Below are 55,361 nucleotides of genomic sequence, written 5' to 3'. Positions count from 1 at the left end.
CGAATAATCAAACACCCGCTCGAACACCGGCGCGCCAACAGGCGCCACCGCCGCAGGCAAGGAAAACCGCCACTCAAGCGGCTTGTCGCGCCACACCGCATAGCCACTCACCACAACACTGACCAAGGCCAGCGCCAAGATCCCCAGATGCAGCGCGCCCAAGGCCTCAGCCCACCTTCAACACGATCTTGCCGATATGCGCGCCGCCTTCCATATGGGCATGCGCCGCCGCCGCCTCGGCCAAGGGGAATTCCGAATCCATCACCGGTGCCACGCGTCCGGCCTCCAACAGCGGCCAGACATGCGCGCGCAGCTCCTCGGCAATCTCCGCCTTGGCCTGATCACTCTGCGGGCGCAGGGTGCTTCCGGTGATCGTCTGCCGCTTCATCATCAGCGGCGCAAAATTCACCTCCACCTTGGGGCCCTGCAAAAACGCGATCTGCACCAAGCGCCCCTCCTCAGCCAAAGCCTTGAGGTTGCGGGGCAAATACGAGCCACCAACCATATCCAAGATAAGGTTGGCTCCACCTTCCGCTTTCAAAACCTCAACGAAATCCTCATCGCGATAGTTGATCGCCCGCTCCGCGCCCAGTTCCACACACTTGGCGCATTTCTCATCCGACCCGGCCGTAGCAAACACCCGCGCCCCCATCACATGCGCCAGCTGAATGGCTGTCGTGCCAATCCCGCTCGACCCGCCATGCACCAAGAACCGCTCCCCGGCTTTCAAAGCCCCGCGCTGAAACACATTCGACCAGACGGTGAAAAAGGTCTCAGGCAAACAGGCCGCTTCGCGCATCCCCATGCCCTCAGGCACCGGCAAACAATGCGCCGCGGGCGTCGCCACAAATTCGGCATAGCCGCCACCGGGCAAGAGCGCACAAAGCTTGTCGCCCACGGCCCAACCGCTGACACCTTCGCCCACCGCGACAATCTCGCCCGAGGCTTCAAGCCCCGGCAAATCGCTGGCCGTGGGCGGCGGCGCATACATACCGGCGCGCTGCAAGGCATCGGGCCGGTTCACCCCGGCCCATTCCACCTTGATCACAACCTCGCCGACACGCGCCTCCGGCACCGGGCGCTCGCAGATCTGCAACACCTCCGGCCCACCGGCCTGGGTTATCTCCACGGCCTTCATCGTCTGGCTCATTCCGCTCTCCCTCACTCGCCGCGCCACTGGCCCGGCATATCGTGCCGCGCATGTGCCTGCGGCGCGCGCACTTTGTCCAATATCTTGAGCGGCCCGGCAAAGACCTGACTCAACAGCTTGTTGTCGCGCACCTGTGCCTTGACCTTCTCGAACTGCATCACATCGTCAATCCGCCGGTCGAGAAATTCCCATGTCGCCTGATGCCCGGGGCTATCATCGCCCAACCAATACAGCACGGTCGAGGAATAGACCCCCGACAGCGTGGCGCGCTTGGTGTACCAATTCACATCCTCCGAGGTGTCGCCAAGCGCCACCCAAATCTTGTCGCAGGTCCCCCAAATCGCCTTGGCCCCGTCGCCCGCATATTGCGGCAAGGCAAAGAGCGTCACGCCGCGGCGTACCAATTCGCGGTCGTCCACCGCCTCCAAGCGCGCCCGCACGGCAAAAGCCACCCGGTCACGAAAGCGCATCTCGCTCAGGTCCGTCGCCGTCAACCGCTCCAGCATCAGGGCATCGCCCTCGGCGTGGTAGGCCAAGGCAAGGTCAACCGCCCCACGCGGGCAAACCGCCTGCGCCACGCCCGGTCCCACACCAGAATCGGCCACCGCCGCCTCAAAAGTCGCCGCACTCCAGCCATCGAAAGGCACATGCAGTTTCGCCGCTTCCAGCAGCGCGGTTATCGTCTCGCGGTCGGTCATTTTGCTCCCTCCATCGGGTTGCGCATCACCCTAGACAAAAGAGCGACGCTTTGCTATACGGCCACTTCCTGCAATTCCATGCAACATCAACTTAGAAAGGTGGTGACACCACATGCAGGTTAGTGTTCGCGACAACAATGTCGATCAGGCGCTCCGCGCCCTGAAGAAAAAGCTGCAGCGCGAAGGCGTGTTTCGTGAAATGAAGCTCAAGCAACATTTCGAGAAACCCTCCGAGAAAAAAGCGCGCGAGAAAGCTGAAGCGATCCGTCGTGCCCGTAAACTGGCACGCAAGAAAGCCCAGCGCGAAGGTCTCCTCTAAGACCTCTCTCGTAAGCGAGAACACAAAAGTCAGACGACCCCCGGGCAGCCGCTTCGGGGGTTTGTCATTTCTGAGGATACCTCTGCGTGGGGTGCGCATTCACTGCGCACCATTCCGCCGGGACGCTCATCGCTTCGCTCCTAGCGAAGAAGCCCGTAAGGGCTGATGAGCGCGGCAAGCCAAACCGTACAAAACTCGCGTACAAAACGTACGTTTCTCACCGCGCGCTCTGTTAACACCCCGGGCATATCGACACCCACACCGACGCAATACCGACGTGATACCGACGCGGTGCAGAATAGAGTTTTTGCCTTTAACCCAAGGGCTTATCCCCGATTCGCAGCCCATTCCGAGCGCTTGGCAAATGCGCGGCCCCCTTGCCACCCGGACTCACCGCCCCCTTGCCCGCTGCGCCACCTTGCGATAACGCAACGCCCAAGCCCTTTTGCGACAGGAACCGCCATGAAACGTCTCAACGCCGCCGATCAGCTTCTCTTCGGTCTGGCCTATGCCAGCCTATTGTTCACGCTGCTCTATTACCTCACCGGCTTCGTGCAACAGTTCCATGACGGGTTCGCCCAGGAAGACGGCCCCATCGAATGGTCCACTTCGATTTTCCTGTTTTTTTCCAGTCTGATACTGGTTCGCCATAGTATCGCACAAGCGCGCAATGGCGCATGGGTCGCCACCCTTTTGGTGGCGTTCTACGCGCTATTGTTCTTCTTTGCCGCAGGCGAGGAAATCTCCTGGGGCCAGCGCGTCTTTGGCTGGGAAACCACCGAGTTCTTTGCCGAGAACAATTACCAGAACGAAACCAACCTGCATAACCTCGTGGTCGGGGAACAGCAGCTTGCCAAAACGCTGTTCGGCAGCGTGCTGACCACCGTACTGCTGCTTTACCTCGTGGTTTTGCCGCTGATGTATAACCGATTCAACTGGGTCAAATCCTTCGCCGATGCGCTGGCCATCCCCGTCCCCGGCCTGCGCCACGCCGCGCTTGCCTTCGGGGCCAGCGTGTTCATCGGCGTCGTCGACCTGCCTCGCAAATGGGAGGTCTACGAATTCATCTTCAGCCTGATCGCCTTGTCGATCTTTATCGCGCCGAGCAACGCGAAACGCTTCGATTCACTGGTAAGTGAATGACCTAAGCGACTGAATTCGCTATATAATTTCATCCTCATCAAAAAGAGGCGCCGCCTCCAGATGCGCGCTGATCCCTTCAAGGGCTTTCTCGGCCTTGGGGGTTTGCGCCACATGAAACAGCGCGTCCCCTTCGTAAACATTGGGCATATTGGTCCGGCCGATCACGATGCCTTCATGCTCGCAGACCACCTCGGTTTCCACCTCGCCAAACGGGTCCGAAATCGCGCCCAGAACCGTACCGGGCGACACCCGGTCCCCGGTGCCCTGATAGCCCCTGAAAAGGCCGCCGGCAGGCGCGCGATACCACGTTGAATCACCACACAGGACCGGCTCACCATGTCGCTTGGGGACACCTTTTTTCCCAACCATTCCAAGATGATGCATGACCCTCAGGATACCCGAGACCCCAGCCCGGGCGGCCAATTCGTCAAACCGCTGCCCCTCGCCGCCTTCATAAAGCAGCACATCAACGCCAGCGTCCTCGGCCGCCATGCGAAGCGAGCCTTCCCGCAAGTTCGACTGCATCATCACCGGCGCGCCAAAGACCCGGCCCAGTTCCATCAACCGATCATTCCCCGCCGTCAGGCGAATCTGCGGCAGGTTGGTGCGCTGAACGGCGGCGGAATGCAGATCGATTCCCAAGTCCGCCCGGCTCACCACCTCGCGCATGAAGATATGGGCAAGCCGCGACGCCATTGACCCTTCGCTCAACCCCGGAAAACAACGGTTCAAATCACGCCGATCCGGCAAATACCTGGAATGGTTGTGAAATCCAAAGGTATTGACGATCGGCACAGCCAGCAAAGTGCCCGCCATGCTCTTCAACGGCGCCGCCTTCAAAAGCCTTCGCACGATCTCGACGCCGATCACCTCATCGCCGTGAATGGCCGCCGACACAAACAAGACCGGCCCCGGTTTCTTGCCATGCACCACATGCACCGAAAGATGAACCGGCGTGTGATCGGACAGGGTACTTACGGGGATATCCACTGTCTGCCGCGTTCCCGGGGCAATAGTTGATCCGTTGATCCGGAAGGCCTCGCGCTTTGCCATCTGCTCATTACCTCACCATTTGGCAAGATGAATTAGGCGAGTTTTCGCTCGCTGTCCATCACAAGCCCCGGCGGAAAAGGAAACCCCGCCTCGAAGGCGGGGTGTCCTGTACCAAATACCTTGTAAATCAGGCTTCTAGCTTGGTTTTGCGCAAATATGGCAGTACGGTTTCAAAGCTGCCGTATTTGGCCTTGGCATCCTCATCGCTGACGGCGGTCGGGATGATCACATCCTCTCCCACGGTCCAGTTTGCGGGCGTGGCAACGTTTTCCTTGGCACTGGTCTGCAAGGCGTCCAGGGCGCGCAGTACCTCGGCAAAGTTGCGGCCCACGGTCATCGGATAGGTCATCGACAGCTTCAACTGCTTGTCCGGTCCGATGATGAAAACACTGCGCACCGTGGCACTGTCCGCGGGGGTGCGCCCATCGGGCAAATAGGCTTCGGCGGGCAACATATCAAAGGCTTTCGACAGCTCCAGCCCCTCGTCCGCCACGATCGGGAAACCGGCTTTGGCGCCACCAACCTGCTCGATATCGCCCTTCCATTTCTTGTGGTCATCGACACCGTCCACCGAGACGCCCATGACCTTGCAGCCACGCTTCTCCCACTCGTCCGCCAATTGCGCGACAGCGCCGAATTCAGTCGTGCACACTGGTGTGAAATCCTTGGGATGCGAGAACAGAATGGCCCAACTATCACCGATCCAGTCATGTAGGGTCACAGTGCCTTGATCCGTTTCCACGGTTAGGTTGGGAATCTCGTCGTTGATACGCAGTGCCATGTTACATGTCCTTTCTGCTTGCAGTCGGCCCCTACAGGGAATTTGATCAAATTCTGGGGCCAGTGTCCTTTTCCAACCTTGCAGGTCGGCAGTTCCCCTGACACAGTGCCGCCAAATTCACGGAGGTCCACCATGATCAAGAAACGCGAGTTCTATATAAACGGTGCCTGGGTGCAACCAAGTGTGCCAAAAGATCACAATGTGATCGACCCTTCCAACGAAGAGGCCTGCGCGGTCATTTCGCTTGGGACTCAAGCCGATACCGATGCCGCCGTAGCCGCTGCGAAGGCCGCCTTCCCGGCTTGGGCCGCCACCTCCAAAGAAGAGCGAATCGCGGCGCTGCAACGCATCTACGACGCCTACAAGGAACGCGCCGAAGATATGGCCCAAGCCATCAGCCTTGAGATGGGCGCCCCGATCGACATGGCCCGCCAGCAACAGGCAGGCGCCGGGCTCGGCCATATGAAGGCGTTCCTGACCGTTGCCAAGGATTTCGAGTTTATCGAACCCTTGGGCGATCACGCCCCGAACGACCGGATCATTCATGATCCCATCGGCGTCGTCGGCATGATCACGCCTTGGAACTGGCCAATGAACCAGGTCACGTTGAAGGTCGCCGCGGCCATTGTGGCTGGTTGCACCATGGTTCTGAAGCCCTCCGAGGAATCGCCGCTCTCCGCCATGATCTTTGCTGAAATCGTTGATGCCGCTGACCTGCCCAAAGGCGTGTTTAATATGGTCAATGGCGATGGGGCTGGCGTCGGCAGCCAACTGACGGCTCACCCGGATGTTGACATGATCTCCTTCACCGGTTCGTCCCGTGCGGGCAAGATCATCACCAAGACCGCCGCAGACACCCTCAAGCGCGTCAGCCTTGAACTGGGCGGCAAAGGCGCCAACCTGATCTTCGCAGATGCCGACGAGAAAGCGGTCAAGCGCGGTGTTATGCACTGCATGAACAACTCGGGCCAATCCTGCAACGCCCCCACCCGGATGCTGGTGCAGCGCGAGGTTTACGACCAAGCGGTTGAAACTGCAGCCGAAGTGGCCCAGTCCATCGAGGTCGGCTCATCCCACGAGGAAGGCCGCCACATCGGCCCGGTGGTGAACGAGGTTCAGTTCAACAAGATCCAGGACCTGATCCAGCAAGGCATCGACGAAGGCGCACGCCTTGTCGCCGGTGGCGTAGGCCGCCCCGATGGCCTCAACCGCGGCTTCTATGTCAAACCCACGGTCTTTGCCGATGTGAACAACGACATGACCATCGCGCGTGAAGAAATTTTTGGCCCGGTTCTGTCCATAATTCCTTTTGAGACAGAGGAAGAGGGTCTAACCATCGCCAACGACACGCCCTATGGCCTCACCAACTATGTTCAAACGCAGGATCCCGCCCGCGCCAACCGCTGCGCACGCGCCCTTCGCTCTGGCATGGTTGAAATGAACGGCCAGTCGCGCGGCATGGGCGCGCCCTTCGGCGGCATGAAACAATCGGGCAACGGACGCGAAGGCGGCAAATGGGGTATCGAGGATTTCCTGGAAGTCAAAGCCGTCTCCGGCTGGACCGAGGGCGCCTGACAAGGCCATGAAGATGCGCGCCTACGTTTTGCACCTTGAGCGGGCCACCGCCCGGCGTGCCAATGCGCAGGCGCTGTTGGACAGCTGCGGGCTGGAAGGCGAAATCTGGCCCGCGGTGGACGGGGCAAAATGCCCTCCTGAAGACCTTGAAAACGCCGTTGGGGCGGATCTGTTCGATCCGCCCTATCCCTTCGCGCTCAAAACCGGCGAGATCGGCTGTTTCCTGTCCCATCGTCAGATATGGGCCGATTTGCAAAAGCATGAGGCCTCGGCAGCCCTGATTATCGAAGACGACGCGGGCCTTGACCCCGACACCTTCTCACCAGCCCTGCAAATAGCCCAAAGGCACATCGAAACGCTGGGCTACATACAGTTTCAAACCCGCCCACCCAAAGGCCCTGTCACAACTCTTGAGGCGACGGACGGCATGGCGCTGATCGTGCCGCAAATGAGCGGCCTGCGCACCACGGCCCAACTGGTCAGCCGCGATACCGCCGCGCATCTTCTGGCCCTCTCGGCCCCCTTCGACCGACCCGTCGATACCTTCTTGCAAAGCCACTGGCACACTGGCCTGCGCCCGGCGATGATCTATCCGTCGGGCATCTCGGAGATCGCCGACCAACTGGATGGCTCCACCATCCAACAAAGCCGGAAATCCCTGCCTGAGCGGCTGTCGCGCGAATGGCACAGGGGCCGCTTTCGCCACAAGGTGGCGCAACTTTCGGAACGCAGCCGCGCCCCCGCCGTAGGCGGCAACCCAAGAGGCACCGCATGATCATTTCACGCCTCTTCGGCGGTGCCGGCAACCAATTGTTTCAATACGCCGCCGGCCGAGCTTTGGCCGATCACCTTGGAACGGATCTGGCTCTCGATCCTCGCTATGTCACAAGCCCGACAAACCGTGGCGATTGCTTCGTACATTTCCAAAACGCCCGCTTCATCACTACCGACCGCCTGCCGCCCGCAAAAACCGACGGCGCATTGCGCTACTTCTTCTGGCGAATTCTCGGGCGCAATCCACGGTTTCACAGAGAAACCAATCTAGGCTTCAACTCGTATTTTTTCGACCTGCCTGATCAAACCTATTTGCATGGCTACTGGCAATCCGGGAAATATTTCGAAAGCATCGCAGATCAAATCCGCAAGGACCTGCGCTTTACCACTCCGCTCGACAAGGCCAACGCCGACATGGCGGTGCAAATCGCCAAGGCCCCCTGTCCACTGGCCCTGCATGTCCGGCGCGGCGATTACGTGGTCTCGGGCGCCTATACGGCCTGCACGCCCGACTATTACCGCACCGCAGCACGCCATGTGGCCGAGATAACAGGGAATGATCCCACCTGCTTTGTTTTCTCGAATGATCCTGCTTGGGCGCGAGAGAACCTCTCGCTCGGGTTCGACACTGTCATCGTCGACCACAACGATGAAACGACAGGCCATTTCGACCTGCATTTGCAAACCCTCTGCGCCCACAACGTGATCGCCAACTCCACATTCTCATGGTGGGCGGCGTGGCTCAACGACAGCCCCGGAAAATGCGTTGTCGCGCCCAAGGAATGGTTCGCGCCCGGCCACGCGCAAAACCCTGATATTTATCCTGCGTCATGGCACAGGCTTTAACACCGCTTCCCCAGCGGCCTGAAAGCCACTAAGAGAGCGCCATGACCCTGCCCCCCGATATCGCCAAGGCTCGCTTCCTGCCTCATACCGTCCACAAGCGCGATGTCTTTTCCGAAACCATTTCCGGAACCCTCGAAGGCCATCCGAATTTCCCTGTCGTCCTGCGCAAACTCGATGGCGTGCCGCTCTACGCCAAACCGATCGCTTGGGCCCTTGCCCGCAGGGAAATCAAGGGGCTGCGCGCCGTTCAAGGCATCGAAGGTTGCCCGGCTTTGGTTCGCGTCGATGAAACCGGCCTCCTGCGCAGCTGGACCAAGGGCACACCTCTGCAACTGGCCAGACCCACCGATCCCGAATGGTACCGCGACGCGAAACGCTTGTTGCGGGAAATGCGCCGCGCCGGTGTCACCCATAACGACATCGCCAAACCGCAAAACTGGCTGATGACCCCCGAAGGCCGCGCCGCCGTTATCGACTTCCAACTCGCCTCGAAACACCGCCGCCGCGGCAAGCTCTTCCGCGTCATGGCCCGCGAAGACCTGCGACATTTGCTGAAACAGAAACGCGCCTATGCGCCGCACCTGTTGACGCCCACGGAATCCCGGATGCTGACGCAAAAGGCCCTGCCCGCACGCTTCTGGATGGCCACCGGCAAACGGCTTTATAATCTCATCACCCGCCGCCTGATGAACTGGTCCGACGGTGAAGGCACCGAAGACCGGATCGAACGTGACGGCCCCGCCCTGCGCACCGCCCTCATGGACCACCCCGACATCACCGATGTCGCACTTTGCACCTATGCCCTGCCTGCCAAGGGCGTGGGGCTTTACGCCTTTGTGGAAACATCCCTGCCGGTGGACAAGTTGCAAAACCTCTGCCCTGACCCAAAGCCCGAGTTGCTCCAGCCGGTCAAAACCCTGCCGCGCGACACCAGCGGGGCCCTACGCATGGATGCCCTGACCCTCATCGCCACCAACCGCCTCGACGAACTCGAAGAATTGCAAAAACAGGACCCCGAGCTTGCCGACACACTGCGCCCAATAATCACCAACCGGCTCAATCTCACCGACCGGGTCTTACGCAGCTAACCAGCTTCATCTTTCCCGAAATACTCTCGCCGAAGGCCCCCGCCAGCCACAGGCGCGCGGCCAAACACCCTATCCAAGGCCCCTTTGGCCCGGACGCGGGTGGGTGGGTGGGGCGGCCGGGGCAAAGGGGCCGCCTAGAACGGCGCTTTGGCCCGAAATGTCATCCCCTCACCCCCGTCAGGATGGCGTAGGCGCAATTCCTCGGAATGCAGCATCAGGCGCTCATGCGCCAATGCCTCACCCGTCGCATAAAGCGGATCACCCAAGATCACATGCCCCAAGGCCAGCATATGCACCCGTAACTGGTGGCTCCGCCCGGTTTTGGGGAACAGCCGCACGCGGGTTTCGCCCTCGCCATAGCGCTGCACCCGCCAATCCGTCCGCGCGGGCTTGCCTGTCTCATGGCAGACCTTCTGCAAGGGCCGGTTCGGCCAATCCACGATCAGGGGCAGGTCCACCGTGCCGGTCTTGGGCTCCAACCGCCCCTCGACCCGCGCCACGTAAATCTTCTTCACCTGCCGCTTTTCAAATTGCAGGCCAAGATGCCGCTGCGCGTGGGGCGTCAGGGCAAAGACCATCACGCCCGAGGTATCCCGGTCCAATCGATGCACCAGCAGGGCCGTCGGAAACACCTCCTGCACCCGCGCAATCAGGCAATCGGCCAGATGCGCGCCCTTGCCCGGCACCGACAACAGCCCCGAAGGCTTGTTGACGATCACGATCTCATGGTCCTCGTGGATCACATCTAGGGGCGTATCGGGGGGCGCGTAATCACTCATGCCCGCCGCTTACACCAAGCCAAAGCCAAGGGCCACCTATCCCATGAACCGGGCCGCGACCTCTCCGCTCAGGTAACTGAACCGCCCCGCGCTCATCGTCGCGCAAACCCGCCGGGTCGCGGGTTCCATCACGATCAAATCCGCGCGCTTGCCGGGCTGCAACACGCCGCGATCCTCAAGCCCCAATATCCCAGCCGGCCCCGAGGAAATCAGCCCCCAAGCGGCGGCCAAATCCATCACCCCACCGTCAGTGAGCAAAAACGCCGCCCGCCGCATTGATGGGTAATGATAGTCCGAGGCAAGCGCGGTGCAATATCCCATGGCCACCATCTCAAGCGCGCTGACATTGCCCTTGTGCGAGCCGCCCCGCACCACGTTGGGCGCCCCAAGGATCACCGGATCACCGCCCGCATGGGCGGCCTCTCCGGCCTCCAATGTCTCGGGAAACTCGGCAATCCGCGCGCCGCGCGCGCGCCATGCCTCGCGGTCCGCGTGGCTCCGGTCATCGTGGCTGCCCATGGCAACGCCCTTGTCCCGCAAGCTGCGCGCAAGCGCATCCACCGCCGCAGGCACCTGATCCATCGCCGCATGCCACGCCTGCAAATCGGCCAAATGCTTTTCCGGGTTCTTGCCAATCCGCAAGGCCTGCCCCGTCAGGCGCGGCGGCCGCTTGCCCTTGGACAGTTCGTCATGCGGCAGGTGATCGTTGAACACCACATAGTCTACCCCATGCCGCACCGCCAAAGCCTCGAACGCCTCGTAAGCGTCCAGCATGCAAATCTCGAACCGCAACTGCACCCGCAGATCGGTCATCAGGCTGTCGCGCACCTCATCCAACCCGGCCAGAACCCGGCCCACAAACTCCGGCCCACGCATACCGCCTTCCCAGCTGAAAAACTGTGCCAGAACCGAGGTGCTGATCCCATTGCTGGCAATCTCGGCCTCCGCCGCCACCAACCCTTGGTCCAGATCCTTCATCGCCCCCCGGCGCGGGGCCAGATGTTTTTCAAAGGCATCGCCGTGAATATCCACGATTCCCGGCAGGATCATGTAACCGCGCAAATCCACCTCGCGCCCCACGGGCGCATCGACAATTTGCCCGCCCGACAGGGCCAAAGGCATCTCGGTCAGGCCCTCGGGCAAAAGCACCTCGGCCCCCTGCAGGGTCAGGTCAATCGCTGTCACTCTGACCTCCCCAAATCAGATCGCCTAGGTCCATGTCATGGTCAAACTTGCCGGTCTCCAGAAATTCGATCACCTGCCCGATCACCACCGGATTGTTCATCAAGAAGGTATGCGTGACCGGCAATGTAATATGGTCGGCCATCCCGTCGATCTTGGTTGAGGCCACCGAAACCTTGCCATCATCCGGCCCCTCGATCAGTGAGGAAAAATAGGGGTTGAGCGACCGGTTCCCGGCAATCACGCCCAGTTCGAAATCTACCTTGGGTAAGTTTTCGGGCAGCCCCTCCTGCCCGGTTTCCAACTGCATGCCCGCCGGGCCGTTCAGCCATTCAAACAGCTCCAGACCACCCAATTCATCCACCAGTTCCGAGCCATGGTTCGGCGGCGCCAGCATGACCACCCGACCCATATCCTCAGGCCTGTTATCGCGCAGCCAATGGCGCAACAGGATTCCGCCCATCGAATGGGTCACGAAATGTACCCGGCTTTCACCACAGACACGCACCGCAAAGGGCAGCGTATCATTCGCCAACCGGTCGATATCCAACTCGGTTGAGGGGTATTCAGGCCGGAACGTGGTATATCCTTCGGCCTGCAAGGCCTCCTCCATCAGGATGAACGAGGCATCGGTGCGCGCCAAGCCATGAAGCAACACCACGCAATCGGCCAAGGCCGGGGCGGGCAGGATCAGGGCAAGACATGTCAGCAAGGCTTTCATGCGCCTTGAGATAGGCCCATTCCGCCCGCTACAACAGGGGGAAATCGCAATGGATCACAGCTTATGCCCATCCGCCTTGCCGCCCGCGCGGTCATCCTGCACGAAAACCGCCTGCTACTGGTCAATGCCTTCCCCGGCGATACCAGCGATCTGTGGTGCGCGCCGGGCGGCGGGGTGGACCTCGGCCAATCCCTGCCCGACACCCTTCGCCGTGAGGTGCACGAGGAATGCGGGTTGACGATTGCCGTGCAAAACCCCTGTCTGGTCAACGAGTTCCACAACCCAGATGATGCCTTCCATCAGGTTGAGGTCTTCTTTCGCTGCACCGTGACCGACGGCAGGCTTTGCGACACATGGCAAGACCCCGAGGCCATCGTCACCCGCCGCCGCTTTGTTTCCCGCGATGAAATGGCAGGCCTGCGGTTCAAACCCGACAGCCTGCCAGAAGTGGCCTTTGGCACGGCGGGCGAAATCGGCTACGATCCCTTGGAACGACTGGTAGAATAAGATGAACAAGGCCTTTACCAAGGAAGAAGACGGCAGCAGCCCACAGCGCCTGCCCGATCTGCCGATCAGTTCCCACCCCAACCACGTCACCCCGCGTGGCCTGCGCTTGCTGCAAGAGCGGAAAGCGGCGCTTGAGGCCGAGGTCACGCGCCTGCGCGAAAACCGTGACTTTCTGCCCGACCCCTACCCGCTTTCCGTGGCCGAACGCGACCTGCGCTATGTCGAGGCGCGGCTCGCCTCTGCCATTCTGGTAGAGCCACCCCAAGGACCACCCGAGCACATCAGCTTCGGCGCCACTGTCGAGGTCGAGGATGAAGAGGGCCGCAAAGCCCGCTATACCATCGTGGGCGAGGATGAGGCGGAGCCGGAAAAGGGCCTGATCACCCATATCTCGCCGCTGGCCCGCGCGCTGCTTGAGGCCAAACAAGGCGACATCGTCGAATGGCGCAAACCCACCGGGATCGTGGAACTCGAAGTGCTCTCGATCAGCTTTGACGCCGCCTGACGCGCGGCAAAACCGCAATCGCCACGCCCCCAAGCACCAGCACCGAGGCCAGCGTAAACCGCCACGTCAACGCCTCGCCCAACAGCGCCATGCCACCTGCCATGGCAATCACCGGCACGGTCAATTGCGCCACCGCAGCACTTGAAGCCATCAGCCGCGGCAACACGGTGTACCACAGGGCATACCCCATCCCCGAGGTCACCGCCCCGGCAACAATCGCCAAGACAACGCCCCGCGTGTCCACCATCAACTCGCCTTGGCTGCCGGGCAGGATCAGGGCGAAAGCCCCCACCGGCGCGGCCCAAACGAAATTCGCCGCCGTGGATTGAAGGGCATCCCCCGCCCCGCGCCCCGACAGGGAATAAACACCCCACGCGATACCGGCCACGGCCATCAAGCCGCCATGGAGCAGGCTCACCTGCGCCTCGCCCACAGGCCACAACAGCCACGCCAGCCCCGCCATAGCCAAGGCTGCCCCGATCCAGCGGCGCGCGCTCACGCGCTCTTTGGCGCGCACGGCCCAAGCGAACATAGTGATCTGCACCATAGCAAACAGGATCAGCGCCCCAAGCCCGGAATCCAGTGAATTATACGCCCCGGTAAACCCGTACATATAAACCAATAGGGCCAGCACCCCGGTCACTCGCCCCGCGCCACCAAGCCGCAGATGCCCGCGCGTGACCAAGCATAACACCGCCAAGGCCACAGCGCCCGCGACCAACCGGATCACCCCGAAACTCGCAGCATCCATCCCACCACCCACAAGCCCTGCCCGCGTCAGAACGGAGTTCGCCGCGAAGGCCAGCATGGTCAGGGCAGTCAGCAAGAAAACCGGCATTATTGATCCCAAAAGTCTCAATTCACATAGTCTTTTGGCACATTCCCCATGCCGCGGCTACGAAAAAGGGCGCCACCCGGGCGCCCTTCTCATCACGTTATCCTGAAACGCTTACAGCGCGAGGTTCGGGATAATCTGCTTCTTGCGGCTCATGATACCGGGCAGAACAACCGTGTCTCCCTCAACCGATGCGCCAAAGCTTTTCTCGGCCACGGTTTTCACAACATCGTTCGGTACCAAAAGCGTGGCTTCTTCGTTCAGGATATCGACCACGAACAGCAGAACCTCGTCCACACCATCCTCGGCAGCCACGTCTTTCATCGAGGCCATCAGGCTGTCTTTGCGGTCCAGAACCATACCCGGCGCGGTGGTTTCCAGAACGCTGACCCGGAACTTGGTGCCGCTCACTTCGTATTCCTTGCTGTCCATGCGGATCAGCTCGGCATCGGAAAAGGCGCTGACATCGGATTTCGCGGCGAACATCTCGGCAGCATAATCACCCACGTTCACACCCAGATCGGCGGCCAGCTTGTTGGCAACCTCGCGGTCATGGTCGGTGGTGGTGGGGCTACGGAATTCCAGAGTGTCCGACAGGATGCAGGTCAGCGCTGCGCCCTTCATCGCCTCGGGCATCTTGGCGGCGTCGTCCCCCATCAGGTCCACCATGATCGTCGCGGTGCAGGCCAAGGGGCGCACGGTGATGTCGATCGGGCCTTTGGTCTCCAACCCGCCAACCAGTTTGTGGTGATCAATGATTGCCTGAACGTCGGCGTTGTTGATGTTTTCCGGCAATTCGGCCGGGTTGTTGGTGTCCACGATGACACAGGCCTGCCCTTCGTCCACATCCGAAATGATGCGCGGCTTGGGCAGGTTCCATTTTTCCAGCATAAAGGCCGCTTCAGTATTGGGCTCACCCAGCAAAACCGCCTCGGCATCGCCGCCCTTCACCTCGTTCATGTACCACGCCCAAAGGATGGGCGAGCCGGTGGAATCGGTGTCGGGGGATTTATGGCCGAAAACAAGGGTGCTCATATCGCTGTCCTGTTACTTGAATAAGGTTGATTTGCGCGCCTTATAGGCGGCACGGCACGGCTTGTCACCCGTCGTGGATGCGGCCATTTTGCCCAGATGGGAAAACTCGCCGAAACTGATTTATATGCGCCCGTCAAAGCATGGCTGGAAGGGCTTGGCTACGAGGTGAAATCCGAGGTCGGCCCTGCCGATGTGGTCGCCTGCCAAGAGGGATGCGAGCCGGTGATCGTCGAGCTGAAAACCGGGTTTTCCCTGACCCTGCTGCAACAGGCCGTCGCGCGACAGGCCCTCTCGGAACATATCTACGTCGCAGTGCCCCGCTGGAAAGGCCGCGCCGGATGGCGCGCCTTCAAGGGCAACATGGGCCTCTGCCGCCGGTTGGGCCTTGGGGTACTCAGCGTGTCACTGGAGTCAGGCGCCGTCGAAGTGCACTGCGATCCCGCCCCCTTTCAGCCCCGCAAATCCGCCCCGCGCAAGGCCGCGCTGCTCAAGGAATTTGCCGCGCGCGTGGGCGACCCTAACAACGGTGGCACCCGTGGCAAGGTGATGACCGCTTATAAGCAAGATGCCATGCGCTGCGCCGCCTATCTGTCAGAAAACGGCCCCTCTAAAGGCTCCGATATCGCCAAGGCCACGGGCATTTCCCGCGCCACCCGCATCATGGCCGACAATCACCACGGCTATTTTTTCCGTGCCGCGCGCGGGATCTATGCGGTTACCGACGCAGGCAAAGCGGCCATCACTGGAAAAGCTCAAGCCGGCTAACCTCGAACCCTTCGTTCTCCAAAAGCCGCAAAACGCCGATTTCACCGGGCAAATGCGCGGCCCCCACGGCGGCAAACACCTTTTGGCCCTGCGCTTCATCCAACAGGCGTTCCACCCAAGACACATTGCGATCTGTCAGCATCTTTTGCTCAAAGAGCTTGAAATCCTCCATAGCGTCCTCGCCCCCAAGGTCCAGCGTCATCTTCTGCGAAAACGCCCAAATCAGGGCCACCTCCTGCGCCATATAACGCTGCCGCAGGGTATAAGCCATGTCGTCGGGGCTACCGGACCATGCAAAGAACATCCGGATCATGTCCAGTTGATCCTGCATCGGGAAGGAATCCAGCATGGTGATGAGGTCACGGTAATCCTCCAGTGACCGCGAGGGATTGCCGATCTCGGCGGCATAATCTCCGACCAGCGTATCAATACCCTTCCCCTCAAGCGCCCCACTACGCGCTTCGCATGGGCCGATTCCCAGCATCATCGCAGCCCATGTCGGCTTGAACTTGGCGGCAAAAAACGGCGGGATACCCCGGGCGCGCATTTCGCTGGAAAACAGTGTCCAATCCTCATCACCCAGAAGCTCCGGCAAGGTTGGCCCCTCGGTGATGAACATCAGCGAAGGGTCTTGCGCCATCTCGCGTTCCATCTTGGCGCTATCCGCGTTGGACACCTCAAGATAAACACTGTCCGCCGCCTCGATATAGGGTTTCACCGCCTTCAGATGCGCGCGTGTCTGCTCGTGCGGGAAGTGGTAGGTTCCGAAAAAAGTTATCTGCGTATCGTCCCGTTTTGCCCGCCACAAAAGACCCTTGGGGAAAGCCTGCTTTTCTGCTGCCGACAGCAAAGCTGCGCGTTCGGACTTGGGCAAGGCGGCGATCATGTCGGTGCCGCTGCAATTGGCAAAGCCCGCAGCGGGAAACGCACACAACACCAAAACCGTAAGAAACCGCAACATTTTCACCACCTCTGCCTGCCTGATTTGCCGGCCACGCTAAACCGCGCCGCGACATCGCGCAATCTCGCATCATTTTTTTGACAGAGATATGTTGACTCATGCCATACCGCTCCTTAGCTATGCGCCGTTAGCACTCGCATCGACTGAGTGCTAATGACCCCGCCCGGGGTCATTAGGGAGAAACTTTGAGCCAAGGAGCCAAAGACAATGGCATTTAAACCGCTGCATGACCGCGTACTGGTCCGCCGCGTCGAAAGCGAAGAGAAAACCGCTGGCGGCCTCATCATCCCCGACAGCGCCAAGGAAAAGCCGCAAGAAGGCGAAATCGTCGCCGTCGGCGCAGGTAGCCGCAAAGACAGCGGCGAGCTGATCGAGATGGCCGTGAATGAAGGTGACAAGGTTCTGTTCGGCAAATGGTCGGGCACCGAGATCACCCTCGACGGCGAAGAGCTGCTGATCATGAAAGAAAGCGACATTCTCGGCGTCATCGCCTGATCGCTTCGCCAATCGAACAACGCAACAACAGATAGTCAGGAGAGACAGATATGTCTGCCAAGGACGTCAAGTTTGACACCGATGCCCGCAACCAAATGATGCGCGGCGTCAACACTCTGGCCAACGCCGTCAAAGTGACGCTCGGCCCCAAAGGTCGGAACGTCGTTCTCGACAAATCTTTCGGGTCCCCCCGCATTACCAAAGACGGTGTGTCGGTCGCCAAGGAAATCGAACTGGAAGACAAGTTCGAGAACATGGGCGCGCAGATGGTCAAAGAAGTGGCCAACCGCACCAACGACGAAGCCGGTGACGGCACCACCACCGCCACCGTGCTGGCACAGGCGATTGCCAAAGAAGGCATGAAAGCCGTTGCCGCAGGCATGAACCCGATGGACCTCAAGCGCGGTATCGACCTTGCAACCACCAAGGTTGTCGAAGCCATCAAGAACGCCGCTCGGCCCGTCGAGAACTCCGACGAAGTTGCCCAGGTCGGCACCATTTCGGCCAACGGCGAAGCGGAAATCGGTCAGCAAATCGCTGACGCGATGCAGAAGGTCGGCAACGACGGCGTTATCACCGTCGAGGAAAACAAGGGCACCGACACCGAAACCGATGTCGTTGAAGGCATGCAGTTCGATCGCGGTTACCTGTCGCCGTATTTTGTCACCAACTCCGACAAGATGATCGCCGAGCTCGACGACTGCCTGATCCTGCTGCACGAGAAGAAACTCTCGTCGCTGCAGCCGATGGTTCCACTGCTCGAGCAAGTGATCCAAAGCCAGAAACCGCTTCTGATCATCGCCGAGGATGTCGAAGGCGAAGCGCTGGCCACGCTCGTGGTCAACAAACTGCGTGGCGGTCTGAAAATCGCGGCCGTAAAGGCACCGGGCTTCGGCGACCGCCGCAAGGCCATGCTGCAAGACATCGCCATTCTGACCGGCGGTCAGGTCATCAGCGAAGATCTGGGCATGAAGCTCGAGTCGGTCACCATGGACATGCTGGGTTCGGCCAAGAAAGTTTCGATCAGCAAGGATGAAACCACCATCGTCGAAGGCGCCGGTGAAAAATCCGAGATCGAAGCGCGCGTCAACCAGATCCGCAACCAGATCGAGGAAACCACTTCGGACTACGACCGCGAGAAACTGCAAGAGCGTGTTGCGAAACTCGCCGGTGGTGTTGCTGTCATCCGCGTTGGCGGCATGACCGAAACCGAGGTGAAAGAGCGTAAAGACCGTGTTGACGACGCCCTGAACGCGACCCGCGCGGCCGTACAGGAAGGTATCGTTGTCGGTGGCGGCGTTGCCCTGATCCAAGGTGCCAAGTCACTTGACGGTCTGCAAGGCGTCAACAGCGACCAGAACAACGGCATCAACATCGTGCGCAAGGCTCTGGAAGCACCGCTGCGCCAGATCGCCGAAAACGCCGGTGTTGACGGGTCGGTCGTGGCTGGCAAGATCCGCGAAAGCGACGATCTGAAGTTTGGCTACAACGCGCAAACCGAAGAATATGGCGACATGTTCAAATTCGGTGTCATCGACCCCGCCAAAGTGGTTCGCACCGCGCTGGAAGACGCAGCCTCGATCGCTGGCCTGCTGATCACCACCGAAGCGATGGTGGCCGACAAGCCGCAAAAAGAAGGCGCAGCCCCGGGCGGTGGCATGCCCGACATGGGCGGCATGGGCGGCATGATGTAAGGTTTTTCGCCCTCGCGAAAAACCGTAAGGCGACAGGCGTTTGGCCAAGGCCAAACGCCGAGAGCCTCAAAATCAGCCACCAGACACAAAGAAGGGGCGCCAATCCGGCGCCCCTTTTCTTTTCTTCGATAGGTTGGATTAAACCGCCTGCTTGGGTCGCACCACGTGGAATGATCCGTGCATATACGCCAAAGGCGCCTCTCCAGCGTTGGAAATACCGGTGACGCTACCGATGCAAATTTCATGCGTCCCATGGCCCACCGTCCGGTCCAAAGAACAGGTAAAAGCCGTCGCCCGCGGCAAGATCGGGCCAAATTCCGTATCCGACACCGTGATACCTGCAAAACGGTCGGGCTGTTTTTCGTCGTAGGCCCCGGCAAAGCTCTGGGCCACTTTGACAGCATCCTCGGGCAAGACATTGACGCAGAACACGCCATTGTCTCGCACCGCCTTTGCGATCCGGCTATCATCTTTAAGGCACACCAGAAGCGAGGGCGGGTCTGCCGACAACGACGTAAAGGCGCTCACCGTGGCCCCGGCCCGGCCCGCCGGGCCGTCGGTTGTTACCACCGTCACGGTCGAAGCCACCTGTCGCATGGCGTTGATAAAGGCATCCCTTGCCGCACTCATTCCGCACCGTCCAAGATCATCATTCGTCCACCGTTCCATTCTGACCCGACAAGAACGGGCCAGCGCGTCAATTTTTCTTGTCACTCAGTATGATAGTGGAGCAAAGGAAAAAGGCCAATCTAGGGCGCAAATTCACAACTGGAAATCCGCGCCGCCCCCTGACATACCATGACAACAGATACCACAACCGGACGCGCCCCGACATGACACAAGTGATTTCCGCCCTTTCCGAGATTTCCGACCGTTACGAGGCCCTGTTCGTTGACCTTTGGGGCTGTGTGCACAACGGGGTCAAAGCGCTGCCCGAGGCCGTGACCGCCCTGTTGCAATACCGTGAACAGGGGGGCGTGGTAATACTTGTCACTAATTCACCGCGCGCCCGTAACGGGGTCGAAAAGCAGCTTAAGACCTTCGGCGTCCCAGTTGAGGCATGGGATTCCATTGCCACCTCCGGCGACAGCGCCCGCGCCGCGATGTTCCGTGGCGTGGTCGGTGAAAAGGTCTTCTTCATCGGCGAGGACCGCGACAGCAAGTTTTTCGAACCGATGCAACTGATCGAAAACCCCGCCAACATTCAGTGTGTGCCGCTGGACGAGGCCGAAGGCATTGTCTGCACTGGTCCCTTCGACCCCACTGCCGATCCTGCCGAAATGCGCCCGCAGTTCCTCTACGCCAAGCAAAAGGGAATGAAGTTCCTCTGCGCCAACCCCGATATCGTGGTCGATCGTGGCGACCACCGGGAATACTGCGCCGGGGCCTTGGCACGGCTTTATACCGAGATGGGCGGCGAGAGCCTCTATTTCGGCAAACCCCATCCACCAATCTATGATCTTGCGCGCCGCCGCCTCGCCGCACTTGGCCATGACGTGCCGAATGATGCGATTCTGGCGATTGGTGATGGCATCCACACCGATATCGCTGGCGCTATGGGGGAGAGTATCGATTCTCTTTTCATTTCCGGTGGCCTCGCCGCCAAGGAAACCAAAACGTCGCACCAACCCGACGACGACGCATTAAGGTCTTATATCGAAAACGAAAAATCCAACCCAACCTATACCATCGGCCACCTGCGCTAATAAAAAAGCCCTTGCCTTTCTGCGCTTGCAAAGTAATAAAGTTCCAACATTGGGCGCCAAGGCGTCGTAAAATTACCCAGACGACCAATTCAGGAGGGTCGAATGTTGGACAACATGCCGCGCGGAACCATCACCATCGAAGAGATCGAGATGGGCATGACGCGCCACCTGCGCAAAGTCGTGACCGATGAAGATATCGAAATGTTCGCGCAGGTCTCGACCGACCGGAACCCGGTGCACCTTGATGACGATTACGCCCAAGATACGATCTTCGAGGGCCGCATCGCCCACGGCATGCTCACCGCAGGCCTGATCTCGGCGGTAATCGGCGAACAACTCCCCGGTCACGGCACTGTCTACATGGGCCAAACCCTCAAGTTCCTCGGCCCCGTCCGTCCCGGCGACACCGTCCTCGCCGAGGTTGAGGTGATCGGCATTGACCACGGCAAACGCCGCGTGCAACTCGATTGCCGCTGCCTCGTGAACGGCAAGAAAGTCCTGATCGGCGAAGCCACCGTCCTCGCCCCATCGGGCAAGTTCGACTAACGCAAACGGCCAAGGCCTTTCGAAAGGCCTTGGAACGCTTTGCCCAAAGTTTCAGTTCACGCTCTTCGCCGGCTTCGTTTGCGGCAGATGCCTTCCCCATTTCGCGTGCAGCGCGTTCGCCGGATCAATCCCCGCCTGCGCCGCAAAAACCAGCAGGAAACCCAAAACATCGGCCAATTCATTGGCCACATCCTGCTTTGTCGCCTCACCTCGGCCCTGCCCTTCGGCTTGCAACCACGCGCCGGTCAACTCGCCCATTTCTTCATTGAGCTTTAACAGAGTCCACTGCGCCCTGTCCGGCGCACCGAAACGGTCCCTGTAAATCTCCGCCACCTGCATCGCCATGGCCTGTAAGTCATCCAGCCGATCATCACTCATTTCCCGAACATATCTCCCTGTTTCGGATGGCTCGGCGGGGCCATGCCCAAATGCCGCCAGCCCCCTTGAGCCAGCATTCGGCCCCGTGGCGTGCGCTGGATAAGCCCTTGTTGCAACAGGAAGGGCTCAATTACCTCTTCCAAAGCATCACGGCTTTCCGACAGCGCGGCACTGATCGTTTCAATCCCCACCGGTCCGCCTTGATAGGCCTCGGCAATCAGGCGCAGATACCGCCGGTCTGCCCCGTCCAGCCCAAGGTTATCCACCCCCAGCCGCGTCAGCGCCCCATCGGCCAGCGCCTTGGTGATCGTGCCATCGCCCTCGACCACGGCAAAATCCACCACCCGGCGCAACAGCCGCCCGGCAATCCGGGGCGTCCCGCGCGACCGCCGGGCAATCTCCCGCGCGCCGTTGCTGTCAGCAGGCGCGCCCATGCGCACCGCATTACGCGTCACGATCTCGTGCAACTCATCCTCGGTGTAAAACTGCAACCGCGTCGGAATCCCGAACCGATCCCGCAAAGGCGTGGTCAACAGCCCCAGCCGCGTCGTCGCCCCTACCAGCGTAAAGGGCTGCAATTCAATCCGCACCGTCCGCGCCGCCGGCCCCTCGCCAATCACCAAGTCCAGCTCAAAATCCTCCATCGCGGGGTAAAGCACCTCCTCGACCACCGGATTCAACCGGTGAATCTCGTCGATGAACAGCACGTCATTGCGCTCCAGATTTGTCAGGATCGCCGCCAAATCCCCCGCCTTGGCCAGAACCGGGCCAGAGGTCATGCGAAACCCAACCCCCAACTCCTTAGACATGATCTGCGCCAGCGTCGTCTTGCCCAATCCGGGTGGGCCGTGAAACAGCGTGTGGTCCATCGCCTCGCCCCGCTGCCGGGCCGATTGAATGAAAACCTTTAGGTTGGCACGCGCCTCGGCCTGCCCAATAAACTCATCCAAGGCCTGCGGGCGCAGGCTCCGGTCAGCATCTTCAGGCAAAGGATCAGGGCGCAGGGTGGGGTCGGGCTGATCCATCGCTTACCCCTTCGGTGCCAAAAGCTTGAGCGCGGCACGGATCAATTCCGCCGTGCTGGCCTCGGGCGCATCGCCTGCCGCTTGCGCAACAGCCCCCGCCGCCTCACCCGGTGCATAGCCCAGATTGGCCAGTGCCGAAAGCGCCTCGGCCTGCGCTTGGCCCTTGGGTGCCGCCGGTGCGGGGGCCGCCGGGGCCTCCACCGGCTCAATCACATCATCCTCGGCTACCGGGGCCTGCGCCGGGGCCGATCCCGCCGCGCCCATGGCCATCACCTCCGGCGCCTTGTCCTTCAGTTCATTGACGACGCGCTGTGCGGTCTTTGGGCCGATGCCCTTGGCCGCCTTCACCGCGTTCCAATCGCCCAGCGCAATCGCCCGGCCTACGCCATCCGGCCCCAGCGTGCCCAGAATGGCAAGCGAGGCCTTGGCCCCAATCCCCTGCACGCTCATCAACAACCTGTGCCACTCCTTCTCGGCCAGCGTCGTAAAGCCGTAAAGCTGCAACAAATCCTCACGCACCAGAAGGTCGGTATATAGCGCCACATGTTCACCCGTCCCCGGCAAGGCCTGCAAGGTCCGGTCCGAGCAATACACGAGGTAGCCAACGCCCTTGACGTCGATCAAAACATGATCCGCCGCGCGGTAATCAATCCGGCCTGCCAAACGCCCGATCATGCCCGCACCTCCTGGAAAGCCCGCGACCGCGCGTGATGCGCATGACAAATGGCAATCGCCAGGGCATCCGCCGCGTCCGGCCCGGCCAAATCGACACCGGGCAATTGCACCTTCACCATGTGGCCGATCTGATCCTTGCTGGCATGGCCTACGCCCACAACGGTCTTCTTGACCGTGTTGGGCGCGTACTCCCCAACCGCAAGCCCTCGTTGCGCAGGCACCAACAGCGCAATGCCCCGCGCTTGGCCCAGCTTCAGGGTTGCCGCGCCGTCCTTGTTGACGAATGTCTGCTCCACCGCTGCTGCCTGCGGCTCATAAGTGGTGCAAATCTCGCTCAGTTGCACGTAAAGCGACAGCAAGCGCTCCGATAATTCGGCCCCGGACGAGCAACACACACCATTGGCCACATGGCTCAATCGGCTACCCTCGACGTCGATCACGCCCCAGCCGAGGTTCCGCAATCCGGGGTCGATGCCCAAAACCCGCATATCACTGCCCTGCCCTTTGGTTTTCCCAAGGGTTAGCACGAAACAAGAACAAAACCCAAGACAAAAGCGGGGCTCGCATGAAATCGCCCAATAAACAAGCTATGCACAAACTGCATAAGGATTATGCAAAAAGACTAACTTGTGGGCAAAGGGCCGCCCCCCTAAGTGCCATATCAATGACGGAGTGACCTCCGCCCCCCGGAAAACACGCCTACAAGAAGGAGCCTGTCCCATGGCCGATCTCAGCATTGCACGCCCGAACACCGCCACCGCCGGCTTTGGTAGCCGCTTCATCGCCCTCTTTGCCGCCATCTCCGCATGGAAAGACGCCCGCGCCACGCGCAAGGCGCTTTCGGCTCTGACCGACCGCGAACTCGAAGACATCGGTCTGAACCGCGCCGATATCGACCGCGTGGCCCAAGCGCAATAAGCGCACTCGGCACCTGACAAAAGAAAAAGCCCTGCGCCGGGACCACCGCGCAGGGCTTTTTGCGTTGAGAGAAGCAAAAAACTCGAAGACTCGTTACCTCTTACCCATACCCGAAAACCTTAACGCTTGAGGATGGGCCGCAACTGCGTTGCAATCGCCTGAGTGACCCGATCGGGCTGCATCACGAACCCGCCCGCTTGCTCAATGAACGTCCCTTCCTGAAGAGCCGCAACGCGCTCGGCGTAAATCGTGCTTCCCAAGTGGGCCATGATCATGCCCTTGAACAGGAAGAACCCGAAAATGAGGTAAAAGAGCCCCCGAAACGAGATACGCGGCGAAATGGCGCGTTTTTGTGGGCGAAAGATGATCAAACCATCTTTTGAGACTTGGCTTTTGTATCCACGCTCAAGACGCGTCTTACGCTTCGCGATCCCTTTAAGGCGCGCATCGAATGCCTTGTATGACTTGGCAGCGTCATTCATTTCTCTAGCGTCCTGTTTGAACCGGCCCCCACCGCGTTCAAGTTCAAAATAGGTTTGAAATGTGGCAGGAATTGGGCGCGCGCCACGAAAAGGCGCATTTTTACCTTGATTTTACTCGTTTTTTCTAAGCGTTAGCGTCGTCCAGTCACCAATCTCTTCGCGATGCGTTACACTGTTTCCATTCTGGGAATAAACCGCTACGACTTCGTCCGCTTGCTCATTCAAGAGTCCCGATAGAATCAAGACCCCCCCGGGCACCAGATTCGCGGTCAATCCCGGGGCAAGCTCGATGAGTGGGCCTTTCAGGATATTGGCAAAGATAAGATCGAAGGGTGCCGCCGCCTGAATCTCGGCATTATCCAACCCAGCCGCCTCAAGGCATTTGACCCGGCCTTCAAGACCGTTGGCCACCACATTGGCCCGCGCCACATCCACGGCCACCTCGTCAATGTCGCTGGCCAGCACCTCACCGGGCCAAATCCGCGCCGCGCCCATCGCCAAAACGGCAGTGCCACAGCCTACGTCGATCACCGATTTGCCGGTGAACCCCTCATTCGCCAACCGGTCCAGCGCCCGCAGGCACCCCTGTGTCGTGCCGTGGTGCCCGGTGCCAAAGGCCATCGCCGCCTCGATCAAAAGCGGCTCACAGCCTTCCGGAACCTTGTCGGCGTCATGGCTACCGTAAACAAAGAAACGTCCCGCCTCGACCGGCACCAACTCGCGCCGCACCTTGGCCACCCAATCCTGCTCGGGCACCTCGGACACGGCAAAATCCTTGGCCCCATGCATCGCCGCCAAAAGGGCCAGCCCGGCCTCGTCCGGCGCCTCATCGAAATAGCCGCCCACTTCCCACAGGCCCGAGCCATCCTCGATCTCGAAAACCCCCACGCCGGTGGGTTCAGGGATCAAGCCCTCCATATCCGTACCAAGCGCCTCGGCGGCCTCTTTCCCTTGCAGGGTGGTCAGGGCGGTGAATGTGGGCATCTCTGCTCCTTCTCGTTCAAACTTATTCGGCAGGGGCCGGGGCGGACGGGCTAAGGATGGTCTCATGCCCCGGTTCCGGGTGGCGCGGGATCAACAGCGCCAGCATCAGTGAAACAGTGGCCATCCCCGCCGCCAACAAAAATACCGACGCAGGCGACACCAACCACAGGTACCCAAGCAGCGCCGGCAAGAACACCGCCGCAATATGGTTGATGGTAAAGGCCACCGCCGCCGTGGGGGCAATATCACCAGGGTCCGCGATCTTCTGGAAATAGGTCTTCAGCGCCAGCGCCAGTGCGAACAACAGGTGGTCCACCACATAAAGTACCGCCGCCAAGACAACACCCCAGCCGAACCAGTAAATCCCGCCGTAGGCCAAGAATACCAAGGCCAGCCCGGCATATTCGAAAATCAGCGTCCGCCGCTCGCCATAGCGATACACCGCCTGACCCATCAAAGGTGCGCACACCATGTTGGCCACCAGGTTGATCAGGAACAGCGCCGTGACCTCATGCACCTCAAAGCCGAATTTCTCGACCATCATGAAGCCGGCGAAGACCACGAAAATCTGCCGCCGCGCCCCCGCCATGAACTGCAGCGCATAATACAGCCAATAGCGCCGCCGCAGCACCATCCGCTTGACCTGCGGATTGGGTGCCTCGAACTGCGGATAGGCAAAAAGGCAAAACAAAGCGACCAAGGCGGTAAACCCACCGGCCAGCATGTAAACGGTGTTATAGGTCAGGCCCAAGGCTTCCCACGTCATCACAATCAGGACATAGGCCACCAAGGTCGCCCCCGATCCGGCCGCCACCAGCCAGCCCAGAACCTTCGGCGCGCGTAACTTGTCAATCCACTGCAACTGAAGTGACTGGTTGACCGTTTCATAATAATGAAACCCGATCGAACTCAGCAGCGTGATGGTCAAAATCCCGCCCAAAGACGGGAACTGCGCCGTCAGGGCCGTCGCCACCCCCAGCATCGCCAATGAGACCAACCCAAGCACCTGTTCGCGGATAAAGATGATCAGAGCAATCACCCCAATGGCGAAAAAACCCGGAATCTCGCGCACCGTGTGCAGCCACCCGATATCCGAGCCGTCAAAATTCGCCGCCTCGATCACGAAGTTATTCAAAAGCGCCGACCACGTCGCAAAGGCCACCGGCATCGCCGCCGCCATCAGGAAAAGCAACGTCACAGGCCGCCGCCACAGGGGCAGCATGCGGGCGTCTTCAAGGGGCGTGGTCTTGCTCATGCCTTCCCTTTACGCTCATCCGCTGCGCTTGGCGAGGGGCAAGCCTGGGACAATCTGATCTGGATCAATGACATTCAAATACCAGCATGCAAAACCCCGCCCATTGATCGAAAGGCATGTATGATGGACCTCCTGACCCTCGTGGAACGCATCGGCGAAGCCCCCGCCGCCGCCCTTCTGGGCCTGCTGACTGGCGTGATCTTCGGCGTCGCCGCGCAACGCTCGCGCTTTTGCCTGCGTGCGGCCACGGTGCAGTTCGCCCGCGGTCAGATGGGCGATAAGGTCGCCGTCTGGCTGTTGACCTTCTCGACCGCCGTGATCTGGGTGCAGGGCGCGCAAATGCTGGGCCTTTTCCGGGCCGAGGATGCGCGCATCATGGCCATCCCCGGCAGTTGGTCGGGCGCGGTCATCGGCGGGCTTCTCTTTGGCGTCGGCATGGTGCTGGCGCGCGGCTGTTCGGGCCGCCTTCTGGTGCTGGCCGCCACCGGCAACCTGCGCTCAGTCATCTCCGGCCTCGTCTTCGCCGTGGTCGCGCAAATGACCCTCACCGGCTGGCTCGCCCCGGCCCGCGACAAGCTCGCGGCCCTCTCCATCACATCCGGCGGCCATAACATGGACCTGCTGGCCACCCTCGGCCTGCCACAAATCAGCGGGCTGTTCTTCGGCATCATCGTGGCCCTCATCGCCTTTGCCGTGTCGATCCACAACAAGATCGGCCTGTCGCGCCTTGTCTTTGCCTCTGGCGTGGGCTTTGCCGTGGCGGTGGGCTGGGTTTCCACCTTCTCGCTGGCGCAAATCGCCTTCGATCCGGTGCCCATCGAAAGCGCCACTTTCACCGGCCCCTCGGCCAACACATTGATGTTCTTCCTCAACAACACCGCCGTGCTGGAATTCGACATCGGTCTCGTGCCGGGCGTCTTCCTCGGCTCCTTCCTTGCCTCGTGGGTCACCAAGGAATTCAAGTTCCAAGGCTTCGAGAATGAGGCCAACATGCGCCGCGCCATCACCGGGGCTGCCCTCATGGGCTTCGGCGGGATGCTGGCGGGTGGCTGCGCCATCGGCAATGGCGTCACCGGCGGCTCGGTCTTTGCCGGCACCGCATGGCTGGCGCTGCTCTGCATGTGGATCGGCGCGATGATCACCGATTTCCTCGTCGATCAACGCGGTGTCCGCCAACCGGCCTGATTATTCTCCGAATTCGTAAAAGAAGTCGCCGCGCCGCGCTTACTTCCCGGTGAACTTCAATTCGATCCGCCGGTTTTGCGCGCGGGCCTCGGGCGTGCCCGCGGAGTTCACCGGCTGATATTGCCCAAAGCCATTGGCCGATAGCCGTTCGGGTGGCAGCCCGAGGAAATCAATCATGTAACGCACCACCGAAAGCGCCCTTGCCTGGCTCAACTCCCAGTTGTCGGCAAATTCTGCGCCCGCCCGCACCGGTACGTCATCGGTGTGCCCATCAACTTGCAGGACCCAGTCAATACCCTCGGGAATGTCGCTGATTACATTGCGAAGGATGCCTGCGACCTTGGCGATCTCGTCCTCGCCACTTTCCGACAGGCGTGCCTCGCCCGGGGCGAACAGCACTTCGGAGGAAAAGACGAAGCGGTCCCCGACAATGCGCACGCCTTCCTGCGACCCCAGCAGATCGCGCAACCGCCCAAAAAACTCCGAGCGGTACCTTTCAAGGTTGCGGTTTTGCTCTTCCAGAAGTCGGGCGCGCTCTTGCTCGGCCTTGCGGCGGGCGCGTTCCTCGGCCGCGGCGCGGGCAAGGGCGGTGTTGAGGTCCCGGCCCAGCGATTGAAGCTGCACGCTCTGCGCCGCTTCGCGCGCCTTGGCATCATCAAGAAGCGCCTGTAGCTGGCCCAGTTGCTCCCGCAGGGCCGAGACCTGACGGTTGAGCAGAGCCTGCTGTTTCTGGGCCTCGCTCGCAATTTCCTCTTGCTGGGACAGTTCCTCGCGGGCTTGCGCCAGCAGGGCCGCGCGCTCCTCCGCCTCGGTCAGTGTTTCAGCGGCGTCTGCTTCGGCGGCTTCCTTGGCGGCAAGGGCGCGAGCAAGTTGCGCGCGCACCTCCTCAGCCTCCATCGCCTGCGTCTGGGCAATGGTGCTTTGCGCGACAACTTCGGCGAGGCGGGCTTTGGTGGCCTCCAGTTCGGCGCGCAAGGCGGCCAAATCGGCGTTGGCTTCGCTTGCACCGCTTTCGGCTTGGCGCAACTCTTCCTCCAAAGCGGCGATGCGGGCGTCGCGGTCGGCAAGGCTTGCCTCGGTCTCTTCCTGGTCCAGCAGCGCCGCGGCGAGGCGGGTGTCAAGATCCTCCTGCGCGTCGCGAGCAGCGGCCAGAAGGGTCAGCGTTTCTTCGGCGCGCTTGCGTTGCTCTTCCAGTGCCAGCGTCATGGCAGTGAGTTCGGCATCAGCGTCTTGCAGTTTTTCGCGCAGAGCCTCAGCCGCGGCGGCCTCGGCAAGACGCGCCTTCTCGGCCTCGGACAACTCGGATTCGAGGGTGTCGATCTGGGCGGCCATCTCGCTTTGGGTTTCTTGCGAGGATTGGCGCAGGTCAGCCACAAGCGCCTCAAGCGCTTCGCGGCGGGCGGCAGCAAGGCGGGCGGCCTCGCTCTGGGCATCGACTTCCTCGCGCAGGGAGGCGAGGGTGAGTTCCAGCGCCTCTTGTTCCGAGAGAAGCGCGTCACGCTCGCCTTCCAGTTCGGCCACTTGACCGAGTGCCGTGTCGCGTTCGGCCAGAAGCCCCGCAACCTGTTCCTCGAAACTGGCGATGCGCGATTGCGCGGCGCTCAGAGCCTCGGCCTGTTCGGCGGTCTGGCTTTGCAATTGCGCGATGAGGGCGGCTTGCTGCTGTTCGCGTTCGCGGGCATCGCCAAGGGTGGCGGTCAGTTCCCCCACCCGGTCGGTGAGCGTGGCGTTGCGGTCTTGCTCAAGCCCCAGGGCCTGTGCCAGTGCGGCCACTTCGGAAGAGAGTTCATCCAGTTTGCTGGCCTGCCCGGTGATGGTCTCACGCAGAACGAACTGCACCACCATGAAGATCGTCAGAACGAACATCAGCACCAGCAGAAGGCCGGTCATCGCATCGACGAATCCGGGCCAGATCGAGGCCTGAAACCGTGTGCCTGTGCGCCGCGAGAGGGCCATGCATCACCCCTCCTGCGTTGGGGGCGTTTGCCGCGATGATTGGGTGCTGCCACGGGCGCGTTGTGGGGCGGTGCTGCGTGGCAGGGACCGGATCGCGGAGGAAAGCGCGGCAATGTCGGTGCGCAGCTCGGTCATGGTTTCCTGACGCCCGGCGCTGATTTCTTCCAGGATGCGCAACATCTGCACGTCGATCGAACGCAGGCGCATCCGGCTTTCAGCGTCCAGTCCAGTGTCTCCGGCGTGCTCGGCCTGACGTTCCAGGGTTTCGATCAGGCGCTCCTGCCCCTCGGCCACGCGGTTCAGCGCGGTGTTCACAGGGTTCGTGTCGCTCATCCTGTGGGTCAGGCGTTCTACGGAATCGGCCAGAACGCCCAGTTTCTCGTCCACCATGGAACGGCTGACATCGGATTGCGTCAGCATCATTTGCAGGCTTTCCATCTGCTCGGCCATGTAATCGACGACCGGGGCCATGGCCGCCGCCTCGCCCGAAACCTCGCCATCCTGACCCGCGAAACCAACACGGGTGATGGTGGACATCCATTCCTCAAGCTCACGATAAAACCGGTTCTGGCCGTGGCTCGCGAAAAGCTCCAACAGGCCCACGACAAGCGACCCGGCAAGCCCCAGCAGCGAGGAGGCAAAGGCCACGCCCATACCGCCCAACTGTGTCTCAAGCCCGGTCATCAGTCGATTGAACACCTCGACCCCGCCCTCGCCATCCTGCGGCGCAAGGCTGCGGATGGTGTCAACGACCGCCGGAACGGTGGTGGCCAGACCATAGAAGGTGCCCAACAGACCCAGAAAGATCAGCATATTGACGATATAACGCGTGATCTCGCGCGCCTCGTCGATCCGTTGGGCGACCGAGTCGAGGATCGAGCGCGCCGAGGTCTGGGCAATCTGCAACCGCTTCTTGCCCCGTTGCCGCAAAAGCGAGGCCAAGGGCGCCAGAAGCAGGGGGGCCTTGGTCATCTCGTGGCCCGGGGTTTCGGCGGCGAACCCTTCGATCCAGCGGACCGAGCCGATCAGTTGAAAGACCTGCCAGAAGCAAGCCACGACACCAATCAGGAAAACAAAGATGATAAAGCCGTTCAGATACGGATTGGCCTGAAACACGGGCAGCACCCGGGGCAGCGCCAGAAAGGCGCCGAAACAGGTCAACCCCAGCACGATCAGCATCAGCATGATCTGGCGGAAGGGGTGTGAAAACTTGGGCTCGACCTCACGGTCCGGCTGCGCCATTGGCACGGCTCCCGGCGGTGGTTCTTGTTGGGCCAACCCTACGCGCCAAAAGCCCCTAAGCCAAGGATTTATGCGCATAAATGGCGCACACGCGCCGCCAGCCAATCCAGTTCCGCATCGCGAATACCCAACTCGTGCAAATGCGCGGCGGTATTGTAGAGGTATTCGGTATTCGGCCCGCGCCCGCCAACGGCGGCGGCAATGATGCGGGCCTGCTCCTCAAGGTCCAGACCGCCGCAATACTGCACATGGTCAGGGTCGATCACATAGGTCACCGCCTCGACGACCCGACCATCGGCCAGTTCGATATCCAGCATCCGTTCCAGATAGGCCGCCGAGACCAATTCACGTTCGCGCAGGTAATCCAGCGTCTGCGCCTCTTCGCCTTGGGCCACCGACAGCGCCACACCATGACAGCGCGCGCCCTCCATTGCATCAAGCGCCAGAACGAGGCCCGGGGCCTCCTCGCTGCCGCGATGGTGGATCGAGCGCATGCAAAAGCTGCGGTGGTAATCCGGCAAGGTGGCAATCACCCGTTCCGCGACATTGAACCCCGGATTCCACACCAAAGAGCCATAGCCGAAAACCCACATCGTCATTTTACTGTTCCTTGTGTCATAGAGGCCTTAAACACCAACCCGAGAGAGCAGAAAAGGGGGCCTGCGCCCATGCGTTTACTGGTGACACTTCTGATCGCGGTTGTCGCGCTTTGGTCGGGCTATTGGTTTATCGGGTCAAACGGTGTGCAATCGGGGTTTGCCACATGGTTCGAGGAGCGACGCGACGAGGGTTGGGTGGCCGAGTACAGCGACCTGACCGTACAGGGATATCCCAGCCGGTTTGACACGGTGTTCGAGGATTTGGCGCTTGCCGATCCGGACACCGGGCTGGCATGGGAAGCCCCGCGCTTTCAGATCAATGCGCTCAGCTACAACCCCGGCCACGTCATCGCCGTCTGGCCAGGCACGCAATTGATCGCCACACCGCTGGAGAAGTATGACGTGGAAAGCCGCGACATGCGGGCCAGCGCGGTGGTCGGTGTATCCACGCAGCTACCGCTTGAGCGCAGCACCCTCACGGCGCAGTCCTTGGCCATCTCTCCCCAAGGCCGGGATGAGCCGACGCATATCGAGGCCTTGAGCCTTGCGATTGAGACCATGCCAGCCACCACCGCACCAGTCTATCGGCTGGGCCTGCGGGCCGATGGCGTCGCGCCATCCGTGCCGGTCCGCGCACGGCTTGACCCGCGCGACAGCCTGCCCGAAACGCTGGAGGGTTTGCAGGCCGATATGGTCGTCGAATTCGACAAACCTTGGGATCGCAGCGCCATCGAGGTGGCCCGCCCACAGCCCCGGCGGATCGAGGTGAAACTGGCGCAGGCCCGCTGGGGGCGGCTTGAACTTCAGGCGGCGGGCGAGGTGACGGTGGATGCCCGGGGTGTGCCCACCGGCGAGATCACCGTCAAGGCGCGCAACTGGCGCGAGATTCTGGAACTGGCGGTGACAGCAGGGGCGATTCCGGAGGGGTTTGCCGGGACGCTGGAAGACGGGCTGTCGCTCTTGTCGCAAATGGCGGGCAACCCCAAAACGCTGGATATTCCGGTCGGGTTTCGCGGCGGTCGGGTGTTGCTGGGGCCGATCCCGATTGGCCCGGCGCCGGTTATTCGTCTGAGGTAAGTGGGTTGGGGGCGTTGCCCCCGACGCCCTTTGGGCGCCTCCCCCAGGATATTTGTGAACAGAAGAAGGCTTTGGAGCCGACTTACCGGCAGTAGGACCCACCCCGGTGGTTGGCAGTGTCGAAATGGAAGTGATCGCGGTGGTGGCGGTCGGATTCAGGGCCAAGGACAGTACCGAAGGGGCCGCAGGCGCTTTGGTGCAATTGGCGCAAAACACGGCCTTTTGCGCCGCTGTTCCAATGGTCCAGTACCGTAATATCATCGCCATCGCGCAGTTGGATCGCGGCGATGTCGATGGCGTTGCCCTTGGCATGTTCCGACAGGCGCGCGCCGGCTTGGTGGTTACGGGTGCGGCAGGCGTAATGCGCTGCCACCTTGAGGCCCGAGACCCCGCCGCCCATACCGCCCACTGCCGGGGTGAGGCCGGTATCGACCCAGCCTTTGAGGGTGCGCGCGGTGCGGCAATTCATCAACGATGATTGGCTAAGCGTAATCCCGCCCACCGAGGTCACGCGCACCGCCGCATCGATGCCGCAGGCCCCGTTTCCGGGCACGGAGCCAACCACCACACCCTTGATCGTGGGATCACCACAGACCGACCCCTTGGAAGATACAACGGGTTCCTTCGAGCCACCGCCAACAACAGAACATCCCATTAAAATCAAGGGGATAAGAAAAACTACACGCATGCATCAGCCCTTTTTCACACGTCCGAAATCCGGGGCGTCGGTATCCTGCCCCGCCTCGATGATACCGCGCCGGATGGCGCGTGTACGGGTAAAGTAATCGAACAGGTGATCGCCGTCACCCGTGCGGATCGCGCGTTGCAGGGCGAATAGCTCCTCGGTGAAACGGCCAAGGATTTCCAGCGTCGCGTCCTTGTTGGTCAGGAAGACATCGCGCCACATGGTGGGGTCGCTTGCGGCGATGCGGGTGAAATCGCGAAAACCCGCCGCCGAGTATTTGATCACCTCGCTGTCGGTCACCCGGCGCAGGTCATCGGCCACGCCGACCATGGTATAGGCAATGAGGTGCGGCGCGTGGGAGGTGACGGCAAGGACCAGATCGTGGTGTTCGGCGTCCATCTCATCGGTGAGGGCCCCCATGCCTTGCCAAAGCTGTTCAACCCGCTCCACCGCGGCGCGGTCGCTGCCTTCCACCGGCACAATCAGAGACCAGCGGTTTTCAAAAAGCTCAGCAAAGCCCGAGGTCGGGCCGGAATGTTCGGTACCGGCCAGCGGATGGGCCGGGACGAAGTGCACGCCTTCGGGAAGGTGGGGGCCGACGGCCTCGATCACCGCCTTTTTGACCGAACCCACGTCGGAGACCGTGGCACCGGGTTGCAGCGCCGGGGCAATCTCGGCAGCGACCTCGCCCATGGCGCCCACAGGCACGCAGAGGACCACCAGATCGGCGCCTTCTACAGCCTCAATCGCGCTGTCGCAAACCCGGTCGCAGAGGCCGATCTCGCGCGCCGTGGCGCGCGTTGCCTCGGACCGGGCAAAGCCCGTGACCTCACCGGCCAGTCCGTGGCGTTTCATCGCCCAAAACATCGACGAGGCGATCAGGCCCAGACCAATCAGTGCCACGCGGTTGTAAATTGGCGCGCCACTCATCTTTCGTTCCCCATGAACTGCCCCACGGCATGGGCCACCCGGCGACAACTGGGTTCATCCCCCACGGTGATGCGCAGACAGTTGGGCAGGTTATAGCCCGCCACGAGCCGCACGATCAGGCCTTCAGACTTGAGATGCGCATCGCAGGCCTCTGCCTCGTCCCGGCTGGCAAAACGGGCAAGGATGAAATTCGCGGTAGAGGTATCCGATGGCACCCCATGTTCGGCCAAGGCCTCGGCCAGCCACGCGCGCAGGCGGGTGTTATCCTCGCGGCATTTGGTGGCCCAAGCCTCATCGCGCACCGCCGCCTCGGCGGTGACAAGGGCGGCTTGGGACAGGTTGAAGGGGCCGCGCATGCGGTTCAACACATCGACCACATGCTGCGGGCCATAACCCCAGCCGACGCGCAAACCACCCAGCCCGTAAAGCTTGGAAAAGGTGCGGGTCATCACCACGTTGTCGCGGCTGTCCACAAGGCCCGCGCCGCCGTCGTAGCCTTCGACATATTCGGCATAGGCCCCGTCCAGCACCAAAAGCACATGATCGGGCAGGTTTTCGGCCAACCGCGCGACCTCACCATCGCCAATCATGGTGCCGGTGGGGTTGTTGGGATTGGCGATAAACACCAGCTTTGTCCGCGCGTTACAGGCGGCAAGGATCGCGTCCACATCGGTCACGCGCTCGCGCTCGGGCACCTCGACGGGGGTGGCGCCATTGGCCTTGGCGCTGATCTTGTACATGGCGAAGCCGTGTTCGGTGTGGATCACCTCATCGCCCGGCCCGGCGTAGGCTTGGCAGAGAAAGGCGATAATCTCATCGCTGCCCACGCCACAGACCACGCGCGCCGGATCGACCCCGTGCACCTCGCCAATCGCCTCGCGCAGGGCGCGGTGATCGGTCGAAGGGTAACGGTGCAGATCATAGGCAGCCTTGCGGAACGCCTCTTTCGCGGCCTCGCTGGGGCCGAAGGGGTTTTCATTCGAGCTGAGTTTCACCACGTTCGAGACACCCGCCACTTGGCTGGCCCCGCCTTGGTAAAGCTCGATATCCATGATCCCCGGCTGGGGTGTGATCTTGGTCATTTGGCCATCTCCCTGACCGGTGTTCTAGCCCTGCCCCCGGGCCTTGACCAGAAGCAAAAACGCATGGCTGATAATGTGTCGCCCCGCTGCATCCATCGGGTAGGGTGGATTGGTAAACCGCGCCATCCTTGGGAAGGATACACATCCTCCGTATCTTACCTCGCGCGGAATCAAGGGCCGCAGGCCCGCCGCGCGATCGCCACCCCGCGGTCTGGCCATCGCGCGGCTCCAACACATCAAAAGCCGAGCCAGCCCGATCCTCCGTAGGGTGCGCATTCACTGCGCACCGCACCCACATTCCCAAAACGAAAAAGCCGCGGCGGGTTTCCCCGTCGCGGCCTTGGATCCTGTGGCGCAGAGGTCTTAGTTCTGCGCGTAGAATTCGATGACGAGGTTCGGTTCCATCATCACCGGATAGGGCACATCGCCCAGGCCCGGGGTGCGAACAAACTTCGCGGTCATCTTGGAATGGTCGGCCTCGATGTAATCGGGCACGTCACGTTCGGGCAGTTGGGTGGCTTCGAGAAGCGCTGCCATCTGCTTGGAACGGTCGCGAACTTCCACAACGTCACCCTCTTTCACACGGTAGGAGGGGATGTTGACCTTTTTGCCGTTCACACGGACGTGGCCGTGGTTCACGAATTGACGGGCGGCAAAGACGGTGGGCACGAACTTGGCGCGGTAAACGACCGCGTCCAGACGGCTTTCCAGCAGGCCGATCAGTTGCTCACCGGTATCGCCGCGCAGACGCTCGGCTTCGGCAAAGATGCGGCGGAATTGTTTTTCCGTCAGGTCGCCGTAGTAGCCTTTCAGCTTCTGCTTGGCACGAAGCTGCAGGCCGAAGTCGGACAGTTTGCCCTTGCGGCGCTGACCATGCTGGCCGGGGCCGTATTCACGACGGTTGACGGGGGATTTCGGACGACCCCAGATGTTTTCGCCCATCCGGCGGTCAATTTTGTACTTGGCAGACGTGCGTTTGGTCACGGCTGATCTCCTTCTTGGAATGTGAAGGGCGTTGTCCTCTGGCCGAAGCCCGACAGGCATCCCCTTGCGGGGGCCACCAACACCAATGAAGCCGCGCTTATACGCGCGTCATGTGCAGAGTCAACCGCACAATTGCCACCGTCTCAGGCCGCCTCATGCAGCAGGATCGCCGCCTCGGAACTGTTCAGGCTGCGCCGTGCAAAACTGCCGTAGGTATGCGGCTCGGATTCCAGGTGCGGGTTGAGGGCCAAAAGCCGTGCCCGGTCCTCATCGCCCAATGTCGCCAGCGATGTGCTGGCCGGGTGGAAACTTTCGGTTTCCACACCATTGGCCCAAAGCACCTGATGGCGCGGCAGCATGAGGTGGATATAGGTCACCTCGCGCAGGGCCGCGTCCACCGTCACCGTCGAATGGTTCACCAGATCGCGGGCGGTGACCAGAACCTCGGGCGTGTTGAACAAGGCGCGCGCCTCGTCGCCTTCCAGAAGCATCCGGTGACTGGGCGAGACCAGCAGTTCCTCATCGGGGCGGTCGCCACCAAAGGCACCCGCCTTGATCCGAATGGGCCGCAGGTAGGGCATCGCGAACAGCCGCGCGCCGGTCATCCGGCGGCTGCCGATCCATTGGATTTCCTCCGCCCCGTTGTCCTTGGTCTGCACCATGTCGCCTTCGCGCAACTCCTCCACAAGGCGCGGGCCATCGGGGGTATGAATGCGCGTGCCGGGGGTGAAACAGATCACCCCGCCGGTTTCCGGCCCGGTCGAGGGGTGCCGCAAGCCTTCCAGCGACTGGTGGACCACCCACATTTCGGTATTGCGCGGGGGAATTTCATCCACAAAAAGCAAAAGCGGCGGTGCCCCGCCGCCCACTTCGATCAAGGTCACGGTAAAGCTGCGCGCGCCATCGGTGACAACGAAACCGCTGTCCATCAAAGGCTCGTTCACCTCGACGCTGTGAATATCCTTGGTGTTTGCCTGTGCCGCGCCCACAAGGCGCCGCACAAGCCGCGCCGCCCGTTTGCGGCAGTTTGTTTCGTCGTCTGTCTGTTCCAGCCGCAGGACCTCGTTTGGTCCGTCGACGCGCACCGCATCGCCACGCCAGGACCACGCGGTCCCGACATTGAGTGCCTGTACGGGGGCGGATTCGAGTCCGTCCACTTCCGTCTGCGACCAGGAGATGACAAACGCGCCACGAAAGCCCGTCTTCATTGCCTGTATGCCTGCCTATTTATTTTTTTATTAACGGGAAGTTAACAAAAACGAATCGGTCTGGGAAGCCCCCATGATTCGCATTTGGCTAGAATTTCAGGTCCAGTCGCACGGAGCCCACAACTTGGGTTTCGCGCTGCGCTTTGAACTCTTTATCCAGCCATGTCACACCATAGAACAGTTTGCTGCCCTTGGCCCCTTCCCAATGGACGCCCGCGCGCAGGCGGTTGCGGGTATCGGTCAGGCGATAGCCACGGCTTGAGGGCAGGAAGATACTGTCGGCGACATAGGCCACATCGCCGCCAAGGACGAATTTCAGGCCCTTGGTGTCATCGTCGATGGCCTTGTAAAGCTGCCCGGTCACCGGCTCGCGCAGCATGAGACCTCCCTGCCCCAAGCCGCCGAACATCACATCGGCCCCTGCGCGCACCATGGTTTCCACTCCAACCCGCGCCTCGACAAAGGGGCGCAGGGCGGTGCCACCAGCCCGAAAACGATAGGTTCGGCCCATTTCCATCACCGCCGTCGCATGCACGTCGTTGCTGATTTGCGCCGCCTTGGTCGCAGGGGATGGATCACGCCCGCCCAATGCGTCGTGAAAAACCTCCTGCACATCATCGAAGCCCAGTTGCGGCCCCGTCACGGTTACATCTCCGCCCAGTGCCACCTCGGCCTCACCCGCCATGAAATGGCTGTGCAAGCCCATGGTGAAGGCCTGTGCATAAGGCCGGTCGCCCGCCGCTGGCGTGAAAAGGTTTTCCGGACCGAGGATTTCGGCATTGAACCGCAGTTCCAGCATCTGGCCGAATGCATCAGGGCGCTGCCCCTGCCAATCCGGCCCCCAAAGGTAACTCAGCGCGACAGACCCGGTGCGCCACCGGTCATAGCCATCGCCCAAGACGTCATTAGTGATCAGGCGGCCATGCCCAAGATAGCCCCGATCCTCAGCCTGTGCCGGGGTCACCTGCAAAGCGCTCAAGGAAAGCCCAAAGGCCAATGCGGCGGCGAAAAGGCGCATCATCTGCAATCCATCCCAAATCTGTCGCCCCCCGGCGCGACCGGGATAGCATCGCCGCATCCCTCTGGGAAGTTGTCGCGTGTCACGCGGCGCGGGGTGTGTCCGATTTGCGCCTCTTCAGGCGATATGCGGCCCCGGCGGGGTGGTGGTCAGGCATTCCGCCCCGTCTGGCCCCAGAAGCACGGTATTCGAGACAAAGAAATTGCCGCGCCCGGTTTCCGTGAACCATGACATCAGGTGAAATGTCATCCCCTCCTCCATCACCAGATCGGAATCATGCCGCAGGCCGGTCACCCGTGGCCCGCCGGTCCACGAGGGCGGAAATCCAATGCCCACCAGATAACCACAGTGATGACGGCGATACTCGGGCATGCCCGCAGCATCCACCACGGCTTGCCAGCCGTTATAAACATCCTTGGCCGTCACCCCGGGTTTCAACGCCTCCAGCGTGGCGGCAAAGGCGCGCTGCGAAAGGTCTGCCATCTCGGCGTCTTCATCGGAAATTCCACCGATATTCACCAGCCGACCCATGGGTGCATTGTACCGCGCCACGCAGCCCGCAATTTCCAAGAAGACCGCCTCGCGATGCACCCCCTCGCCCCAACTCGTGTGTTCCTCGGCCATCCGGGCCGCAGGGCGCAGGAAAGGGCCGAACCCCGGCGGCGTGCCGCCCGCGCGGGTCATGGCGGCCAAGCATTCGGCGGCCACATCGGCTTCTACCGCGCCATCGTGCACGGCGGCAATCGCCGCTTGCGTTCCGGCATCCGCCGCCTTGGCCGCATGGCGCATGAACCCCTGTTCCTCGGCTGATTTGACCAGCCGCAGGTGATCCACCATGCCGGTAATGTCCTGCCACGCGCCCGCCTCAAGCCCCGCCTTGATCTGCGCCCCCATGCCATAGGCCAACCCCGAGGACATTTCCTCGATCCCAACGACCTTGCCGGCCGTCTTGCCCGCCATATGGCGCAAAAGCACATCGGCGGCAGACTCGGAATCGCTATGACCCACAAACTCGGCATTGCGCACCATGTTTCGGATGGCCACCTGCTCCATCTGCCGGGTGATCAGGGTCATATCGCCCTCCGCCGGCACAACAAGGACATGCGGCGCGAAATAGCCCCAGTGATCCAAGCCGATCAGGTAAAAGATATTCTCAGGCGAGGACAAAAGAGCAATATCGACACCCCGCTCATCCATCGCCTTGCGCGTGGCGGCAAGGCGGCGGTCCAATTCGGCGTCGCTGAATGGGTTGCTGTGCATGGTCCTGACCTTTCCCTGTTTTACGGGATATGGTCGGCGGGGGCGCACGGCCCACCTGTCCTGATTGCGCCCTTTCCCGGCCTCTTCGCGACAAAGCACAATCGCATTTACAAATTGGGTCGCGCGTCGGATGATGGCCTCATGGCCAAGGATCTTGATCAAACCGAGCGCGAAGCCATTCTCGCACAGCCACGCTTTGACGCAGGGCTAAACGCCCGCGCCAAGATCGGTTTTGTCCTCATTCCCAACGAACAAACCATCGAGCCCGAGATGACGCGCCTCATGCCCCAAGGCGTCGGCGCCTATTTTTCCCGCGTGGTCATGCCGCGCGAGATTTCCACCGAAAGTCTGGGCCAAGTGCGCGGCTCATTGGCCGAAACGGCGGCCCGCATCCTGCCCGACGACGGGTTGGACGTGGTGGCCTATGCCTGCACCTCGGGCACCGTCGCCTTGGGCGAGGATGTCACCCACGCCGAACTCTCCCGCGCCGTGCCGGGGGCCAAAGCCACCTCGCTCGCGGGCGCGGTGCGCAAGGCGCTGGCCGCGATGGGGGTGAAACGGCTGGTCCTCGGCAGCCCCTATATCGAAGAGTTGAACGCCAATGTGGTGCGCTTCCTTGAAAAGGCCGGTTTCGAGGTGCTGGCCGCCCATGGCATGGGCCTACAGTACGACACCGAAATGACCCGCGTCGCACCCGACTATATCGCCGACTACGCCCGCGCGATTGACCGCGCCGATGCCGATGCCGTGCTGCTCAGCTGTGGCGCGCTGCGCAGTATCGAGGTGGTCGACCAGATCGAACAAGAGCTGGGCAAGCCGGTGATCTGCTCCAACCAAGCACTCTTGTGGGATTGCCTGCGATTGGCCGGGGTGAATGACGCCCTGCCGGGGCTTGGCCGCTTGTTCCGCGAGCATTAGGCGGCACCCCGTAGGGTGCGTATTCATGCGCACCGCCAACCGATTTCTTGCAAAGAAATCGGACCGAAATCTTTTCAAGATTTCGCCCACCCCCTCACTCCGGCGTCAGGATATGCCGCAACAGCGCCACGGGATGCGCCCGCAGGGTCAGGCGCAGGGCGGCGTAATCCTCCACCACCTCCTCACCCTCGCTCATCTGCGGCAAACTGACCGCGGCCTCGTGAATGGCCTCGCCCTCCATGTCCCGCGCGAACAAAGGCAAGGGCGCATCGCCCGAGAGGGCCTTGGCCTGCCAAAGCGCCTCGCGCCGCGTGAGGCCCAGCGCGGCAAATCCATCCGCCTCGGCCAGTCGCGTGACCACTTGGGGCGCCACCCCCGCCCGCCGCCAGACATCGCCCACCGCTTGATAGCCATTGCCGCGCGCCGCCGCGATCCAATGGGCATCCTCCTCGGCCATGCCCTTGATCTGCCGAAACCCCAACCGCAGGGCCAAACCTCCCTTGCCATCGGGTTCCATCACATTGTCCCAGAAACTGGCATTGATGCAGACGCGCCGCACCGTGACCCCATGCTCGCGCGCATCGCGCACGATCTGGGCGGGCGCATAAAACCCCATGGGCTGGGAATTGAGCAAGGCACAGGCGAAAATGCCCGGATGATGGCACTTGATCCATGCACTGGCATAGACCAACAGCGCGAAACTCGCCGCATGGCTTTCGGGAAAGCCATAGGATCCAAACCCCTCGATCTGGCTAAAACACCGCTCGGCAAACTCCGCGTCATAGCCATTGCGCGCCATGCCGCGCAAAAACCGCGCGCGAAACTCGCTGACATTGCCATGCTTTTTGAAAGTGGCTAGCGAGCGGCGCAAACGGTCGGCCTCCTCGGGCGTAAAGCCCGCCCCGACGATGGCGATCTGCATGGCCTGTTCCTGAAACAACGGCACGCCCAGCGTCTTGCCCAACACCTCGCCCAGCGCGTCGGACGGAAACGCCACCGCCTCCTCACCATTGCGGCGGCGGATATAAGGGTGCACCATGTCGCCCTGAATGGGGCCGGGCCGGATGATCGCCACCTCGATCACCAAGTCGTAGAACGACCGGGGCCGCATCCGGGGCAGGAAATTCATCTGCGCCCGGCTTTCCACCTGAAAGACGCCCAAACTGTCGGCCCGACACAGCATATCGTATACGGCTGGGTCCTCGGGCGGCAGGCTGGCAAGGTCATGAGTTACCCCGTGATGCTGCTGCAACAGGGCAAAGGCCTTGCGGATACAGGTCAGCATCCCAAGGCTCAGGACATCCACCTTGAGGATGCCCAAGGCGTCAATATCGTCCTTGTCCCAACAAATGACCGTGCGATCCTCCATCGCGGCGTTTTCAATGGGCACCAACTCGTCCAACCGCCCCTCGGTCATGATAAAACCGCCGACATGCTGGCTCAGGTGCCGGGGAAAGCCCTCGATTTCGCGCACCAGATCAAGGGTTTGCCGCAACAGCCGGTCATCGGGGTCCAGCCCGATTTCGCGCAACCGGGTGCGGGCCAACTCCCCCCGCGCGCCAAAACCCCAAAGCTGTGAGCTGAGCGCCGAAAGCGTGTCCTCGCTGAGGCCCATGGCGCGGCCCACCTCGCGGATGGCGCGCTTGCCCCGGTAATGAATGACCGTGGCACAAAGGCCGGCGCGATGCCGCCCGTAACGCTCGTAAATATGCTGGATCACCTCCTCGCGGCGCTCATGCTCGAAATCCACGTCGATATCGGGCGGCTCATCGCGGGCCTCGCTGACGAAACGCTCAAAAACCATGGTGCCGATTTCCGGCGAAACCGAGGTCACGCCCAAGCAATAACAGGTCACCGAATTGGCCGCCGACCCGCGCCCTTGGCACAGGATGCCGCGCGACCGGGCAAACTCCACCACGTCATGCACCGTCAGGAAATACGGCGCATAGCCCAGCTTGGCGATAAGGCTCAGCTCATGCTCCAAAAGCCGCGTAACCTTTTCCGGCGCGCCATGGGGGTAGCGCCAGCGCAAGCCCGCCTCGGCCAAGCGCCGCAGGCGCGCATCGGGGGTTTCCCCCTGCCCCACCTCGGACGGATATTCATACCGCAACTCATCCAGCGAGAAGGTTAGCCGCTTGGCCAAATCAGCGGCACGGCCCACCGCCGCCGCATGCGCCCCGAAGATGCGCCGCATCTCCGCCGGGCTACGCAACCGCGCCTCGGCATTGGCCAAAGCCCCGCGCCCCAAGTCCCGCACGCGACGACCCTGCCGAATGGCGGTCAACACATCCGCCAACCGCCGCCTGCGCCCGTGATGCATGACCGGGGCCGCCGCCGCCAAGGTGGGCAGACCCAAATCGTCGGCCAACATGGCCAGCTCATCAAACCACACCGCATCCGCCCCGTCATAGCGCGGCACCATCAAAAGATGCATTTCCTCGCCAAAGCGGCGCGTCACCCGGCGCGCAAGCTCACACCATTCGCCCGCGCCGCCCGGCCCCCGTTGTGCCTGTGGCGGATGCAGCAAAAGATGCAAGCGCTCGCCCAGCGCCTCCAGATCCTCAAGGCGCAGATGGCACGCCCCCTTGGGGGCCGCCAACCGTCCCTTGCTGAGAATCCGGCACAGGCTGCCCCAACCGGTACGGTCCAGCGGCACGGCGGTGAGGGTGATCCCCTCCTGAAAATACAGCTTCGCCGCCGGAAGAAGCCGGGGCACATTGCCCCACTCCGGCACAGTGGGTTCCGGCGCAGGCGGGCCAATCGCCCCTGCGCGCGCCTCCCATGCGCGCCGTTCCTGCACCTGCCGGGAAATCTCGCGCGCCATAACATGCGCCCGCGCGATCCCGGCCACGGAATTCTCATCGGCAATCGCAATCGCCCCCAGCCCCAGCACGGCGGCACGGCGCATATACTCCTCGGGGTGCGAGGCCCCGGTGAGGAAAGTGAAATTGGAGGTGATCGCAAACTCGGTCGTCATGGCAAGTCATGATTATATTCACCTTTTGTTCTTTTTCGAGTCTTGTTGCAACCGGGGGCGCTGCCCCCGTCGCCCTACGGGCGACTCCCCCGGAGTATTTATGGAAAGATGAAGTGCGCAGACCCGGTTTCATCTTTCCCCAAATACTCCCGCCGGAGGGGTATTCTTCTTGTGTCATACGTTCTCACTGGGTGCCACCGGAAGTAATCTTCCTTAAATTCCAATCAATTAACGTCTCACTGCATCCCGGAATGAGCCGGGCAGTGTCACGCCAGAACGTATACAAAAGAAGGGATAATGTCATGGCAAAATCAAACGCATTTACAGTCCCCAACTCAAATCTCTGCCTGCGGGCAAGCATTGTGATGGGCAGGGCCTTTGGCTTCATAAGCGCGCCGATGGTGGCGCGCAATGGGTCTTTCGCTTTACCCTGTGGGACCGTCAACGCGAGATGGGACTCGGATCATTCGGACGGGTCAGCCTTGCCGAGGCTCGCAGACAAGCTGAATGGGCGCGTCAACAGGTGCAGGCCGATACCGATCCGATCAAACAACGCCGCCTGCAGCGCCAACAAGCCAGTTCCCGTGAGGGCCGCCTGGAGCAGCTTGCCTGGATGGCCTACGAGGCACACAAAGAGAGCCTCAAACACAATGGCTCCGATGGCAAGTGGTTCAGCCCCCTGCGGCTGCATGTCTTGCCGAAACTGGGCAAGATGCCAATCGTCAAGATCGATCAGGACGACATCGCACATGCCTTGGCCCCGATCTGGCACGAAAAACCGGTGACCGCCAGGAAAGCCGTCTCAAGGCTGAGAGGCGTTTTCAAATACGCGCGGGCAAAAGGTTTCCTTGTGAACCGGGCGGTTATCGAAGATGCGGTTATTATTCTCGGGGAAAACAAGAAGCGCGCAACACCACACCAGGCATTGCATTGGCAAGATGTGCCTGCGTTTTATGCGACCCTTTCAGATGATGATCCGGTACAACTGGCATTGAGGATGCTGATCCTGACGGGGGTTCGTGCGGACTCTGTCAACAACATGCGTTTCGAGCAAATCCTGGGTCCCGTTTGGGAAATCCCGCCACTCCACGTCAAGGGCCGGGCAGATAATGACCAAGGGTTTACTGTTCCTCTCAATTATGAGGCGCGACATGTCATCGAGTTGGCGGAACCGCATTCTCGAAACGGGTATCTGTTTCCAAATGCCAAGGGTGGCCCGCTCAACAAGATGGCGATGCGCAATTTCCTCGCCGATAACGATATTCCCGCAACGCCCCATGGGTTCAGGTCTTCATTGAGAACATGGCTTACCGACAAAACGGAATGTCCAGATGAGATTGTGGAAGCTTGTATCGGGCACGTGCGTAAGGGGGATGCTGCTATCGACGCATATATTCGAACGGATTACCTGGAGCGGCGTACGCCCTATATGTACGAGTGGACCAAGTTTATCACCGGTCAAGACCAAACTACCTAAAATTGAAAACTGGTTTTAACTTTAATGTGACAGAAGGATGTATTGGTAACAAAATGAGGACTTGAATGACCAACATAATTCTACGTCAAAAAGATGTACAAAAAATTACCGGCCTGAGCCGTTCGACAATTTACAGACATATCAATGCGGGCACATTTCCGGCCCCCGTCAAACTGACCGAACGGCTTATCGGGTGGCACTCCAGCACCATATCCGACTGGATGGCCAGCCGCCCGGAAATCTGAGTACCAGACCATCCCATGCAAAAACCGCCCGGCGTCATTTGCGCCGGGCGGTTTTGGTTTTCACCCGAGGGACCAACTGCAGGGCTGCAATCAGCTTTCCAGGCAGGTATTCTGCCCGTCACTTGCTGACTCGATTGCAGGCACATCGTCGTTGCTGGCCATGATATCCTGTTCAAGCAGTTCGATATCCCGCCAGGACATATCTCTGACGCGCAACAACCGTTCGGCCAACGCTTCAAGGACATTTCTATTGGCCCGGAGCGTGACCTTCGCCTCATCCTGAGCCGCACGCAAATGGGCTTCTGCTCGCTCGCGGATATCTGCAGGAGCACGCCAGATATCTGCCGCCGAGAGACCATCCCAAAGCAATCCACTGCCCCCAAATCCCCAGTGCCGTTCAATCGCCAGGGCAAGGCTGGTGGCTTTCGCGAGATCACTGTGCTCTCCGGCACCCGCGCCGGAACTTGGATCGCCAAAAACACAAATCTCCGCGGCGCGGCCCGCAAGCAAAACTTGCAAGCGTTGCTGGGCCGTCCTTGGTGTCAGGGATTTTACCGGCGCTGACTCGACCTGTCCCCCGTTCGGGGTGAGACAAACCCGATCCGGAATCGGCCAACCGAGGCGCATCATGACGATCACATGCCCGGCCTCATGGATCGCCGCCCGCCATAACGTGTCATCGTCCAGCGGCGGCGCAATCTGATCTGCCGCCACTTCAAGGTGCTTTTGATTGACCGGCACACCCTCTGCTCTGGCACGTCCAAGGGCATCGCGGGCAACGGCTTCGGCATCCGCACCGGACAGTCCAATCAATCGGTCTGCAATTGCCCCCGTATCGATGCCCCCGGCAGCTTCGCGACCGAGCTTTGCAGTCAGGATCTCCGTCAAGCCTGTTTTGTCGGGATACGGGACGTGCAGTTTCAGGTCGAAGCGCCCGCTGCGAATGACTGCGGGATCGACCGTATCGAGGTAATTGGTTGCGCCGAACAGAACCAAACCGCCGATATCCTTGGCCCGGTTGATTTGCTCAAGCAACCCGTTCACGACACCGCGTAAGTAATCCGCATTGTGGGGCCGCGCATCTCTCTGCGAGAAGCTATCAAGCTCATCGATGAACAACACGGCCGGAGCTACCTTTTTAGCCTCAGCAAACGCCTGATCGAGGGCGGCAAGCATATCGCCTTGATGGCCATGCTTCTGGCAATCCGAGTAGGAGGTCTCGATGATCGGAAGGCCTGCAGACCCCGCGAAGGCGCGTGCCATCGTGGTTTTCCCGGTTCCGGGAGGACCGTGGAACACAGCGCTCGATGCGACATCCGACCACGACAGATCACCACCTCGCCAAAGCTGAAGGTCGTTCAACATACGATCCAGTGATCGGCGTACATCCCCGAGACCGTGGAGGTTTTCGAGGGTCACGCCCGGAACCGGTCGTGTCAGTTTCCGGGCGATGCCTGCGAGGCGATCCGCCACCTGCAGGGTCGTGGGGGCCGCAAAGGCCGCATCGATCTGTGCAGGCTCGAACAGCCTCAGGCTGTGCTCATCCGGCAAACGCTTGAGAATGTCAGCTTCGGACAGGTGCTCGGTCGCGCTATGTGTCAACCGCAAGGTCTCGACGATGATCTGCGGCGTGATACCCGGCCATGTCACCCGGCGCGACACGAGCGCATTCATGGTCTCGTCAAGCTGTCCGGGGTCCGTAGTGACGATCAAAACCGAAGCCCCTTGAGCAAGACTGCGCTCGATCCGTGCCCCCCACATCCCGCGCTTGCGCATGCGGCTTTTCGGGCGACCGGTTTCGTCCTCGTCCTGGACATAGCGATGCAGGTCAGCCGTTTTCGGTAAGAGCAGATGGCTTTTCCACTGTTTGGCGGCACCGGGCAGGATCTGGGCCAGCCCCCAGAGACAAGCTGCCGGGCAGATGAGGTTCGTGACATGACCAGGGACGAACAGACTGCGCAGGTGATCATCACTATCGACGATTACGCTCAACCCCAAGGCCGTGGCAATCAGGGACGCAGGCGGGTCCCCCGTGCGCAGCATCCTGCCTTGGCCGGTCCTTGATTGTGCCCATGGATCGCATCCGGAGGAGATCGCCGCCGCGATCTCCGCCTCGCTCATGGTCTTGGCCAGAGGTGTTTCCGGGGCTTCCCAGGATCGTTTACTGGGTGGCCGTACGACATCATCGGGCAAATTGGCGATGACGTCATCGTCCTCGTCTTCGTCGTCATCTGGCTCATGTTCCATCGCGACAAAGCCATTCCATTCCTTGTCGAACAGCCCCCGCGCGGTCGAGCGGGCAAGCTCCAGTGCAAAATCAGGCTGAGGGTCGGGCGCGCGTGTGGCGATCTTGTTCATCGGGGTCTCAGTCATTGAACACCCCCGGTCTGCGCTGGAATGCCGGTGCTGTCGTCCGTCAACCCGAGATCATGGATGGCACGTTCTAGGCTCCGACATGGGTCGGCACGCAGTGCGTGGATTTCGTCGAGCGCCACTTTCTGCGATTGATGTTTGTCAGCGGTGAACTTGATTGCATTTTCCGACAACGCCACAAGTGCGACGAGATCGAAATCGCCGTCGTCATAGCGTTTCACGCCGGTTGGCGAGCGGTGATAGCCCTTCGCCAAAGTGAAATGGAAATACCCGTTGCGCGGTCTGCAGCAGGTCTTGACCTGCAGGCGCAGATTATTGCCATCCGGGAGGTGGGCGATCCGATCTGCGGGCAGCATCTCTGGCAAGTGCGACGTGTAAATCTTGAAACGCAGCAGAATACTGTCGACAAGATGCTCTCCGGCCAGGCCGAACCATTTGGCATGGCGCGTCATCGTGTTTCGGGACAGGTCCGGAAAGCCTCTGATGTCATCGGTACTTGTCGGCGGCGACGAGAAAAGCTCTTCGAAGCCGCACAAAAGCGGTTGTTTCTTCATAGGTAATGTCCTTTTGAACAAGCGTGAGGTACCGGTCGACGCTAAGGTCGACCGAGGAATGTGACTGGCTTGAAAGTGTTTTGAAACTTATGCGGCGAGCGGCAGGATACTGTCCTGCATATCATCGCCTTCACAAGCATGCGCATGTTCGAACATCTGCTCGATGCAGGTCTCGGCTTCCTGGACGAGATCCCGCACGGGGGCGGCCAGACGTGGAGACGCCTCAGCGACGCATTGCATGGCTTTGGCGTGGATATCGCAGAGTGTAGCAACGTTGGATGCAGACACAGCACGTTTTACCAAGCCTGCCATACGGTGGAGGATCAGGTCACTTGCCGATAGCGGTTGTACGGCCGTCACGTCATCGGCCTGGAGCGCGACCAGTTTCCACGCGGCCTCAGCCTCGGACATCGATTGCCCGAACGCGATGTCCCATCCGGTCTCTTCAGCCCAGCACTCTTCCTCAAGCGCGAAAAACATACGGGTCAAAAGCTCGCAAAAATTATCAAACAAATCAGATTGTGGATTGCCAGCGGCTTTCGGAGCCGGTGTGGAAATGATATTAATATTTTTACGCATAGGGATCTCCTTTACAGATCTTTGTGTTTAGAGCGGGGCAGGAGCTGCAACTCTTGCCTCGCTTGATTTATATTGATATAATGATATCGTAAAGTCAAGCCCTGATTCTAGGAAATTGCACCAATGGCAAAAATGGGTCGCCCGAAAACAGATACAAAAGGCGTGATGGTACGTGTTTCTGAAAGTATGCTTCAAAGCATAGACGACGCTCGAAGAAACGAAGCAGATGTCCCCACGCGACCGGAAATGATCCGTAGAATGCTCGCCGATTGGCTCGATGAGAAATCCCAACGCGAAAAATAATGAATTCGGTTTGGAATAACGGGGCAGGATGCGAAGGTGGTAGGTAGGTTGATGTCTAACACAATAGCATGAACCGAATTCCGGTCTTTTTATGGAGACCTATCGCCGATATCGGAATGGCGAAAACCGGGTTGCGGGCACTCACACAGTGAACAATTGCAAGATGTCGCTTCACTGGCAAAAATCGCGGGCAATTCGAGATCCAAGTTTTTTGGCTCTCCCCCCATTACTCCTTAAAACGATAACGCTTTTTGTTGAAAACAGTAACAAAAATGTTGAACAGATCGCTCAACAAATCCGTTACCAATCTCAACATGTAGCGTTACAAACATTGGCAAATTGCGTTAAACAGTTCGGGAAAATTCGTACTGGACTTGTCACGCTTTGATGCCGACCCTGGAGAGGTGGTTCTCATTTAAACGGCCTACGCAGGGTGCTTACGGATAAACCGGATTTGCTTGCGACGCGGGAGCTTCCTTCATCACGGTCACCAGCGCGAACAATACCGGTGGCGATCTGCATCGGCAGCAGACAGAACTTCGATTTGAGGGCGGTTGATAAAGTCGGACTTACCAGCGGATTGATCCCAAGATCAAACGACCGCCGCTGGAGGCTTACCCTGCTGATCGGGTTAGGTTTTGCCTCTTCTCAGCCAGCAGACTACGGCTGGCGGTCAGCTGCCATGATCTCGGGAGGTCAGAGACAGCCCGATTTTTGCATGCAATTCTTTGACCTGCTCCTCGTCAATCTCGGAGGCTTACCTGCCGCCGCGCTCGAACACACTGGATGCGCCCTCCAGGAAAAGCACCGCTTCCAGTGACTTGCCCCCCCAACCCCCCTCATTCATAACCAGAGCCTGGGGGGATCCGATCACGGAGATTTACGCCGCTTATATCCTCAAGTTCGAGGTGTCAGGCCCTATGCTCACAGGAGCTTCAAAACCCTATCAATTACATACTCTGTCTGCTCGTCCGTTTGGGCGTGACACATTGGCAGGCTGATGACTTCCCGCGCCAGTGTTTCGGTGAGAGGGAAACGGCCCGCTTCGTATCCCAAATCGGCATAGGCATTTTGCAGGTGCGGTGGGATCGGGTAGTGGATCACAGTAGCAATACCCGCATCTTGAAGGCGTTTTTGAAACCTGTCGCGGTCATCATGGCGCAAAACGTAGAGATGCCATACCGGCTCAGCCCATTCCGGCACGAATGGGGGCATCAGTCCAGCCTTAGAAAATGCAGCACTATAGCGTTGCGCAATCGCCCTTCTGCGAGTGTTCCAATCATCTAAGACTTGCAATTTGACAGATAGAACAGCCGCCTGCAGCGGGTCCAAACGGCTGTTAAGTCCTTTTATCTCATGTACGTATTTGATTTCCGACCCGTAGTTCCGCAAAAGCCCCACCTGATGCGCGATATCGGGGTCATTCGTCACTAGCGCGCCACCATCCCCCAAGGCACCAAGGTTCTTTGAGGGATAGAAACTGAAAGTCGCTGTGCCCCTGGCCCCCATACGATCCGATTTATAGCGTGCGCCATGCGCCTGTGCCGCATCTTCCAGAATTTGCAGCCCGTGCTGGTCGGCCACAACGCGCAAAGCGTCAAGGTCTGCCGGTTGGCCATACAAATGCACAGCCAAAATCACTTTGGTCTTCGGAGTTATGGCCTCGGCAACAGCGTCGGGATCAATGTTATGAGTAGCCTCTATCGGGTCAACCGGGACGGGGATTGCCCCACATTGACTGACGGCCAACCACGTCGCGATATACGTATTGGCCGGTACGATCACTTCATCTCCGGCCCCTACACCCATGGCCTCCAACCCGAGTCGGAGCGCATCCAACCCATTGGCCACACCCTGACAATGTTTTGCTTCGCAATAAGCGGCAAACTCGGTTTCAAAGCGCTCCAATTCCGGACCCATTACATACTGTCCAGAACGAGCGGCCTGTAAAAGAGCGGTCTCAATCGCTGGCGCAATATCCGCCACCGCGGCCTTCAGGTCGAGAAAAGGGACCTTCATTGCGCGCCCACCGCCTGAAGAAAATCCTGACGATCCCGAATATAATCGGCTTCATCATAGGGTGCCGAGGCCATCACCCTACAGACCGAACCAGAAGAAAAATTGTCAAGATACCGCCAAATCATCGGGCAGATGTACACGCCGTAATATGATCGATTCAAATGAAACCGCTTCTTCTGAAACCCGTCATCAAGCAACAGGTCAAAACTGCCTGACATGCAGATAACGAACTGGTGCAAATCCTTGTGTGCATGTTCCCCCCGATCCGCACCGCCGGGCACGTCATAAAGATAATATACCCGCTTGATGTCAAAGGGGATATGGTTCTGCCCTTCGACAAAGGTCAGATTTCCGCGACGATCTTCAATCTTGGGGAGTTCAATGAGCTTGCAGTCACTTAGGGCCATCGCAGAATACTCCGTTTGTGTTCCGTGCTCAGAACATCCTAAATCTTTGCTCGTTTCATCGCCTTGTTATGACGTGATGCATTGAATATTACCATAAGGCAATGAAGCGCTGATTGTTTTCTAACGCATAACAAACCGCCCGAAAATCGCTGAACCAGGAGATGCGTTTTGAGTGAACACCCCAAACAGTTATTCGTTGGTGGAGCGCACAGATCAGGCACGACACTTGTTCAGCGAATCATGGGGTCCCATTCCCAAATCTATGCAGGGCGCGAGTTTGATTTCACAAAGGACATTACGACCCTGCGAAACCGCCTGCACAGCGGACACGCCAGCGGGCGCATCGCGGATCTTGTTACGACAGATGACATCGACAGGGCCGTCGAAAGCTTTACCACCGCGCTTTTCGAAAGATCGCTACGAGAACACAGAAAAACGGTTCTTTGTGAAAAAACACCGTCGAACGCTTTGGTAATGGCAGAGCTTTGCGAATGCATGCCAAACGCATACTGTATCTTGGTCTTGCGCGACCCGCGCGCCATAGCTGGCTCAATGAAAGAAGTAGCGAATAAATACTTCGCGGAAGGACTTCGCCCCCCTCCCTTCTGCGCCAGTGTTGCCGCAAGCATCAACGACATCAATGAAACCTGGGAGAAGGGCCTCGCGGCTGTTCAAAAACACGAGCGCGTAAAGGCGATCTTCTATGAAGACCTCGTCGACAATCCCGAGCGTGTTGTCCGCGACATATGCCAATTCGTTGGATTGGATTATCAGCCAAGCATGGTTCAACCGGCACCTTTGGAAGATAGGCAAAACCATGTGAGCGATCAGTTTTGGTATACCAAAGAGGCGTTGAAAAAACCAATCTCGGACGACAGCCTTGAAAAATACAAACAGGTTCTTTCCCCGACGGAGATAGCTTTGGTAGAGCGGTTTGTCATCAGTTACCCCCAGACTGAACGCTACGGCCTTGGCGCTCAGTCCCCTTCCGCCTTAGACCGCTGCGCGATGCTATGGCATCGACTTAGGGCATCAAAAGTCATACAGAAAATTCGCGCCAAGTTCCGATGGTAACGTAGCAAGCCCCTGAAAAAGTTTGCCAGTGCGGATAAATCTAACCGTCATGTGTGTTTTAAGTGTTCTAGAATAGTGACAGGATGCAAAAATGAATACGACCGTCGATATCTGTCGCTACAGTTCCGAAAACAAGAATGCATGGGACTCGTTTGTAAAGAATTCAAAGAACGCAACCTTCCTGCATTATCGGGACTTCATGGAGTACCATGCAGATCGGTTCGTCGATCATTCATTGCTTTTCAGTGTGAATGGGGAACTCGTCGGAGTTTTGCCCGCCTGTATAGACAACGACATTCTGAAATCCCATGCGGGGCTTACCTATGGGGGCATTCTGACAAATCAGAAAATGACAGCAGAACGCATGCTATTCGTTTTTGAAAGTCTTGTGCAGTATCTCCGCAAAAACCATTTTCGAAGTTTCCTATATAAGCCCGTTCCACACATCTACCATGCACAACCGGCAGAAGAAGACCTTTACGCCATGTTCCGCTTTGGCGGCGTTTTAACTAGGGTTGACGCCTCTTCCACGGTTAACATGCATGATCGGCTCCCGTTCTCCAAAGGCAAAAAAAGCGGAGTGAAAAAAGCGAGTAGCGCCCGTGTCGTCAGTGAGGAGAGTCGAGATTTCAAAACCACTTGGAGCATTTTGGAAGAAAACCTTGCCTCTCGGCACGAAGCCAGACCCACGCACAGCCTTGCCGAGATGGAGTACCTCGCTGGCAAATTCCCCGAGAACATCAGATTGTTCAACGCCACGAGAGAGGGTGAGGTTCTTGGTGCGATGGTCGTTTTTGATTGTGGACAAGTGGCCCATGCACAGTACATCACAAGCAGCACGGAAGGCCGGGACCTTGGCGCGCTGGATTATCTCACCAATAGCCTGTTGAACGAATATTTCGCGCGGCACCGTTGGTTTGACTTTGGGATTTCCACCACAGACCAAGGGCGAAATCTAAATGCTGGCCTAGCAAGACAGAAAGAAATGTTCGGCGCCAGAACCACTTTGTACCAGCATTACGAACTCAAGGTGTGACGTGCAAAAGAGCCGGACCCGACCATGAAATACTCCTATTCCATCGTTGTGATTGCATACAATCAGTCGGCTTGGATCGAAGACGCCGTAAAAGCCGTTCTGGAACAGAACTGCGACCCGATAGAGATTGTCCTGAGCGATGATTGTTCGACGGACGACACCTACGAAAAGATGACCGCACTCGCGCAGGAGTATCGTGGTCCACACTCCGTCGTGCTCAACAGAAACCCCAAGAACCTTGGCTTGGCCGGACACATTAACCGAACCTATGAACTTGCCTCCGGAGACGTCATAATCTCCGTCGCCGGGGACGACATCTGTTATCCCAACCGCGCCTCGCGGACAATCGAGGTTTTCGAAACTCAGGATCCGCTACTGGCATACTCGCAAGCACGCGTTGAAACATTCGACGGGCAAGAAACGCCCAGAACCTATCAAAAGGCAACGTTTTATTCCGACTACGATCTGATGGCAGCGGCGGTATCAATGCAACTCTACCTAGGGGCAACTGCCGCCTGGCACAAAGACATGTTCCGCAAATACGGCCCTATGGCCTATCCGGAGTGTTATGAAGACCTGATTTTCGGCTTCCGGGCAGCCCTGGAAGATCGTGCCGCTTTGATTGACGAAGACCTTGTTCTTTACCGGGTGGGCGCAGGCATGACCAACAGCACGACACGCGTAGCGACCCATGAAGAATATGTGGAAAAGCGCATCCGCGAATTGCAGCGTGCGATCTCTGTGTTGAAACAAAGGCACCATGATGCCCAAACCTTTGGATTGGCCGTAAACCACCCTGTGTGCCGCGCAATCGGAAACTTGCAGGATCGGATGGTCATGCGTCTGTCATACTATCAAGGAAACAGGCTGGCCCACATCCTGCGCCCTCTTCGATTAACTCATGCCTTGCTGTCGGAATGGCTGCGCAATGTCCAGAAGCGCTAACACAGGACTCGCTCAGATATAAGTTTTGCGCAAACGCCCTAGATAGTAGAACCAGTCGCTCCAAGACTCATCCGGACCATACTTACGATGGACATACCGCAATTCTCGCCTGACCAGATCGGCATCGACCCCTGCGCTGACTTGCCCGTCGTGCAGGCGATTCACCGCCAATGGCTCAGATAGGACTAAAGGAGGTCCCCATTTCAAAGCACATTGCTTGTAAAAGTCGACATCCATTAACCAGACCAAGTTTTCGTCAAAGCGCGGGGCCATCTCGCGCCGAAACGCCAGAACCGAGGGGCTGCTAACGGTGTTTTTACCATAGTGAATACGATCATGATACCGGGGCACAA

57 protein-coding genes and 1 pseudogene (1 of these 58 running past the window's edge) are annotated in these 55,361 nt (G+C 60.0%); 22 read left to right on the top strand and 36 right to left on the bottom strand.

Features of this window, described 5'->3' with window-relative positions:
• The 3 genes in view from QZ498_RS11040 to QZ498_RS11030 are tightly spaced (at most 11 nt apart) and all read right to left on the bottom strand, a layout consistent with a single transcriptional unit that may run on beyond the window.
• Window positions 1-162 carry the start of an exo-alpha-sialidase gene (locus QZ498_RS11040; RefSeq protein ID WP_294622191.1) on the bottom strand. 951 nt of this gene lie to the left of the window's left edge, so 162 of the gene's 1,113 nt are visible here — the first part of the coding sequence; its start codon is at window positions 160-162; the stop codon falls past the left edge of the window.
• Window positions 163-166: 4 nt separating this feature from the next.
• On the bottom strand, window positions 167-1,150 hold the full coding sequence (locus QZ498_RS11035) for an NAD(P)H-quinone oxidoreductase (RefSeq protein WP_294622189.1): 984 nt from the start codon (window positions 1,148-1,150) through the stop codon (window positions 167-169).
• Between the two features lie 11 nt (window positions 1,151-1,161).
• The gene (locus tag QZ498_RS11030) at window positions 1,162-1,848 is read right to left on the bottom strand and encodes a COQ9 family protein (RefSeq protein ID WP_294622187.1); all 687 of its coding nucleotides are present in this window, start codon (window positions 1,846-1,848) and stop codon (window positions 1,162-1,164) included.
• 112 nt (window positions 1,849-1,960) lie between these two features.
• Between QZ498_RS11030 and rpsU the strand changes: the two genes are divergently transcribed.
• Window positions 1,961-2,167 (top strand): 30S ribosomal protein S21, encoded by a 207-nt coding sequence (rpsU, locus tag QZ498_RS11025; RefSeq protein WP_005614280.1) that lies wholly within the window; start codon window positions 1,961-1,963, stop codon window positions 2,165-2,167.
• A 462-nt stretch (window positions 2,168-2,629) separates the two neighbouring features.
• Window positions 2,630-3,310, top strand: coding sequence for a hypothetical protein (locus tag QZ498_RS11020; RefSeq protein WP_294622186.1), 681 nt, complete (start codon window positions 2,630-2,632; stop codon window positions 3,308-3,310).
• Between the two features lie 18 nt (window positions 3,311-3,328).
• Here QZ498_RS11020 and QZ498_RS11015 read toward each other — a convergent pair whose 3' ends face one another.
• Together QZ498_RS11015 and QZ498_RS11010 are read right to left on the bottom strand one after the other, a co-directional pair.
• Window positions 3,329-4,363 (bottom strand): succinylglutamate desuccinylase/aspartoacylase family protein, encoded by a 1,035-nt coding sequence (locus QZ498_RS11015; RefSeq protein ID WP_294622185.1) that lies wholly within the window; start codon window positions 4,361-4,363, stop codon window positions 3,329-3,331.
• Between the two features lie 127 nt (window positions 4,364-4,490).
• Window positions 4,491-5,144 (bottom strand): peroxiredoxin, encoded by a 654-nt coding sequence (locus QZ498_RS11010; protein WP_294622184.1) that lies wholly within the window; start codon window positions 5,142-5,144, stop codon window positions 4,491-4,493.
• A gap of 132 nt (window positions 5,145-5,276) precedes the next feature.
• Between QZ498_RS11010 and QZ498_RS11005 the strand changes: the two genes are divergently transcribed.
• The 4 genes from QZ498_RS11005 to QZ498_RS10990 are packed head-to-tail and all read left to right on the top strand — an operon-like array spanning window position 5,277 to window position 9,427.
• The gene (locus QZ498_RS11005) at window positions 5,277-6,719 is read left to right on the top strand and encodes an aldehyde dehydrogenase family protein (RefSeq protein ID WP_294622183.1); all 1,443 of its coding nucleotides are present in this window, start codon (window positions 5,277-5,279) and stop codon (window positions 6,717-6,719) included.
• 13 nt (window positions 6,720-6,732) lie between these two features.
• Window positions 6,733-7,494: a glycosyltransferase family 25 protein gene (locus QZ498_RS11000; RefSeq protein ID WP_294622181.1), complete on the top strand. Its 762-nt coding sequence runs from the start codon at window positions 6,733-6,735 to the stop codon at window positions 7,492-7,494.
• Window positions 7,491-8,339 carry an alpha-1,2-fucosyltransferase gene (locus QZ498_RS10995; RefSeq protein WP_294622179.1) on the top strand — a complete coding sequence of 283 codons (849 nt, stop codon included), beginning with the start codon at window positions 7,491-7,493 and terminating at the stop codon, window positions 8,337-8,339. The genes QZ498_RS11000 and QZ498_RS10995 overlap by 4 nt, the downstream gene beginning before the upstream one ends.
• A gap of 41 nt (window positions 8,340-8,380) precedes the next feature.
• Window positions 8,381-9,427, top strand: a complete 1,047-nt coding sequence (locus QZ498_RS10990; protein ID WP_294622177.1) for a serine/threonine protein kinase — start codon at window positions 8,381-8,383, stop codon at window positions 9,425-9,427.
• A gap of 134 nt (window positions 9,428-9,561) precedes the next feature.
• Here QZ498_RS10990 and QZ498_RS10985 read toward each other — a convergent pair whose 3' ends face one another.
• Genes QZ498_RS10985 through QZ498_RS10975 form a run of 3 tightly spaced genes read right to left on the bottom strand, consistent with a single transcriptional unit; the run spans window position 9,562 to window position 12,109 of the window.
• The gene (locus QZ498_RS10985; protein WP_294622175.1) at window positions 9,562-10,206 is read right to left on the bottom strand and encodes an RluA family pseudouridine synthase; all 645 of its coding nucleotides are present in this window, start codon (window positions 10,204-10,206) and stop codon (window positions 9,562-9,564) included.
• Window positions 10,207-10,242: 36 nt separating this feature from the next.
• A complete protein-coding gene (locus tag QZ498_RS10980) occupies window positions 10,243-11,391 on the bottom strand; it encodes an alpha-D-ribose 1-methylphosphonate 5-triphosphate diphosphatase (RefSeq protein ID WP_294622162.1) in 1,149 nt (382 codons plus the stop codon).
• On the bottom strand, window positions 11,378-12,109 hold the full coding sequence (locus QZ498_RS10975; protein WP_294622161.1) for an alpha/beta fold hydrolase: 732 nt from the start codon (window positions 12,107-12,109) through the stop codon (window positions 11,378-11,380). Before QZ498_RS10975 ends, QZ498_RS10980 begins: the two co-directional genes overlap by 14 nt.
• 63 nt (window positions 12,110-12,172) lie before the next feature.
• Here QZ498_RS10975 and QZ498_RS10970 point away from each other — a divergent pair, with 63 nt between their 5' ends.
• Window positions 12,173-12,616: an NUDIX hydrolase gene (locus QZ498_RS10970; protein WP_294622159.1), complete on the top strand. Its 444-nt coding sequence runs from the start codon at window positions 12,173-12,175 to the stop codon at window positions 12,614-12,616.
• Between the two features lies 1 nt (window position 12,617).
• A complete protein-coding gene (locus QZ498_RS10965; protein ID WP_294622157.1) occupies window positions 12,618-13,121 on the top strand; it encodes a GreA/GreB family elongation factor in 504 nt (167 codons plus the stop codon).
• On the opposite strand, the gene QZ498_RS10960 is transcribed toward QZ498_RS10965, so the two are convergent.
• Window positions 13,102-13,959, bottom strand: coding sequence for a DMT family transporter (locus QZ498_RS10960; RefSeq protein ID WP_294622155.1), 858 nt, complete (start codon window positions 13,957-13,959; stop codon window positions 13,102-13,104). The two genes, QZ498_RS10965 and QZ498_RS10960, sit on opposite strands and share 20 nt — an antisense overlap.
• A gap of 111 nt (window positions 13,960-14,070) precedes the next feature.
• Window positions 14,071-14,991 (bottom strand): manganese-dependent inorganic pyrophosphatase, encoded by a 921-nt coding sequence (locus QZ498_RS10955; protein ID WP_294622154.1) that lies wholly within the window; start codon window positions 14,989-14,991, stop codon window positions 14,071-14,073.
• Window positions 14,992-15,087: 96 nt separating this feature from the next.
• Between QZ498_RS10955 and QZ498_RS10950 the strand changes: the two genes are divergently transcribed.
• Window positions 15,088-15,756, top strand: a complete 669-nt coding sequence (locus QZ498_RS10950; protein ID WP_294622152.1) for a DUF2161 domain-containing phosphodiesterase — start codon at window positions 15,088-15,090, stop codon at window positions 15,754-15,756.
• Here QZ498_RS10950 and QZ498_RS10945 read toward each other — a convergent pair.
• Complete coding sequence (locus QZ498_RS10945; RefSeq protein WP_294622150.1) at window positions 15,731-16,717, bottom strand: TraB/GumN family protein; 987 nt, start codon at window positions 16,715-16,717, stop codon at window positions 15,731-15,733. The two genes, QZ498_RS10950 and QZ498_RS10945, sit on opposite strands and share 26 nt — an antisense overlap.
• Window positions 16,718-16,924: 207 nt before the next feature.
• Here QZ498_RS10945 and groES point away from each other — a divergent pair, with 207 nt between their 5' ends.
• On the top strand, window positions 16,925-17,212 hold the full coding sequence (groES, locus tag QZ498_RS10940; RefSeq protein ID WP_294622148.1) for a co-chaperone GroES: 288 nt from the start codon (window positions 16,925-16,927) through the stop codon (window positions 17,210-17,212).
• Between the two features lie 50 nt (window positions 17,213-17,262).
• Window positions 17,263-18,906, top strand: coding sequence for a chaperonin GroEL (groL, locus tag QZ498_RS10935; RefSeq protein WP_294622146.1), 1,644 nt, complete (start codon window positions 17,263-17,265; stop codon window positions 18,904-18,906).
• A gap of 138 nt (window positions 18,907-19,044) precedes the next feature.
• Here the strand turns inward: groL and QZ498_RS10930 are convergent, their stop codons facing one another.
• On the bottom strand, window positions 19,045-19,536 hold the full coding sequence (locus QZ498_RS10930; protein ID WP_294622144.1) for a flavin reductase family protein: 492 nt from the start codon (window positions 19,534-19,536) through the stop codon (window positions 19,045-19,047).
• A gap of 203 nt (window positions 19,537-19,739) precedes the next feature.
• On the opposite strand from QZ498_RS10930, the gene QZ498_RS10925 reads away from it, so the two are divergent.
• On the top strand, window positions 19,740-20,612 hold the full coding sequence (locus tag QZ498_RS10925; RefSeq protein WP_294622142.1) for a TIGR01459 family HAD-type hydrolase: 873 nt from the start codon (window positions 19,740-19,742) through the stop codon (window positions 20,610-20,612).
• A gap of 102 nt (window positions 20,613-20,714) precedes the next feature.
• The gene (locus tag QZ498_RS10920) at window positions 20,715-21,158 is read left to right on the top strand and encodes a MaoC family dehydratase (protein WP_294622140.1); all 444 of its coding nucleotides are present in this window, start codon (window positions 20,715-20,717) and stop codon (window positions 21,156-21,158) included.
• Window positions 21,159-21,209: 51 nt separating this feature from the next.
• Here QZ498_RS10920 and QZ498_RS10915 read toward each other — a convergent pair whose 3' ends face one another.
• The 4 genes from QZ498_RS10915 to ruvC are packed head-to-tail and all read right to left on the bottom strand — an operon-like array spanning window position 21,210 to window position 23,724.
• On the bottom strand, window positions 21,210-21,503 hold the full coding sequence (locus QZ498_RS10915) for a hypothetical protein (RefSeq protein WP_294622138.1): 294 nt from the start codon (window positions 21,501-21,503) through the stop codon (window positions 21,210-21,212).
• A 29-nt stretch (window positions 21,504-21,532) separates the two neighbouring features.
• On the bottom strand, window positions 21,533-22,561 hold the full coding sequence (gene ruvB, locus QZ498_RS10910; RefSeq protein WP_294622136.1) for a Holliday junction branch migration DNA helicase RuvB: 1,029 nt from the start codon (window positions 22,559-22,561) through the stop codon (window positions 21,533-21,535).
• A 3-nt stretch (window positions 22,562-22,564) separates the two neighbouring features.
• Window positions 22,565-23,236, bottom strand: a complete 672-nt coding sequence (ruvA, locus tag QZ498_RS10905; protein WP_294622134.1) for a Holliday junction branch migration protein RuvA — start codon at window positions 23,234-23,236, stop codon at window positions 22,565-22,567.
• The gene (gene ruvC / locus QZ498_RS10900) at window positions 23,233-23,724 is read right to left on the bottom strand and encodes a crossover junction endodeoxyribonuclease RuvC (protein ID WP_294622133.1); all 492 of its coding nucleotides are present in this window, start codon (window positions 23,722-23,724) and stop codon (window positions 23,233-23,235) included. Before ruvC ends, ruvA begins: the two co-directional genes overlap by 4 nt.
• Window positions 23,725-23,956: 232 nt before the next feature.
• Between ruvC and QZ498_RS10895 the strand changes: the two genes are divergently transcribed.
• Complete coding sequence (locus tag QZ498_RS10895; protein ID WP_294622131.1) at window positions 23,957-24,154, top strand: DUF1127 domain-containing protein; 198 nt, start codon at window positions 23,957-23,959, stop codon at window positions 24,152-24,154.
• 119 nt (window positions 24,155-24,273) lie between these two features.
• On the opposite strand, the gene QZ498_RS10890 is transcribed toward QZ498_RS10895, so the two are convergent.
• The 3 genes from QZ498_RS10890 to QZ498_RS10880 all read right to left on the bottom strand — a co-directional run bounded on the left by QZ498_RS10890 (window position 24,274) and on the right by QZ498_RS10880 (window position 26,875).
• A complete protein-coding gene (locus QZ498_RS10890) occupies window positions 24,274-24,636 on the bottom strand; it encodes a hypothetical protein (protein WP_294622129.1) in 363 nt (120 codons plus the stop codon).
• A gap of 111 nt (window positions 24,637-24,747) precedes the next feature.
• Complete coding sequence (locus tag QZ498_RS10885; protein WP_294622127.1) at window positions 24,748-25,620, bottom strand: 50S ribosomal protein L11 methyltransferase; 873 nt, start codon at window positions 25,618-25,620, stop codon at window positions 24,748-24,750.
• Between the two features lie 22 nt (window positions 25,621-25,642).
• The gene (locus QZ498_RS10880; RefSeq protein WP_294622125.1) at window positions 25,643-26,875 is read right to left on the bottom strand and encodes an MFS transporter; all 1,233 of its coding nucleotides are present in this window, start codon (window positions 26,873-26,875) and stop codon (window positions 25,643-25,645) included.
• Window positions 26,876-26,998: 123 nt separating this feature from the next.
• Here QZ498_RS10880 and QZ498_RS10875 point away from each other — a divergent pair, with 123 nt between their 5' ends.
• Complete coding sequence (locus QZ498_RS10875; protein WP_294622202.1) at window positions 26,999-28,060, top strand: YeeE/YedE family protein; 1,062 nt, start codon at window positions 26,999-27,001, stop codon at window positions 28,058-28,060.
• A gap of 39 nt (window positions 28,061-28,099) precedes the next feature.
• Here the strand turns inward: QZ498_RS10875 and QZ498_RS10870 are convergent, their stop codons facing one another.
• From QZ498_RS10870 to QZ498_RS10860, 3 genes are all read right to left on the bottom strand, one after another.
• A complete protein-coding gene (locus tag QZ498_RS10870) occupies window positions 28,100-30,016 on the bottom strand; it encodes a peptidoglycan -binding protein (RefSeq protein ID WP_294622123.1) in 1,917 nt (638 codons plus the stop codon).
• A 3-nt stretch (window positions 30,017-30,019) separates the two neighbouring features.
• Window positions 30,020-31,258 (bottom strand): biopolymer transporter ExbB, encoded by a 1,239-nt coding sequence (locus tag QZ498_RS10865; RefSeq protein ID WP_294622121.1) that lies wholly within the window; start codon window positions 31,256-31,258, stop codon window positions 30,020-30,022.
• A gap of 68 nt (window positions 31,259-31,326) precedes the next feature.
• Complete coding sequence (locus QZ498_RS10860; RefSeq protein ID WP_294622119.1) at window positions 31,327-31,857, bottom strand: gamma-glutamylcyclotransferase; 531 nt, start codon at window positions 31,855-31,857, stop codon at window positions 31,327-31,329.
• A gap of 69 nt (window positions 31,858-31,926) precedes the next feature.
• Between QZ498_RS10860 and QZ498_RS10855 the strand changes: the two genes are divergently transcribed.
• Window positions 31,927-32,934, top strand: a complete 1,008-nt coding sequence (locus QZ498_RS10855) for a DUF2125 domain-containing protein (protein ID WP_294622117.1) — start codon at window positions 31,927-31,929, stop codon at window positions 32,932-32,934.
• A gap of 82 nt (window positions 32,935-33,016) precedes the next feature.
• On the opposite strand, the gene QZ498_RS10850 is transcribed toward QZ498_RS10855, so the two are convergent.
• The 7 genes from QZ498_RS10850 to QZ498_RS10820 all read right to left on the bottom strand — a co-directional run bounded on the left by QZ498_RS10850 (window position 33,017) and on the right by QZ498_RS10820 (window position 40,101).
• The gene (locus tag QZ498_RS10850; RefSeq protein WP_294622116.1) at window positions 33,017-33,622 is read right to left on the bottom strand and encodes an extensin family protein; all 606 of its coding nucleotides are present in this window, start codon (window positions 33,620-33,622) and stop codon (window positions 33,017-33,019) included.
• A gap of 3 nt (window positions 33,623-33,625) precedes the next feature.
• Window positions 33,626-34,549 (bottom strand): prephenate/arogenate dehydrogenase family protein, encoded by a 924-nt coding sequence (locus QZ498_RS10845; protein WP_294622115.1) that lies wholly within the window; start codon window positions 34,547-34,549, stop codon window positions 33,626-33,628.
• On the bottom strand, window positions 34,546-35,631 hold the full coding sequence (gene hisC, locus QZ498_RS10840) for a histidinol-phosphate transaminase (protein WP_294622114.1): 1,086 nt from the start codon (window positions 35,629-35,631) through the stop codon (window positions 34,546-34,548). Before hisC ends, QZ498_RS10845 begins: the two co-directional genes overlap by 4 nt.
• 363 nt (window positions 35,632-35,994) lie before the next feature.
• Complete coding sequence (rpsD, locus tag QZ498_RS10835; protein WP_294622113.1) at window positions 35,995-36,615, bottom strand: 30S ribosomal protein S4; 621 nt, start codon at window positions 36,613-36,615, stop codon at window positions 35,995-35,997.
• 143 nt (window positions 36,616-36,758) lie between these two features.
• Window positions 36,759-37,823: a Hint domain-containing protein gene (locus QZ498_RS10830; RefSeq protein WP_294622112.1), complete on the bottom strand. Its 1,065-nt coding sequence runs from the start codon at window positions 37,821-37,823 to the stop codon at window positions 36,759-36,761.
• 88 nt (window positions 37,824-37,911) lie between these two features.
• Complete coding sequence (locus QZ498_RS10825; protein WP_294622111.1) at window positions 37,912-38,844, bottom strand: lipid A-modifier LpxR family protein; 933 nt, start codon at window positions 38,842-38,844, stop codon at window positions 37,912-37,914.
• Window positions 38,845-38,958: 114 nt separating this feature from the next.
• Window positions 38,959-40,101 (bottom strand): Xaa-Pro peptidase family protein, encoded by a 1,143-nt coding sequence (locus tag QZ498_RS10820; RefSeq protein ID WP_294622110.1) that lies wholly within the window; start codon window positions 40,099-40,101, stop codon window positions 38,959-38,961.
• 141 nt (window positions 40,102-40,242) lie between these two features.
• Here QZ498_RS10820 and QZ498_RS10815 point away from each other — a divergent pair, with 141 nt between their 5' ends.
• Window positions 40,243-41,019: an arylmalonate decarboxylase gene (locus QZ498_RS10815; RefSeq protein WP_294622109.1), complete on the top strand. Its 777-nt coding sequence runs from the start codon at window positions 40,243-40,245 to the stop codon at window positions 41,017-41,019.
• 94 nt (window positions 41,020-41,113) lie between these two features.
• On the opposite strand, the gene QZ498_RS10810 is transcribed toward QZ498_RS10815, so the two are convergent.
• A complete protein-coding gene (locus QZ498_RS10810) occupies window positions 41,114-43,996 on the bottom strand; it encodes an error-prone DNA polymerase (protein ID WP_294622108.1) in 2,883 nt (960 codons plus the stop codon).
• Window positions 43,997-44,306: 310 nt separating this feature from the next.
• Here QZ498_RS10810 and QZ498_RS10805 point away from each other — a divergent pair, with 310 nt between their 5' ends.
• Entirely contained in the window at window positions 44,307-45,473 is a 1,167-nt protein-coding gene (locus QZ498_RS10805) for a tyrosine-type recombinase/integrase (protein ID WP_367117642.1), read from the top strand.
• Between the two features lie 65 nt (window positions 45,474-45,538).
• Complete coding sequence (locus QZ498_RS10800) at window positions 45,539-45,718, top strand: AlpA family transcriptional regulator (RefSeq protein WP_294622107.1); 180 nt, start codon at window positions 45,539-45,541, stop codon at window positions 45,716-45,718.
• Window positions 45,719-45,808: 90 nt separating this feature from the next.
• On the opposite strand, the gene QZ498_RS10795 is transcribed toward QZ498_RS10800, so the two are convergent.
• The 5 genes from QZ498_RS10795 to QZ498_RS10775 form a co-directional block, all read right to left on the bottom strand.
• The gene (locus QZ498_RS10795) at window positions 45,809-48,091 is read right to left on the bottom strand and encodes an AAA family ATPase (protein ID WP_294622106.1); all 2,283 of its coding nucleotides are present in this window, start codon (window positions 48,089-48,091) and stop codon (window positions 45,809-45,811) included.
• Complete coding sequence (locus QZ498_RS10790; protein WP_294622105.1) at window positions 48,088-48,645, bottom strand: hypothetical protein; 558 nt, start codon at window positions 48,643-48,645, stop codon at window positions 48,088-48,090. The genes QZ498_RS10795 and QZ498_RS10790 overlap by 4 nt, the downstream gene beginning before the upstream one ends.
• Before the next feature lie 87 nt (window positions 48,646-48,732).
• On the bottom strand, window positions 48,733-49,224 hold the full coding sequence (locus QZ498_RS10785; RefSeq protein WP_294622104.1) for a hypothetical protein: 492 nt from the start codon (window positions 49,222-49,224) through the stop codon (window positions 48,733-48,735).
• Window positions 49,225-50,451: 1,227 nt separating this feature from the next.
• A complete protein-coding gene (locus QZ498_RS10780) occupies window positions 50,452-51,546 on the bottom strand; it encodes a DegT/DnrJ/EryC1/StrS aminotransferase family protein (RefSeq protein ID WP_294622102.1) in 1,095 nt (364 codons plus the stop codon).
• On the bottom strand, window positions 51,543-51,953 hold the full coding sequence (locus QZ498_RS10775; protein ID WP_294622100.1) for an FdtA/QdtA family cupin domain-containing protein: 411 nt from the start codon (window positions 51,951-51,953) through the stop codon (window positions 51,543-51,545). Before QZ498_RS10775 ends, QZ498_RS10780 begins: the two co-directional genes overlap by 4 nt.
• Window positions 51,954-52,121: 168 nt before the next feature.
• On the opposite strand from QZ498_RS10775, the gene QZ498_RS10770 reads away from it, so the two are divergent.
• The 3 genes from QZ498_RS10770 (at window position 52,122) to QZ498_RS10760 (ending at window position 55,008) form a co-directional block, all read left to right on the top strand.
• Window positions 52,122-53,027 (top strand): sulfotransferase, encoded by a 906-nt coding sequence (locus QZ498_RS10770; RefSeq protein ID WP_294622098.1) that lies wholly within the window; start codon window positions 52,122-52,124, stop codon window positions 53,025-53,027.
• A 91-nt stretch (window positions 53,028-53,118) separates the two neighbouring features.
• Entirely contained in the window at window positions 53,119-54,063 is a 945-nt protein-coding gene (locus QZ498_RS10765) for a GNAT family N-acetyltransferase (protein ID WP_294622097.1), read from the top strand.
• Between the two features lie 24 nt (window positions 54,064-54,087).
• Window positions 54,088-55,008, top strand: coding sequence for a glycosyltransferase family 2 protein (locus QZ498_RS10760; protein ID WP_294622095.1), 921 nt, complete (start codon window positions 54,088-54,090; stop codon window positions 55,006-55,008).
• Between the two features lie 12 nt (window positions 55,009-55,020).
• Here QZ498_RS10760 and QZ498_RS10755 read toward each other — a convergent pair.
• Window positions 55,021-55,361, bottom strand: a pseudogene (locus tag QZ498_RS10755) (glycosyl transferase); the annotation flags it as partial.

It is taken from the genome of uncultured Roseovarius sp., assembly GCF_913057115.1.
Taxonomy (GTDB): Bacteria; Pseudomonadota; Alphaproteobacteria; order Rhodobacterales; family Rhodobacteraceae; genus Roseovarius.
The sequence above is the reverse complement of the archived record's forward strand: the minus strand, read 5'-3'. Positions and strand labels throughout refer to the sequence as shown.

Excerpts from the sequence above, each read along its gene's own strand:
- QZ498_RS11035 (WP_294622189.1), bottom strand. The coding sequence starts at position 1,150 with ATGAGCCAGACGATGAAGGCCGTGGAGATAACCCAGGCCGGTGGGCCG.
- QZ498_RS11030 (WP_294622187.1), bottom strand. The coding sequence starts at position 1,848 with ATGACCGACCGCGAGACGATAACCGCGCTGCTGGAAGCGGCGAAACTG.
- rpsU (WP_005614280.1), top strand. The coding sequence starts at position 1,961 with ATGCAGGTTAGTGTTCGCGACAACAATGTCGATCAGGCGCTCCGCGCC.
- QZ498_RS11020 (WP_294622186.1), top strand. The coding sequence starts at position 2,630 with ATGAAACGTCTCAACGCCGCCGATCAGCTTCTCTTCGGTCTGGCCTAT.
- QZ498_RS11015 (WP_294622185.1), bottom strand. The coding sequence starts at position 4,363 with ATGGCAAAGCGCGAGGCCTTCCGGATCAACGGATCAACTATTGCCCCG.
- QZ498_RS11010 (WP_294622184.1), bottom strand. The coding sequence starts at position 5,144 with ATGGCACTGCGTATCAACGACGAGATTCCCAACCTAACCGTGGAAACG.
- QZ498_RS11005 (WP_294622183.1), top strand. The coding sequence starts at position 5,277 with ATGATCAAGAAACGCGAGTTCTATATAAACGGTGCCTGGGTGCAACCA.
- QZ498_RS11000 (WP_294622181.1), top strand. The coding sequence starts at position 6,733 with ATGCGCGCCTACGTTTTGCACCTTGAGCGGGCCACCGCCCGGCGTGCC.
- QZ498_RS10995 (WP_294622179.1), top strand. The coding sequence starts at position 7,491 with ATGATCATTTCACGCCTCTTCGGCGGTGCCGGCAACCAATTGTTTCAA.
- QZ498_RS10990 (WP_294622177.1), top strand. The coding sequence starts at position 8,381 with ATGACCCTGCCCCCCGATATCGCCAAGGCTCGCTTCCTGCCTCATACC.
- QZ498_RS10985 (WP_294622175.1), bottom strand. The coding sequence starts at position 10,206 with ATGAGTGATTACGCGCCCCCCGATACGCCCCTAGATGTGATCCACGAG.
- QZ498_RS10975 (WP_294622161.1), bottom strand. The coding sequence starts at position 12,109 with ATGAAAGCCTTGCTGACATGTCTTGCCCTGATCCTGCCCGCCCCGGCC.
- QZ498_RS10970 (WP_294622159.1), top strand. The coding sequence starts at position 12,173 with ATGCCCATCCGCCTTGCCGCCCGCGCGGTCATCCTGCACGAAAACCGC.
- QZ498_RS10965 (WP_294622157.1), top strand. The coding sequence starts at position 12,618 with ATGAACAAGGCCTTTACCAAGGAAGAAGACGGCAGCAGCCCACAGCGC.
- QZ498_RS10960 (WP_294622155.1), bottom strand. The coding sequence starts at position 13,959 with ATGCCGGTTTTCTTGCTGACTGCCCTGACCATGCTGGCCTTCGCGGCG.
- QZ498_RS10955 (WP_294622154.1), bottom strand. The coding sequence starts at position 14,991 with ATGAGCACCCTTGTTTTCGGCCATAAATCCCCCGACACCGATTCCACC.
- QZ498_RS10950 (WP_294622152.1), top strand. The coding sequence starts at position 15,088 with ATGGGAAAACTCGCCGAAACTGATTTATATGCGCCCGTCAAAGCATGG.
- QZ498_RS10945 (WP_294622150.1), bottom strand. The coding sequence starts at position 16,717 with ATGTTGCGGTTTCTTACGGTTTTGGTGTTGTGTGCGTTTCCCGCTGCG.
- groES (WP_294622148.1), top strand. The coding sequence starts at position 16,925 with ATGGCATTTAAACCGCTGCATGACCGCGTACTGGTCCGCCGCGTCGAA.
- groL (WP_294622146.1), top strand. The coding sequence starts at position 17,263 with ATGTCTGCCAAGGACGTCAAGTTTGACACCGATGCCCGCAACCAAATG.
- QZ498_RS10930 (WP_294622144.1), bottom strand. The coding sequence starts at position 19,536 with ATGAGTGCGGCAAGGGATGCCTTTATCAACGCCATGCGACAGGTGGCT.
- QZ498_RS10925 (WP_294622142.1), top strand. The coding sequence starts at position 19,740 with ATGACACAAGTGATTTCCGCCCTTTCCGAGATTTCCGACCGTTACGAG.
- QZ498_RS10920 (WP_294622140.1), top strand. The coding sequence starts at position 20,715 with ATGTTGGACAACATGCCGCGCGGAACCATCACCATCGAAGAGATCGAG.
- QZ498_RS10915 (WP_294622138.1), bottom strand. The coding sequence starts at position 21,503 with ATGGCGATGCAGGTGGCGGAGATTTACAGGGACCGTTTCGGTGCGCCG.
- ruvB (WP_294622136.1), bottom strand. The coding sequence starts at position 22,561 with ATGGATCAGCCCGACCCCACCCTGCGCCCTGATCCTTTGCCTGAAGAT.
- ruvA (WP_294622134.1), bottom strand. The coding sequence starts at position 23,236 with ATGATCGGGCGTTTGGCAGGCCGGATTGATTACCGCGCGGCGGATCAT.
- ruvC (WP_294622133.1), bottom strand. The coding sequence starts at position 23,724 with ATGCGGGTTTTGGGCATCGACCCCGGATTGCGGAACCTCGGCTGGGGC.
- QZ498_RS10895 (WP_294622131.1), top strand. The coding sequence starts at position 23,957 with ATGGCCGATCTCAGCATTGCACGCCCGAACACCGCCACCGCCGGCTTT.
- QZ498_RS10890 (WP_294622129.1), bottom strand. The coding sequence starts at position 24,636 with ATGAATGACGCTGCCAAGTCATACAAGGCATTCGATGCGCGCCTTAAA.
- QZ498_RS10885 (WP_294622127.1), bottom strand. The coding sequence starts at position 25,620 with ATGCCCACATTCACCGCCCTGACCACCCTGCAAGGGAAAGAGGCCGCC.
- QZ498_RS10880 (WP_294622125.1), bottom strand. The coding sequence starts at position 26,875 with ATGAGCAAGACCACGCCCCTTGAAGACGCCCGCATGCTGCCCCTGTGG.
- QZ498_RS10875 (WP_294622202.1), top strand. The coding sequence starts at position 26,999 with ATGGACCTCCTGACCCTCGTGGAACGCATCGGCGAAGCCCCCGCCGCC.
- QZ498_RS10870 (WP_294622123.1), bottom strand. The coding sequence starts at position 30,016 with ATGGCCCTCTCGCGGCGCACAGGCACACGGTTTCAGGCCTCGATCTGG.
- QZ498_RS10865 (WP_294622121.1), bottom strand. The coding sequence starts at position 31,258 with ATGGCGCAGCCGGACCGTGAGGTCGAGCCCAAGTTTTCACACCCCTTC.
- QZ498_RS10860 (WP_294622119.1), bottom strand. The coding sequence starts at position 31,857 with ATGACGATGTGGGTTTTCGGCTATGGCTCTTTGGTGTGGAATCCGGGG.
- QZ498_RS10855 (WP_294622117.1), top strand. The coding sequence starts at position 31,927 with ATGCGTTTACTGGTGACACTTCTGATCGCGGTTGTCGCGCTTTGGTCG.
- QZ498_RS10850 (WP_294622116.1), bottom strand. The coding sequence starts at position 33,622 with ATGCGTGTAGTTTTTCTTATCCCCTTGATTTTAATGGGATGTTCTGTT.
- QZ498_RS10845 (WP_294622115.1), bottom strand. The coding sequence starts at position 34,549 with ATGAGTGGCGCGCCAATTTACAACCGCGTGGCACTGATTGGTCTGGGC.
- hisC (WP_294622114.1), bottom strand. The coding sequence starts at position 35,631 with ATGACCAAGATCACACCCCAGCCGGGGATCATGGATATCGAGCTTTAC.
- QZ498_RS10830 (WP_294622112.1), bottom strand. The coding sequence starts at position 37,823 with ATGAAGACGGGCTTTCGTGGCGCGTTTGTCATCTCCTGGTCGCAGACG.
- QZ498_RS10825 (WP_294622111.1), bottom strand. The coding sequence starts at position 38,844 with ATGATGCGCCTTTTCGCCGCCGCATTGGCCTTTGGGCTTTCCTTGAGC.
- QZ498_RS10820 (WP_294622110.1), bottom strand. The coding sequence starts at position 40,101 with ATGCACAGCAACCCATTCAGCGACGCCGAATTGGACCGCCGCCTTGCC.
- QZ498_RS10815 (WP_294622109.1), top strand. The coding sequence starts at position 40,243 with ATGGCCAAGGATCTTGATCAAACCGAGCGCGAAGCCATTCTCGCACAG.
- QZ498_RS10810 (WP_294622108.1), bottom strand. The coding sequence starts at position 43,996 with ATGACGACCGAGTTTGCGATCACCTCCAATTTCACTTTCCTCACCGGG.
- QZ498_RS10800 (WP_294622107.1), top strand. The coding sequence starts at position 45,539 with ATGACCAACATAATTCTACGTCAAAAAGATGTACAAAAAATTACCGGC.
- QZ498_RS10795 (WP_294622106.1), bottom strand. The coding sequence starts at position 48,091 with ATGACTGAGACCCCGATGAACAAGATCGCCACACGCGCGCCCGACCCT.
- QZ498_RS10790 (WP_294622105.1), bottom strand. The coding sequence starts at position 48,645 with ATGAAGAAACAACCGCTTTTGTGCGGCTTCGAAGAGCTTTTCTCGTCG.
- QZ498_RS10785 (WP_294622104.1), bottom strand. The coding sequence starts at position 49,224 with ATGCGTAAAAATATTAATATCATTTCCACACCGGCTCCGAAAGCCGCT.
- QZ498_RS10780 (WP_294622102.1), bottom strand. The coding sequence starts at position 51,546 with ATGAAGGTCCCTTTTCTCGACCTGAAGGCCGCGGTGGCGGATATTGCG.
- QZ498_RS10775 (WP_294622100.1), bottom strand. The coding sequence starts at position 51,953 with ATGGCCCTAAGTGACTGCAAGCTCATTGAACTCCCCAAGATTGAAGAT.
- QZ498_RS10765 (WP_294622097.1), top strand. The coding sequence starts at position 53,119 with ATGAATACGACCGTCGATATCTGTCGCTACAGTTCCGAAAACAAGAAT.
- QZ498_RS10760 (WP_294622095.1), top strand. The coding sequence starts at position 54,088 with ATGAAATACTCCTATTCCATCGTTGTGATTGCATACAATCAGTCGGCT.